We start from the raw sequence: 57,300 nt of genomic DNA, 5'->3' as shown, positions 1-57,300 counted from the left end.
GCAACGTGACTGAACATGGGCTGAGGCCCAGGCAGAAACACACCTGACACCTAACGGACGAATCAGGTGCCGTACTCGTGTTCCGGGGACCACTGGATACACAACGGTACTTCATGAAAAGAATGCTGATCAACGCAACTCAGCCAGAAGAGTTGCGCGTAGCGCTGGTAGACGGCCAGCGCCTGTACGACCTGGATATCGAATCCGGCGCACGCGAGCAGAAAAAGTCCAACATCTACAAGGGTCGCATTACCCGCATCGAGCCCAGTCTCGAAGCCGCATTTGTCGACTTCGGCTCCGAACGCCACGGCTTCCTGCCGCTGAAGGAAATCTCCCGCGAATACTTCTCCAAACAGCCCGAAGGCCGGGTCAACATCAAGGATGTACTCAAGGAAGGCCAGGAAGTCATCGTCCAGGTCGACAAGGAAGAGCGCGGCAACAAGGGCGCTGCCCTCACCACCTTCATCAGCCTGGCCGGCCGCTATCTGGTGCTGATGCCGAACAACCCCCGCGCCGGTGGTATCTCCCGTCGCATCGAGGGCGAAGAGCGCAACGAACTGCGTGAAGCACTGAACAGCCTGAACGTTCCTGCCGACATGGGCATGATCGTGCGCACCGCCGGCCTCGGCCGCAGCGCCGAAGAGCTGCAGTGGGACCTGGATTATCTGCTGCAGCTGTGGGAAGCCATCAAGACCGCCTCCGCCGAGCGCAGCGGCGCCTTCCTGATCTACCAGGAAAGCAACGTCATCATCCGCGCCATCCGCGATTACCTGCGCCAGGACATCGGCGAGGTGCTGATTGACAACGAAACGGTCAAGGAAGAAGCCCTCAACTTCATCAGCCAGGTAATGCCGCAGTATGCGAGCAAGGTGAAGCTGTACGAGGACAGCGTACCGCTGTTCAACCGCTTCCAGATCGAGAGCCAGATCGAGACGGCTTTCGACCGTCAGGTCAAGCTGCCCTCCGGCGGTTCCATCGTCATCGACCACACCGAAGCCCTGGTTTCCATCGACATCAACTCGGCCCGTGCCACCAAGGGTGGCGACATCGAGGAGACTGCGCTGCAGACCAACCTCGAAGCCGCCGAGGAAATCGCCCGTCAGCTGCGCCTGCGTGACATCGGCGGCCTGATCGTCATCGACTTCATCGACATGACGCCCGCCAAGAACCAGCGTGCCGTGGAAGAGCGTGTCCGCGAAAGTCTGGAAGCCGACCGCGCCCGGGTGCAGGTAGGCCGCATTTCCCGTTTCGGTCTGCTGGAGATGTCCCGTCAGCGTCTGCGCCCGTCGCTGGGCGAGACCAGCGGCATCGTCTGCCCGCGCTGTAATGGCCGGGGCACCATCCGTGACGTTGAATCGCTGTCCCTGTCGGTATTGCGTCTGATCGAGGAAGAGGCGCTGAAGGATCGCACCGCCGAAGTGCGTGCCCACGTACCGGTTTCCATCGGCACCTTCCTGCTCAACGAGAAGCGGGATGTACTGGCCAAGATCGAAGCGCGCACCGAGGTTCGCCTGCTGGTTCTGCCGACCCCGCACATGGATACCCCGCATTTTGAGGTGCAGCGTCTGCGTGACGATCAGGAAGCCGTTCTCAATGGCGAATCCAGCTATACCATGAGCACCGATGTGGAGCAGGAGGAGCCGGCTCCGGTCAGCCAGACCCGCGCCATCGTCCGCCAGGAGGCAGCGGTCAAGAGCATTGCACCGTCCCGCCCTGCCCCGGCACCGGCCCCCGCCCCGGCTCCGGTGGCGGCAGCCAACCGTGCGATCCAGGAGTCCCAGCCGGGATTGATCAAATCGCTGATCAAGTCCCTGGTCGGCATGTTCTCCAGCGATGACAGCGCGGAAAGCGAAGCAGAGCAGCAGCCCAGCAGCACCCGCGAACGCCAGCCGTCCCGCGATGGCAGCCGCAACGGCGGTGATCGTCGCCCCAACCGCAACCGGCGCCAGCGCGGCGAACGCACCGAGCGTGGAGAGCGCAATGCCGAGCGTGGCAATGAGCGCTCCGATCGCGGCGAACGCCAGCAGAGCCAGCGTAATGAGCGCAAGAGTCCCGAGGTCACCGGCGGGCAGGCTGCCCAGGCCAGCGCCAGCACCCGGAGCGAAGGCACCAGCACCAGCCGCCGCCGTCGCCGCAGCAGTGGGGCCAGCGCCGCCACGGCGGACAACGCCGAGCAGCAGCGCCCAAGCGCCGAGGACGCCCGTCAGGAGCAGCGCCGCCAGCCCCGTCAGGAGGAGGCCGCAGCACAGGATGAGGAACTGCTGATCGACCAGACCCAGGAGCAGACCGACAACGATGGGGACGCCGGAGAGGATCGTCCCAAGCGTCGTTCGCGCAACAGCCAGCGCCGCCGCAACAACCGTCGCAGCCGCAGTGCGGCACAGGCGGAAAATGCCGGCGATCAAGGCAACCAGCAGGACACCGGCGATCAGGCGATTCTGCCGACGGCCGTCGCCGTTGCTGCAACGGAAGCGGTCGCAGCAGGCGAAGGTCACAGTCCTGCGGAAATGGTCAACGAGCCCGCCGTGGAGGCAGCCACTCCCGCTGCTGCGGCACCTTCGGCCACTGAAGATACAGGCGCTGTCGAGCCGACAGCCAGGGTTGAAGACATCAAGCAGCCGGTCGAGGAGCGCCTGACCCAGGCCGCAACGGATATGGAACAGTCCATCGAGCACGCTGTGGAAGCCTTCAGCCAGCAGCGCGAGGAAGCCCTGCCAGCGGCAGAGGAGGCCGGGGCCAGCGACGCACCGGCTCCGGCAGAGCAACCGGCCAGCGAACCCGAGGCCGCCCAACCGGCTGCTTCCGCAGCCAGCGAGCCTGCAGTGGAGGTCAAGGCTGAGATCGAAGCGGAGCAGCCAGCGGCAGCGCAGGCTGGCAGCGAGCCTGCTCCCGCAGCCGAAGTCAGCAAGGTAGAGAAGGCCGAAAGCAGCGTAGCCAGCCCGGCTGGCGAGACCGCACCGCAGGAAGCCAAGTCCGAGCCCGCCGAGCCGGTGATCCCGGCGCTCACCGAGAGCGGCCGTGCGTTCAACGACCCGCGGGAAATCCGCAAGCGTCGGATGGAGGCCAAACGCCTTGCCGAGCAGCAGGCAGCCGAAGCCGAGCAGGCAGCAAGCCGCCCTGCGCCGCAGCAGACCGAAGAAGCAGCACCTGCTGCCGACCCGATCAGCGAAGCCATGGCTGAGACCCAGCCGGTGATCGAACAGATCGAGGAAGCGCAGAGCACCTCGGATGCGGATACCGTGGCTGAAGCCCCGGAAGCCGGCACCGAGGCCGTGACTACGACCGCCGCACAGGTGGACGTTCCGGAGCACCCTGCCGTGAATGTTGCGGAGCAGCAGGAAGGCCGTGACGCCCCTGAGGGTCAGACGCCCCGCAACTGATTCGCAGCGGATAAAAAAAGGGATGCCAATTGGCATCCCTTTTTTGTTGCGCGTGAAGTTGCCGAATCAGGCACCCAGCAGCTGGGGCTCCATCTCCAGGCTCACACCGAATCTGTCCAGCACATCCCGGCGGATATCCGCCGCCAGAGCCATGACATCGGCGCCCCGCGCTCCCCCGAGATTCACCAGCACCAACGCCTGATCCCGGTGCACCCCGACCCGCTTGCGACAACGCCCCTTCCACCCCGCCTGCTCTATCAGCCAGCCCGCTGCCAGCTTTACGGTGCCATCGACCTGCGGATAATGGGGCATGCCTGGATACTGTTCGAGCAGTATCCGCGCCTGCGGCTCGCTCACCAGGGGGTTCTTGAAGAAGCTGCCGGCATTGCCCAGCTCGGCCGGATCCGGCAATTTGCTGCGGCGAATGTCACATACCAGGCGACTGATCACCCGGCTGTCCGGCCGGGTGATGCCAGCGGCCTGCCAGGCGGCTGCGAGGGGGGCGTAATCCAGCCGCGGAACGGGCCGGGTAGCAAGGCGCAGCCTGACCCGCAGAATGACATAGCGGCCGGGCTGCTGTTTGAACAGACTGTCACGGTAGGCAAACCGGCACTGCTGCCGATCCAGCCGGCGGACCTGGCCGGTGCTCCGGTCCAGTGCATCCAGGCTGTCGAACAGATCGCACAGCTCGACACCGTAGGCACCAATGTTCTGCACCGGTGCCGCGCCAAGGGTACCGGGAATCAGCGACAGGTTTTCCAGTCCATGAAAGCCCAGGTCCAGGCTCCAGCACACCAGCTGGTGCCAGTTCTCCCCGGCCTCCCCTTCGACCAGCACACTGTCGGCCGTGCGTTGCAATACCCGGCGACCGCGGCTGCGCATAACCAGGGTAAGGCCCGGAACCGGCCCGCTCAATATCAGATTGCTGCCGCCACCGATGAGATTGACCTTCCAGCCGTGCCGGTCTGCCATTTCCAGCGCGCCACGCAGGCCGGTCTCATCATGAATGAAACACAGCCGCTCGGCACGCTCGTCGATGGCAAAGGTGTTCAGTGTCGCCAGTGCGACATCCTGCTGCAGTTCGGGGTGCATTCAACCGCCAGCCAGAAGCTGCCGTACCCGCTGCAGATCCTCAGGCGTGTCGACACCCGCCGGGGGTACCTCACAGGCGTCGGCAACATGGATGCGGCAACCGAACCAGAGCGCCCGCAACTGCTCCAGCGACTCGCTGGACTCCAGCGGGCTGGCGGGCCAGCGCACATAATCATGCAGGAATCCGACCTTGTACGCGTACAGGCCGATATGCCGGCGAAAGGGCACGCCCTCCGGCAGGGCAGCCGGTCGCCCGGCGGCAAAGTCATCCCGGCACCAGGGCATCGGCGCGCGGCTGAAATACAGGGCGAACCCCTGCTGGTCGGTGACCACCTTGACCGCATTGGGATTGAACAGCGTGTCGACATCCTCGAGCCGCTCGGCCAGGGTGGCAATACTTGCTTCGGGCCAGGCGCGCAGGTCGGCGGCCACCTGATCAATGAGGGTCGGCGGTATCAACGGCTCGTCGCCCTGCACGTTGACCACGTGTGCCTGGTCATCCAGCCCCAGCTGGGTGACTACTTCCTGCAGCCTGTCGGTGCCGGAAGGATGGTCCGGGCGGGTCATCACCACATCTGCACCAAAGCCGCGGCAGGCGTCGACGATGCGCTGGTCATCGGTGGCAATGGTGACCGATTCGGCAGTACTTCGGCAGGCCTGCTCCCAGACGTGCTGGATCATGGGCTTGCCGAGAATGTCCTGCAGGGGCTTGCCCGGCAGACGGGTGGATGCATAACGGGCCGGAATGATGACGTGGAACATGCTCAGCGATCCAGTCTCTCGTCGGCATCCAGCGCGCGCGCCTCGTTCTCCAGCATGACCGGAATGCCGTCACGGATCGGATAGGCCAGGCCGTCTGCCCGGCACCACAACTCCGTCTTGTCCTGATTCTGCACCAGCGGTCCCTTGCACAGGGGACAAGCGAGGATATCGAGCAATTTGGGATCCATCATCTACTCCGGTTCGCTAATTGGGTTCTGTCGGGGCGGCAGGTGCCTGTCCAGCCGAGCATGCAGCGCTTCAACAAAGCTCTCGCTCATGCGGGCGTCGACACTCAGGTACCACCAGTTCTCGCGCGCAAACCCTGCGCACTTGATCGCATCCTTCTCGGTCATGAGCAGCGGCTCACCGTGATCAAAGGCTGCGAAGCTGTTCTCATTGTACTGGGCGTGGTCGGCAAAGGCATGGATTTCGGGCACGAAACCCAGGTTTTCCAGTGTCTTGCAGAAACGCTCGGGGTTACCTATCCCGGCCACTGCCTGCACCCTCGGCGGCGCACGCCAGGCATCGGGCCTGACCTTCTCTCCGGTTTTCATGTTGACCAGCTCGGCCGGCTCCAGGCGCAAGGCATAGAAGCCATCCTCATCGGCCGGCGCGCCGGTGCGGATGCGCAGGTCCACGCTGTCCAGGCGGCTGGCAGGCTCGCGCAGCGGTCCTTCGGGCAGGCAACGGCCATTGCCCAGGCCGCGGGCGTGATCGATCATCACCAACTCCAGGGTGCGCCCCATACGATAGTGCTGCAGGCCATCATCACTGATGATGACGTCGACTGCCGCGTGCTCCAGCAGATATCGACCCGCTCTGGGCCGGTCCGGATCGATCACTACCGGAACCTGACAGCGGCTGGCGATGAGCAGCGGTTCGTCACCGGTCTGTTCAGGTGTATCTCTGGTCGGCTGAACCCGCCATGGCAGGGACGGCGGTTTGCCGCCATACCCTCTGCTGATCACACCCACGCGCAGGCCGCGGCTGCGCAGATGCTCCACCAGCCAGATCACCATGGGGGTTTTTCCGGTACCGCCCAGGGTCACGTTCCCCACCACGATAAGCGGCACGGGTGGCTGCCAGCTGGCAGACGGCGCATCCAGATAGCGCTGCCGTTTGCGCATGGCAAAGCGGCAGTACAGTGCCGACAAGGGGCGCAACAGCACCAGCCAGCTGCGCTGCTGGTACCAGGCGCGCAGCAGCCGTTGCTGTATGTCCGCCGGTCGCTTCATGGGGCGGGCTGCTCCATCTCGTTGGTGGTCAGGCGCAAGCGGGTGAAACCCTGCTGGCCGGCCGCATCCATTGCCGTGATGACCGCCTGGTGGGGCGTCTTGGCATCGGCGGTGATCACCACAGGCCAACTGGTATCACCGGCCGACTCGCGGCTCAGCGCGCTCATGAGCGTGTCAAGATTGGGGTTGAGCAGAGCCTTGCCGTTGATCGCCACCTCCCCGGTGGCGGAAATCAGCACCTCGATCTGCTGCCGGGCACTGGGGTCGGTGTGCTCCCCGGAGGCGGACTCCGGAAGGTCGACCTTCAGCTGGGTCTCGCGGGTAAAGGTGGTCGACACCATGAAGAAGATCAGCAACAGGAACACCACGTCGATCAGTGGTGTCAGGTTGATATCCGTCTCGACCCGCGTCCTGCGTCGGAAATTCATGACTCAGTTCCCTTTTGCCGGTGCCGGTGCCCGCCGCGGGGCGGGCTTTTCGACTGCGGCGGCGCCATTGCCATTGCCATTGAAAGCCGGTTCGCGCTGTCCCTGTACCACTTCCACCAGACGGGTGGCCTCCTGCTCCATGGCCACTACCAGCTCGTCCACCCGGCGTACCAGGAAGCGGTGGAAGAACAGGGCGGGAATGGCCACTGTCAGGCCGGCAGCCGTGGTGATCAGCGCCTTGGAGATACCGCCGGCCAACACCGCGGTGTTACCGGTACCCTGCAGCATGACGGCATTGAATACATCGATCATGCCGATGACCGTGCCCAGCAGACCGAGCAGCGGTGATACGGCTGCGATGGTGCCGAGCGTGCTCAGGTAGCGCTCCAGCTCGTGGATCACCTTGCTGGCGGCTTCCTGGATGGCCTCCTTCATCACTTCCCGGCCGTGCCGGGCATTGGCCAGACCGGCGGCCAGCACCTCGCCAAGCGGAGAGTCCGCCCGCAGGCTCTTCAGCCGGTTGGCGTCCAGCTGCCCTTCCTTGATCCAGCGCCAGGCCTGGCCAACCAGGTTGGGTGGCGCCACCCGGGCGCTACGCAACGTCCACAGACGCTCCAGCACAATAGCCGCGGCCACTACCGACGACAGAATGATCGGCAGCATCAGCCAACCACCGGCTTTGATCAGTTCCCACACAGGCGTTCCCTCCAGATTTGGTCTTTATCAGGGTTACCAGTCTTCAACGCTCCCGCGTCGACCTGCCGGCAACCCGATCTTCATGCCAGAAGCGTCGTGCATGCTCGCGCCAGGCCCAGGCCTGACGGGTCTTCCCTGCGTCATCCAGGACATAGCGTATCGCTCCGGCGGTCGCAGTATAAACCGGTTCGGCCTCCAGTTCGCGGTATCGTTCCACAACCTGCGGATGGGGATGTCCATATTGGCTGTGTCGAGCCGCGCTGAACACCACCCAGCGCGGTTTCACCGCCCGGATGAAGGCGTAGGACGACGAGCTGCGGCTCCCATGATGGGGTGCCAGCAGCACATCAGCGGCCAGCTCCCCGGCGAGCATCTGGTACTCCCCGCGGATGCCCACGTCCCCGGGCAGCAACACCGCCCCCCCTGCGGTACTGGCACGCAGTACACAGGATTGCTCATTCGGCGTAGCCGGCGGCGGCGGGCTGTGCAGTATATCGAAGCGTACACCGTCCCACTCCCAGCTCTGCCCCACCACACAGGGCTGCACATCAAGACGCGGATCCTGATCCGCCACCTGGCCGGCGAGAACCAGCGACACCGGCAGGTGTTCGGCGATGAAGGGCGCGCCTCCGGCATGGTCATTGTCGGCGTGGCTGATCAACAGCCTATCCAGCTTGCGCACGCCCAGCGCCAGCAGCGCCGGATGCACCACCGCCTCGCCCAGGTCGAAGCCGCTGGCAAAGCGCGCACCGGTATCGTAGAGCAGATCATGTTCTCCCGTCTGCAGCAGCACCGACAACCCCTGCCCCACGTCCAGCACTGTTACCCATAGCTGTCCTGGCGCCGGCCGCGGCTGCGGCGGCATCAGCATCGCCAGCGTGCAGGCCAGCGCAGGCAGCCAGACCAGCCGTGCTAGCGGGCTGAGCAGGGCCACCACCCCGGCCAGTCCCAGCACGAAGCCGGCCCACCCCGGATAGGCCAGCCGCTCTGCCTGACGCAGCTGTGCGAACCACTCCAGCCCGACGAACAGCCAATCAAGCAGCAGCGCCGCTGCCTGCACCAGCCATGGCCAGTCGAAAGCGAGCTGGATGACAGTCCCGAGCATCGCCAGTGGCACCACCAGCAGGCTGACCCAGGGAATGGCAACGATATTGGCCAGCGGTGAACTGAGACTGGCCGGCATCGACCAATGCAGCAACCAGGGCCAGAGCCCGATGAACACCACCCACTGCGCGCGCCCCCAGCGCGACCACAGGCTGCGCCCGGCAAGACGGCCGCCCATGCCGAACAGCAACATACCCACCGCCATGAACGATAACCAGAACCCTGCCCGCAGCGGCGCCGCCGGATTGTAGGCCACCACTGCCGCAAAGGCGATCAGCCAGAAAGTCCACAGGCCCGGCTGCCGATACAGCAGCTGGATGAGCAATCCGAGACTGATCATCAGCAGCGCACGCTGCACCGGCACTTCGAACCCGGCCAGCAGGGAATACAACGCTGCAACGCTGATCACCAGGGGGATGGCCAGCCACAGTCTGGGCCAGGGCCACACCAGCAGACCACTGCGCCCGAGCAGCATGATCATCCCGAAGACGGCGGCGGCCAGCATGCCGACATGCAGCCCCGAAATGACCATCAGGTGGGCGGTACCTGTGGCCTGCAGGCTCAGCCAGTCCTCCCTGCTGAGCACGCTCTTGTCCCCGACGATAAGCGCAACCAAGCGCTCCCCGCCGCGCTGGTCGGCCAGTGCAACAGTGAGCTGGTGGCGGATTTCATGGCGCAGTCGGCTGATGCCGGCTGGGAGTGTGTCATCGTCGATGCGCTGTGCACTGCGGATGCTGCCCAGCGCGCCGATGCCCTGGGCATACAGCCAGGCTTCGTAATCGAATCCGCCGGGATTGGCCATGCCCGCCGGGCGTCGCAGTGTCATCTCGAATTGCCAGAGCTCCCCCGGGCTGACCGGCTGGCCCTCGAACCAGTGCGCGCGGATCTTCGGCAGCGGCGCGCCCGCCTCGACCGCCCTGGCCTGCTCCAGCTCGAACCGCCATCCGGTTTCGGTGGCCTCGGGCAACCCGCTCACCCGTGCGGTGACCAGCATCCGACTGCCGTCCAGCTCCGGGGATAACCGTTCGGCGAGCAGTTGCTGATGATACAGGCAGGCCCAGAGCAGCCCGATATTGGCGGCCACCAGCCAGCGTACCGGGCGAAACCGCCACGCCACAGGCGCTGCCACCAGCGGCAGGGCCACCACCCACCAGGGCGGCAGTTCCGACCACAGCAGCGGGATGAGCATGCCCGCGATCAGCGCGGCCAGGAGCAGCGGCACCACCATGTATGAATTATCCCGTTTCCATTTTCCGTGAGCCCGGGTAGTCCTTGATACCTATTGGGGGCATAATCGACATTTACCTGCCACCCCGAACACCCGCGATGCCACGTCAGCTACTCAAGCGCTACATGCCCAACCCGGAACGGATCAAACGCACCAGGTCACTGCGTTTTCTGGGGAGTATCCTGCATGATCCGAACCTGTGGCATATCACCCGCCACAGCGTCGCGCGAGCGATGGCCTGCGGCCTCTTTACGGCCATGCTGCCGATTCCCATGCAGATGCTGGTCTCGGCGTTCCTTGCGGTGATGGTGCGCGCCAACCTGCCGATCTCGGTGGGTCTGGTCTGGTTGACCAACCCGATCACCATGCCGCCGGTGTTCTTCGCCCAGTACAAGATCGGCACCCTGCTGCTCGGCGCTCCCGAGCGCAGCATGCCGATGGAACTGTCGATTGCCTGGCTGACCAGCGAAATCCAGCATATCTGGCAACCCATGCTGGTGGGGTCACTGCTGACCGGGGTGGCCGCAGCCGGCATCGGCTATTTCGGCACACTGTTGTATTGGCGTTTGTGGGTAGCGCGCAACTGGAAGCGTCGCAAATTGCGACGCCGTCGCCAGTCCTGAGGGGATTACAACTGGCGCTCGACCAGCCGGCCCTCGCTGAGGGTCAGGGCCCGGTCCATCTGCGCAGCCAGATCCAGATCGTGGGTGACCACCAGAAACGCCGTCTGCAGCCGCTGACTGAGCTCCAGGATCAGTTGCTGCACGCTGCGGGCGGTATGCTGGTCGAGGTTGCCTGTCGGTTCATCAAGCAGGACACAGGCCGGTTCGTTGATCAGCGCCCGTGCAATCGCCACCCGCTGTCGCTCGCCCCCGGAAAGCTCCGCCGGCTTGTGTCCGGCACGGGCTGCCAGGCCCACGCGCTCGAGCATCGCCATGCCCCGCTGACGTGCCTCTGCTATCGGCGTGGAACCGATGAGCAGCGGCATGCAGACGTTCTCAAGGGCGGTGAATTCCGCCAGCAGATGATGGAATTGGTAGACGAAACCCAGCTCGGTGTTGCGCATCCTGCCCCGCTCCGACTCCTTCAGCGCTGACATCTGATGGCCAGCCAGCCAGACCTCACCCCGGGTAGGCGTGTCGAGCCCGCCCAGCATGTTCAGCAGCGTAGTCTTGCCTGAACCGGAACTGCCGACGATGGCCACCCGTTCGCCGGCGCGCAGACGCAGGTCCACTTCATCCAGCACCCTCAGGCTCTGCGGCCCGACGGCATACTCCTTGCCCAGCTTGCGGCACTCCAGAACCAGATCAGTCATAACGCAATGCCTCCGCCGGCTCGGTACGCGATGCCCGCCAGGCCGGATAGAGCGTTGCAAGGAAGCTCATGCCCAGCGCGGTGCCGCAGATGATGATGACGTCCGTCCAGATCAATTGGGACGGCAGATAACTGATGAAGTACACATCGGAACTGAGAAACTGGGTCCCGAGCAACCGCTCGAGTCCGGCCACCATGGCCGAGACATTGAGCGCCGCCAGCACGCCAAGCACACCGCCGGCGATAGTTCCGACCACACCGATGACCGAGCCCTGGACCATGAAAATGCCCATGATGGTACCGGGCGATGCCCCCAGCGTCCGCAGAATGGCAATGTCAGCCTTCTTGTCAGTCACCACCATCACCAGCGTCGAGATGATGTTGAAGGCCGCCACGGCGATGATGAGCAGCAGCAGCAGACCGATCATGGTCTTCTCCATGCGGATGGCAGCGAACAGGTTGCCGTGGCTGCGCGTCCAGTCCTGGGCATAGTAATCACCCGGCAGCCGGGTCACCAGGTCCCATGCTACCTGCGGCGCCTGGAACAGGTCCTCCAGCTGCAGGCGCACGCCCTGCACCTGGCCCGGCTGCCAGCGACTCAGGCGGGCCGCATCGGCGACATGCACCATGGCCAGCGAGCCGTCCAGCTCCGCACCCACCTTGAACACCCCGACCACATGGAAGCGCTTGAGCCGCGGAAAGACCCCCGCCGGCGTGACCGACGCCTCCGGCATGACAAAGGTCAGCTTGTCACCGGGCTGCACGTTGAACCGCCGGGCAATCAGCTCGCCGATGATGATGCCGAACTCGCCCTCCCGCAGAGCCTCCAGGGTGCCGGACTGCATGTGCTCACCAATGATGGACACGCGCTGTTCGGCCTCCGGGTCTATGCCGCTGGCCAGCACCGGCGCCACCACGCCGTTGTGGGTGAGCATGCCCTGCATCTGGATGAAGGGCGCGGCACCCACCACCTGCGGGTGCTGCTCCAGCTGATCGGCCAGGCTGCGCCAGTCCTCGATCGGCTGGTAGCCATTGATGCTGGCGTGCGGGACCATGCCGAGAATGCGGGTGCGCAGCTCCCGGTCGAAGCCGTTCATGACCGACAGCACCAGAATCATGACCAGCACGCCCAGGGTCAGGCCAAGCATGGAGATGAGTGAAATGAAGGAGATGAAATGATTGCGACGCTTGGCCCGCGTATAGCGCAGCCCGACAAAAAACGGTAAGGGTCTGAACATGGAGTGGCAGCTACCTGAGGGGCTATCCCGATGAATGGCTGTTCGGCTGCACATGTTACACTGAAACCGGCTTCGGTAAACCAGCAAGGTCTGATGTCATGCAACCAGATGTTCCCACCGATGTGCATGCCGGTTTCTACCAGCTCAGGGATCGGCTGGCGCTGGATTATCAGCTGATCGACGCTCCGGCAGCTGATCGGTCGCCCCCGCTTCCTGAGGGCTCTCCCCTGCTCGGCCTGCTGGGCGAGCTTCAGTTGCTTGATCACGAATCGCAGCATCTGCTGCGTCAGATCGGCGAACGGGACCGGGCGTTGGCGGCTTGCCTGAGAAACTTCGGCAAGCGCCTCGATCTGCTGGGCGAAGCGGTCGCGCTGCAGCTTGCGGAAAACATGGGCGAGCCGGTGCCGGTCATTCTCAGTGAAGCTGGGCTGACCTTTCCCGCCGACAGTCCCTTGCAACCGGGCCACTGGATCGCCCTGCGATTGCTGCTGTCTACCGCATCAGGCATTGCAACCGTTGCGCAAATTGCCGACTGCGTCCGGGATCCGACTTCCGGGCAATACCGGATACAGGTAAGCTTCCACCACGATAACGACGCCCAGCGCCACCTGCTGGGCAGATATGTCGTGCAGAAACAGGCACAGGAAATCCGTGCTGCAAAACATAACGAAAGGACATCGACATGAAATATCTCCTGCCTCTGACCCTGGCCGGCGCGCTGCTGGCAGCCGGCAACCTGCAAGCTGATACCCTGACCATACCTGTGGGACAGCAGGCCGCAGACCAGCAGCAGCGTCTGCCACAGAGAGGAGCGAGTACCGGACAGGTCCAGCGTCAATATGGCGAGCCGGCTACCCGGCACGCTGCCGTGGGCCAACCGCCCATCACCCGCTGGGACTACCCCGGCTTCAGTGTGTACTTCGAGTACGACCACGTGGTGCACGCTGTCCGCCACCACAAGCGCAGCAACTGAGGAGCCGCATGCTCATATACGGTCACCGGGGCGCCCGTGGCGAGGCGCCGGAAAACACCCTGGCGAGCTTTGACAAGGCGCTGCAGGCCGGTGTCACACGGGTGGAGCTGGACCTGCACCTGTCCGCTGACCACCAGCTGATGGTGATCCACGACCCGACCCTGCAGCGCACCACCGGGATCAGGGGCAAGGTGGCGCGCCATACCGCCGAACAACTGACCCGTCTGGACGCCCGCCTCGGCCTGTCCGGCTGGGAACAACCCTGCCCGATTCCCACCCTGGAGCAGCTGTTTCAGGCGTTTCCGCAATTCGAGCACTATCAGCTGGAAGTCAAGAGCGGCTCCCGCGCACAGGCTGGTCCCGTGCTGGAGGCGATCATGCAACTGGTGGACCGCTACCAGCTGCAGGACAAGGTAGTGATCACCTCGGCCAGTCGCCATCTGCTGCGCCATGCCAGGGACACACGCTGCCCGCTGCCCACCGGTCTGGTGGAAGAGCATGGCATCCTCGATCCGGTCAAGAGCGCCCTGCGCTATCAATGCCGCTTCCTGGCACTGAGCTGGAAGCTCTGCACCCCGGCCCGCATAGCCCAGGCACAGCGCCACGGCCTGCATGTCTCGGTCTGGACGGTCAATGATCCGGGGTTGATGCTGAAGTTGCGGGATATGGGGGTGGATAGTCTGATAACGGACGTGCCCCAGCTGGCAGTGACGGTGCTTGACAGCTGAGTTGCTAGTCAGGGTTCAGCGCCCGCAGAAGTGGCTACCAGTCCGCGCAAGGCCGTGCTGGGGTGCAGAGTCGTGCCGACACGCTGCAAGTACATCCATGTAAGCTCGCGGTTGTCATCCATGACAACCGACGGTCGGCACGACCCTGCCCCCCAGCCCGCCGGGACGCTTCACAACTACTGCCAGAGAGAACCCTCAACAACTCCTAACTCGCACCGTTGCGCTGGTACGCCCCTGATACGACCGTTTGATGACAGGGATGTCATCAACGAGCCTACAGGGACGTATTCACCGCGTGTCGTAGCAGGGGCGTACCAGCGCAGAGGCTGCACGATCCTCGCCGCCACGTTCAGACACAGAGTGAGCCTGGGGCCGACTCAGAACAACCGCCCCAACCCATCCAGCGCCGCTACCCGGTAGGCTTCGGCCATGGTCGGGTAGTTGAAGGTGGTGTTGACGAAATACTTGATGGTATTGGCCTCACCCTTCTGGTTCATGATGGCCTGGCCGATATGTACGATCTCCGACGCCTGGTCACCGAAGCAGTGAATACCCAGCACCTGCAGCGTCTCGCGGTGGAACAGGATCTTCAGCATCCCGACCGGTTCGCCACTGATCTGTGCCCGCGCGGTGTTCTTGAAGAACGCCTGGCCAACCTCGTAGGGAACCTTGTCGGCGGTCAGCTCCCGCTCGGTCTTGCCCAGCGAACTGATCTCCGGAATGGTGTAGATACCAGTGGGGACGTCGTCCACGAAACGCCAGCTGTCGTTCTCGACGATATTACCGGCCACCGAACGCCCCTGGTCAAACGCCGCACTGGCCAGGCTCGGCCAGCCGATCACATCGCCAGCCGCATAGATATTGGGGACCTCGGTGCGATAATGCTCGTCCACCGACAACTGACCCCGACTATTGGCTTTCAACCCGATGTTCTCCAGGCCCAGGCCGTCGGTGTTGCCGGTACGCCCGTTGCACCACAGCAGCGCATCGGCCTTGATCTTCTTGCCGGACTTGAGATACAGCACTACGCCGCCGTCCTTGAGCCCCTCGATCTTCTCGTACTCTTCGTTGTTGCGGATCAGCGCCATGTTGTTGCGCAGGTGATAGCTCAACGCGTCGGAAATCTCGTCATCCAGGAAACTCAGCAGCCGATCACGGTTGTGAATCAGGTCGACCTTGACTCCCAGTCCACAGAAGATCGACGCATACTCGCAACCGATCACCCCGGCGCCATAGATGATCAGCGTGCGCGGCGTGTGGTTGAGCTTGAGAATGGTATCGCTGTCATAGATGCGCGGATGGTTGAAGTCGATATCCGCGGGGCGATAAGGCCGCGAGCCGGTGGCGATGATGAATTCCCGGGCGATCAGCCGATCCACCGCGCCCTCGCGGTTGACCAGTTCCACGGTGTTGCTGTCGGCAAAGCTCCCCTTGCCGTAGAACAGGTCGATACGGTTGCGCGCGTAATAACTGTGACGCGAGCGTACCTGGCGACTGATCACCTTCTCGGCGCTGTTGAGCACGTCGGGGAAGGAGAAGTCCACCGGTTCGGACACGGTGCGGAAGATCGGGTTGGTGTTGAACTGAATGATCTGCTTGACCGAATAGCGCAGCGCCTTGGAAGGGATGGTGCCCAGGTGCACGCAATTACCGCCCACCATGTCGCGGTCCTCGACCACGGCCACTCTCTTGCCGAGCTTTGCTGCATTGACCGCAGCGCCCTCACCCGCCGGGCCTGCGCCCAGCACCACCACATCATAGTTGTACACAGCCATTCACATTCTTTCCTGTACGGTTTCCAGATAAGTGGATACCCCGGTTCATACCTCTTTACTTGGCGTTTCTATTGTCATTGTCAGTAGCATCGTAAAAAACCGCGCTGCCCTGCGCACCGGGTTCCTGTTTCGTTTCTTCACATTTGTCGGGGTTGCCGCCGCAGACGGCACAGCTGCCGTCAATACCTGCAGCGCCCATGCCTCCGCAGGACCCCGCGATGGGCTTGCGACCGGCCATGACGCCGACGGCCATCGCCGCCACGCACAAGAGCATTGCCGCAAAGGTTATCAGCCACAGCATGTTCTACTCCTCGCCCTGTTGCAGGGCCTTGAAGCGGGGGGTGCTTCGCGATACGAAGCCGTTCCCCTCGCGGATAACGAACAGCGCCGGCAGGTCCGCCGCCAGGGCATGATCCCAGCCTGCATCACTGCCCTTGACCAGCAGCACGGTCGACAGGCCGTCGGCCCAGGCAGCCGAGGGATGCAAGACTGTTACTGCGGCGAGGTCCTGCAGCACCGGCTTGCCGCTGAGCGGATCGAACGTGTGCGAATAGCGCTGGCCTTCGTGTTCGAAATAGTTGCGGTAGTCACCGGAGGTGGATATTCCGAAACCACGCAGTGGCAGCACCAGTTGAGCAACCCGGTTGTCATCGCGGGGCTCCTCCACGGCGATACGCCATGGATTGCCGCCGGGTTTGACGCCTTCCGCCTTCAGCTCGCCGGTGATCTCCACCATATAGCTTTTGACGCCCATGGCAATGAGACGTTCGGCCACGCGGTCGATCATGTAACCTGCAGCAATGCCGCTGATGTCCAGCTCCAGAGGCCGGTCCTTGCATAACTGCGAGCCTTCGACCCGCAGGTATTGCTGGCCGACCCGCTGCATGGTCTGGGTGATCTGATGCTGATCCGGCACCTGTGGGCCCTGCTCACCATGAAACCCCCAGAGCGCCATCAGCGGCCCTACCGTCAGATCGAAGCTGCCCCCGCTCTGGGCATGGAGTTGCTGGGCGAGCAACACCAGATCGATGATCGAGCCAGGCATTTCCCGGCAGGTACCGGCTGGGGCGCGGTTGAAGCGCGACAGCGCCGAATCCGGACGCCAGGTGGACGCCTCGCTCTCGAACTCTTCGAGCATCTGGTCCACTATGCCCTTCACCCGATCCGGCGACGGCACGCCCTCCTCCTCCACCCACTTGATGGAATAGGTGCTGCCCATGGTGGTGCCGTAGATCTCGGCCACGGTATCCGCAGGATTGAAGCAGCCGGGCAGAGTTGCCGCCAGCGCGGCAACTCCCAGCAACCGGACGCAGCGACGCCACATGTCAGCCGCCGAAGTCATCAAGCAGGATGTTCTCAGGCTCCACGCCGAGGTCTTCCAGCATCTTGATCACCGAGGCGTTCATCATCGGCGGACCGCACATGTAGAACTCGCAATCCTCGGGGGCCGGGTGGTCCTTGAGGTAGTTCTCGTAGAGCACGTTATGAATGAAGCCGGTCGGCCCATCCCAGTTATCCTCCGGCAGCGCGTCGGACAGGGCCAGATGCCATTCGAAATTCTCGTGCTCGGCAGCCAGCTTGTCGTACTCCTCCACGTAGAAGGCTTCGCGCAGGGAGCGGGCGCCATACCAGAAGGAGATCTTGCGCTTGGTCTTGATACGCAGCAGCTGATCCATGATGTGCGAACGCATCGGAGCCATGCCTGCGCCACCACCGATGAAAACCATCTCGGCATCGGTATCCTTGGCGAAGAAATCGCCGAACGGGCCGTATACCGTGACCTTGTCACCCGGCTTGAGGCTGAAGACATAGGATGACATGATCCCCGGCGGGATGTCGTCCTCGCCGGGCGGCGGCGTGGCAACACGAATGTTGAACTTGACGATGCCCTTCTCTTCCGGATAGTTGGCCATCGAGTAGGCGCGGATGGTCGGCTCCTCGACTTTCGACACATACCGCCAGATGTCGAATTTGTCCCAGTCCGGATGAAACTCCGGCTGGATGTCGAAATCCTTGTAATGCACGGTGTGCGGCGGGCACTCCAGCTGCACGTAGCCGCCGGCGCGGAAATTGACGTCTTCCCCTTCCGGCAGGCGCAGTGTCAGCTCCTTGATGAAAGTCGCCACGTTCGGGTTGGACTCAACTACGCACTCCCACTTCTTGACTCCGAACACCTCTTCCGGAACTTCGATCTTCATGTCCTGCTTGACCGGGGTCTGGCAGGACAGGCGCCAGCCTTCCCGGGCCTCGCGCTTGTTGAAGTGGGACTCTTCGGTGGCCAGCATGCCGCCGCCACCGCTCTCAACAATGCATTTGCACTGCGCACAGGTGCCCCCGCCGCCACAGGCGGAGGAGAGAAAGATACCGTTGTCGGCAAGCGTACCGAGCAGCTTGCCACCGGCGGGAACGGTGATGGTCCGCTCGCCATTGATTTCGATGTTCACGTCCCCGCTGGATACCAGACGGGAACGAGCCAGAAGAATGATCACCACCAGTGCCAGCACGATACCGGTGAACATTCCGATGGGTAACAGTATATCTACGATCGACATGTCCATTCCTTACAGTTGCACGCCGGAGAAGGACATGAAGCCCAGCGACATCAGGCCCACGGTGATGAAGGTAATGCCCAGGCCGCGCAGCCCTTCGGGGACATCACTGTACTTCAGCTTTTCACGGATCGCGGCCAGCAGCACGATGGCGAGCGCCCAGGACAGCCCGGAGCCAACACCGTAGACCACACTCTCGCTGAAGTTGTAGTCGCGCTCGACCATGAACAGGGTGCCACCCATGATCGCGCAGTTCACGGTGATCAATGGCAGGAAGATACCCAGCGCGCCATAGAGGGCCGGGATGTACTTGTCCATGACCATTTCCATGATCTGTACCAGCGCCGCGATCAGGCCGATGTAACACAGCAGACCGAGGAAACTCAGATCCGCCTCGGGCAGACCGGCCCAGGCCAGGGCGCCATCGCGCAATACATAGGTATACAGCAGGTTGTTCGCCGGAACGGTGACCACCTGCACCACGACCACGGCAATACCCAGCATCAGGGCAGTTTCGACCTTCTTGGAAATCGCCAGGAAGGTACACATGCCGAGGAAGAAAGCCAGGGCCATGTTCTCGACGAACACCGCCTTGACGAAGAGACTGATGTAATGCTCCATCAGTAGGCCTCCTTGTTGGATACCTGAGGTGCCATCTGGTAGTCCGGCACTTCGATCTGGTCACGCTTCCAGGAGCGCAGCGCCCAGATGAAGAGTCCGATCAGGAAGAACGCCGAAGGTGGCAACAGCAGCATGCCATTGGGCAGATACCAGCCGCCGTTATTGATGGTCGGCAGAATGGTGTAGCCAAACAGCGAACCGGCACCCAGCAGCTCCCGGACAAAACCCAGCGCCAGCAGCATGACGCTGTATCCCAGGCCATTACCGATGCCATCGAAGAACGACAGCACCGGCGGGTTCTGCATGGCGAAACCCTCGGCACGCCCCATGACGATACAGTTGGTAATGATCAGACCAACGAATACCGACAACTGCTTGCTCAACGCATAGGCAAAGGCCTTGAGCACCTGATCGACCACGATCACCAGCGATGCGATGATCACCACCTGCACGATCATCCGGATCGCGCTGGGAATCTGACTGCGGATCATGGAAATGAACATGCTGGAGAAGCCCGCTACCAGCGTCAGTGCGATACACATGACCAGCGAGGTCTTGAGGTTGGAAGTGACCGCCAGCGCCGAGCAGATACCCAGGATCTGCAAGCCGATCGGGTTATTCTTGAAAATGGGATCCAGCAGGACACCACTGATTGTGTGCTTGGACATGATCAGACCTCCCCTGCGCGAAGATTGTTGATGAAGGCACCGAAGCCGTTCTCACCCAACCAGAAGTGCAACAGGTTGTTGACACCATTGGCGGTCAGAGTGGCGCCGGCCAGCCCGTCGATTTCATGCGCCGCCTCCGGGCCGCTGGTAGCCGCACTGCCCTTCACTACGCGGATGGCTATATCGCCACTTTCGTCGAAGACCTGCTTTCCGAGCCACTGGCCACGCCACCGCGGATTATCCACCTCGCCACCGAGACCGGGGGTCTCCGCATGCTGATAGAAGCCCATGCCCTGAACCGTGGTCAGGTCGCTTTCCAGCGCCAGGAAACCGTGCAGCGTGGACCACAGCCCGTAACCGCGGATCGGCAGTACCAGAGTTTCCATATCGCCGTTGGCGTCCTCGACGACGTAGACCACACTGAACTGCTCCCGACGCTTGATTGAGGCAATATCCTCACCCCCGGTCAGAACACGGCTCATGCTCGGTTCCCGGGCCGCTGCCACGGGGTCGAAAGTCGTCGGGTCGTACTGATCGCTGAACTGGCCCGTTTCCAGGTCCACCAGTCGGGCGACGATACGCTCGTCGAACAGGCCTTGCACCTCTGCGGCGGTCATGGCCGGATCACCCAGACCGGCAATTGCCAGGATGTTGCGCTGCTTGTCGAGCTGGCTGTTCACCAGCTGAATGGGCTTGAGCGCGACGGCCGCACCGGCCACCAGCACTGAACACACCAGACAGACCAACAACGCGACCAGCAGCGTGCGAGCGGTAGATTCTTTCTGATTAGACATTGCGCGCCAGCCTCCGCTTGATATTCGCCTTGACTACGAAGTGGTCGATCAGAGGTGCACAGAGGTTGGCAAACAGGATCGCCAGCATCATGCCCTCCGGGAACGCCGGGTTGACCACGCGGATGAGCACCACCATGACACCGATCAGGATGCCGAAAACCCACTTGCCGGTATTGGTCATCGAAGCGGAGACCGGGTCGGTGGCCATGAAAATCATGCCGAAGGCAAAACCGCCGGTTACCATGTGCCAGTACCAGGGCATGGAGAACATCGGGTTAGTCTCCGAACCGAGGAAGTTGAACAGGGTGCTCAGCGCGATCATGCCGATCATCACACCGGCCACGATGCGCCAGGACGCGATTTTGGTCATCAGCAGCACGGCACCACCGATGAAGATGGCCAGCGTGCTGGTTTCGCCGATGGAACCCTGCATAGTGCCGATGAAGGCATCCATCCAGCTCAGGCCGCCATCGATCACTGCCTGAATGCCGCCGGCACCGGCCACGCTCAGAGCCGTGGCGCCGGAGAATCCGTCGACCGCCGCCCAGACAGCATCACCGGAAATCTGCGCCGGGTAGGCAAAGAACAGGAACGCGCGTCCGGTCAGCGCCGGGTTGAGGAAGTTCTTGCCTGTCCCACCGAAGACTTCCTTGCCGATCACTACGCCGAAGCTGATGCCCAGGGCTACCTGCCATAGCGGAATACTCGGAGGCAAGATCAGCGCAAACAACACTGAAGTCACGAAGAAGCCTTCGTTCACCTCATGCCGGCGGATACTGGCAAAGAGCACCTCCCAGAACCCACCGACCACAAAGGTCACCAGGTAAATGGGCAGGAACCAGGTCGCGCCGTAGACGATGTTGTCCCAGATACTGCTCGGGTCAAACCCTGCCAGCATGCCGGTGAGCGCCAGACGCCAGCCTTCCTGCTCAGCCAACAGATCGGGGTTGGCGGCAAAGATGCTGTTAGCCTGGTAGCCTACGTTCCACATACCGAAGAACATCGCCGGGAAGGTGCACAGCCACACGGTGATCATCATGCGCTTGAGGTCGATGCCATCGCGCACGTGGGCCGTGGTGCGAGTCACACTCGCCGGCTTGTAGAGGAAGGTGTCCACCGCCTCGTACAACGGGTACCACTTCTCGAGACGTCCGCCACTTTCGAAGTGGTGTTCGATCTTGTCCAGATAATTACGCAAGCCCATGGATCACCCCTCCTGCTCGATGCGCGTGAGGTTGTCACGCAGGATCGGGCCGTATTCGTACTTGCCGGCACATACATAGCTGCACAGCGCCAGATCCTCTTCATCCAGCTCCAGACAGCCGAGTTGCTGGGCGGTGTCGGTATCGCCGACGATCAGTGACCGCAGCAACTGGGTCGGCAGGATATCCAGCGGCATGACCTCTTCGTAATTGCCGACCGGCACCATGGCTCGGGCACTGCCATTTGTACTGGTGGTGAAGTCGAACAGCTTGCCCGGCTTCAGCTTGGAGATGAAGATATTGAGGATCGAGTGCTTGTCGGTCCCGGCACGCAGGTAATGCAGCATCTCGCGCTGGGTGCCTTCCAGCAGCACCGATACCTGCAGATGATAACGGCCCAGATAGTTGGCGGCGCCACGGGCCAGACGACCACCCAGCACCGAGCCGGAAATAACCCTGTTGTTGCCAGGCTTCATCTCGCCGGCGGTCAGCTCGGCCAGATTGGCGCCCAGCACTGTGCGCAACAGGCGGGGGCGCTCCACCTGGGGGCCACCCAGGGCGATGATACGCTCCGCAGACAGATGGCCAGTGGTAAACAGACGCCCTACGGCGACCACGTCCTGATAATTGATATGCCAGACCTGACGTTGCTCGCTGACCGGATCGAGGAAGTGGATATGGGTTCCCGCCAGACCCGCGGGATGGGGACCGGCGAAGCTCTCGGTACGCACGCCCGCCAGCCCTTCACCCGGGATGACGGCTCCCTCCGCCTTGCACAGCCAGATTCCGGCCAGCCGGGACAGTACCTTGAGGCCATTCTCGAAGTCGGCAGCACAATGTTGCAGCACCACTGCTGGGTCGGCAGCCAGGGGATGAGTATCGATGGCAGTGACAAAAATCGAAGACGGGACCGCGTCAACTGCAGGCACCTTACTGTAGGGACGGGTTCGCAATGCGGTCCAGAGTCCCGAACGGATCAGGGTCTCACGCACCTGCTGACTGTCGAGGGTTTCCAGTGCCGCCGGTGGATGGCTGCCGAAGTCGATCGACTCGCTGCCGTCCACATCGATCACCACGGACTGGAGCACACGCTTTTCGCCCCTGTTGATCGCGCTGACCACGCCGGCCACCGGCGCGGTGAAGATCACCCCGGGGGTCTTCTTGTCGCTGAACAGGATCTGCCCTGCCTTTACCCGATCACCGACCTGCACTTCCATCGTAGGTTTCATACCGTGGTAATCGAAACCTACCAATGCAACGCTGCGCGCCGGGCGGGCGTCTTCAATGCGTTGCTCTGGCGAGCCGGTGATTGGCAGATCCAAGCCCCGTTTGATTTTGATCATACGAATCGCCTAATCACATTTTGGGAATATTGGAGAACGCAATGGCGAGCCAGGAGCATGAATTGGCCCCGATATACTTGACAGGTATTGAGTCAGAAGTGCCGCCATGGCGCTGGTCAAAAAATCCCGTCAAGTATAAAGATCATGCCTTTTCAAAGCTACCTGATAGCCGGTTTTTTCAGGCTTTCCCGCGACATAGTGACACATGGCCGGAAAATTCCCTGAACGCCCCCGAACGCTCAGGACCAGCCGGTCACGGTGAACGGAAAAAGTATAGGCGCACAACAAAAAAGGCGCCGAAGCGCCTTTTTTGTTGGTTACCGGATGTTACGCGGGAAAGGCCGGGGGATTGACACCAGCCATGTCCTCGAGCACCCGTACCACCTGGCAGCTGTAACCGAACTCGTTGTCGTACCAGACGTAGAGGATGACCCGGTCGTCGTTGCAGATGGTCGCCTCGGCGTCCACCACTCCCGCGTGGCGGGAGCCGACAAAGTCGGTGGAGACCACTTCCTGACTGTTGGTGAAGTCGATCTGCTTGTGCAGGTCGGAGTGCAGCGCCATATAGCGCAGGTACTCGTTGACTTCCTCACGGTTGGTGGCAGTGTTCAGGTTCAGGTTCAGGATCGCCATGGACACGTTCGGGGTCGGCACGCGGATGGCGTTGCCGCTCAGCTTGCCGCTCAGCTCCGGAAGCGCCTTGGCCACGGCCTTGGCAGCACCGGTCTCGGTGATCACCATGTTCAGGGCAGCACTGCGACCACGGCGGTTACCCTTGTGGAAGTTGTCGATCAGATTCTGGTCGTTGGTATAGGAGTGAACCGTTTCAACGTGGCCATTCTTGATACCGAACTTGTCGTTGATCGCCTTGAGCACCGGCACAATGGCGTTGGTGGTGCAGGAAGCCGCGGAAACGATCTTGTCTTCCGGGGTGATCCAGCTGTGGTTGATGCCGTGCACGATGTTCTTCAGGTCGCCCTTGCCCGGAGCAGTCAACAGCACCTGGCTGATACCGTCACACTTGAGGTGCTGGGACAGGCCCGCCTCGTCGCGCCAGACACCGGTGTTGTCCACCAGCAGTGCGTCCTTGATGCCATAGGCGGCATAATTCACAGTGCTCGGGTCGCTGGCGTAGATGAACTGAATCCGGGTGCCGTTGGCGGTCAGCGTGTTGTTCTCTTCGTCGATGGTGATGGTGCCCTGGAAAGAACCATGCACCGAGTCGCGGCGCAGCAGACTGGCGCGCTTGGCCAGGTCGTTCTCGGCACCCTTGCGCACCACAACCGCCCGCAGACGCAGACCATCACCCGCACCGGCCTTTTCAACCAGAATGCGTGCCAGCAGACGACCGATGCGACCGAAGCCATAGAGAACCACATCACGACCCTGGCGCTTCTCGCCCTTGCGACCGATGACACTGGCCAGCTCGCGACGCAGGAAGGTGTCCAGATCACCGGCGCCCTCCTTCTGGAACTTGACTACCAGACGGGCCAGATCGATGGAAGCCGGGCCCAGATTCAGGTCCATCAGCGCCTTGATGACCGGGTAGGTGTCGTGCACGGACAACTCATTGTCATCAATCTGGCGAGCAAAGCGATGGGACTTGAGCAGGCTGATTACCGAACGGTTGACCAGCGCGCGGCCATAAATGGAGGTGACCACGTTATTTTCACGATACAGGCGTCCGATCAGGGGAATCATCGCCTCGGCAGTCGCTTCGCGATCAGTCCAATTGTCCAGGCATTGCTCGTATTGGGCTTGAGTCACAGTTCTTCCTTCCAGGTCAGGGATCTAAAGGGGGCCGATATTATGCTTCCAGCTGCCCGGAGAGGCAATGACCTGACGACCAAAGCCCCACCCCGGGTGCTCGCCAGCGGGGGCCGCTGGTGTCAAGCCGCCGACTTGCGCGTACTGTAGAGCGACAGCAACACCCCGCCGGCCAGCAGCGTGAAGGTGACCCCCAGCGAAACACCCGCATGGATCTTGATGTCCAGGCCGTGCAGCAGGATCTTGCAGCCGATGAAGACCAGCACCAGAGCCAGCGCATACTTGAGATAGACGAAGCGGTGCATCAGCGCAGCCAGGGCGAAATACAGGGAACGCAGCCCGAGGATCGCGAAGATGTTCGAGGTATAGACAATGAACGGGTCCTGGGTGATGGCGAAGATGGCCGGCACGCTGTCTACCGCAAACACCAGATCCGCCAGCTCGATCAGCACCAGAGCCAGGAACAGCGGGGTGGCAAACAGCACCACCTTGCCGGTCTTGTCAGGCAGGCGGACGAAGAAATGCGACCCGTGCAGTTCGTCTGTCACCCGGAAGCGCTTGCGGATGAAACGCACCACCGCGTTCTGGGAAAAGTCCTGGTGCTCTTCCTGGTCCTTGCTGAAGAACATCTTCACACCAGAGAACAGCAGGAACACGCCGAAGATATACAGGATCCACTCGAACTCCTGCACCAGCGCAGCACCCAGACCGATCATGATCGCCCGCAGGATGATCACTCCGAGAATGCCCCAGAACAGCACCCGGTGCTGATAGATACGCGGAATACCGAAGAAACCGAGGATCATCGCCATGACAAAGACGTTGTCCATCGACAGCGACTGTTCAATCAGGAAGCCGGTGTAGAACTCCAGCCCGCTGGCCGCCCCGCGGTCGAACCAGACCCACAGGCCGAACAGGATGCCGACGGTGAAGTAGCCGCTGTACAGCAGCAGGCTCTCGCGCACCTCGATCTCGTGCTCATCACGGTGCAGCACCCCGAGGTCGAAGGCGAGAATGGCCAGCACGATGGCGAGGAACGCGAACCACTGCCAGGCGGCAGTGCCGAGAAAAGGTGTAGCGAGAAAGGAAACCAGCGAGTCCATACAGCCCCTCCAGACAAGTATTTGGGTTAACTCATGACTCCGACATCACGGTGGCCAACCACCGCCAGAGGGGCCCGGCGTCATGCGGCGCTCATGATATAACCGCCTCTTTTGCTCTGACAAGCGAAGCTGCCGCTTGCTCCCGGAAATTGCCCTTTAACCTGCAGGGAAGGCAACAAGGGGTTAAAATGTCGGTTTTGCCCAAACCGGACATCCACATCAGCATGCCTGACACCCCGATTCTCTTCTCCGCACCGCTGCGCAGCAGCCTCGGCAACCGCAGCGCCTGGGGCAACCTGCCGGCCGCCGCCCGGGCGCTGGCGATTGCCGAAGCGGCGCTGCAGCACCAGGGCCTGAGCCTGGTCATCACCCGCGACACGGCCGAGGCAGACCGCCTGGAACAGGAGCTGCATTTTTTCGCCCCGCGGTTGCCGGTCACCAGCTTCCCTGACTGGGAAACGCTGCCCTACGACAGGTTCTCCCCGCATCAGGACATCATCTCCCAGCGGCTGGAGGCCCTGTACCGGCTGCCGCAGATCAACCAGGGCATCCTGGTGGTGCCCATGATCACCCTTCTGCATCGCCTGCCGCCGCGCAACTTCCTCGGCGGCTCGGTGCTGATGCTGAAGGTGGGCCAGCAGCTGGACATCGATCGCATGCGCCAGAACCTCGACGCCGCCGGTTACCGCTGCGTCGATACCGTCTATGAACATGGCGACTATGCGGTGCGTGGCGCCCTCCTTGATCTCTACCCGATGGGCAGCCGCCTGCCCTATCGCATCGACCTGTTCGACGACGAGATCGAGACCCTGCGCACCTTCGACCCCGAAACCCAGCGCTCGATCGACCGGGTGGAGAACATTCACCTGCTGCCGGCCCGTGAATTCCCGCTGGACAAGAGCGCGCTCACCGGCTTCCGCGCCCGCTTCCGCGAGCGTTTCGAGGTGGACCATCGACGCTGCCCCATCTACCAGGACCTGAGCGATGGCGTGGTACCGCCGGGCATCGAATATTACATGCCGCTGTTCTTCGAGGAGCTGGGCACCCTGTTCGACTACCTGCCGGGTAACACCCAGCTGTTCAGCCTGCCGGGCATCGAGGACAGCGCATCGCAGTTCTGGACTGACGTGCGCAACCGCTACGAGGAACAGGGCATCGACCCGACACGGCCTCTGCTGCCTCCGGCCGAGCTGTTCCTGCCGGTGGAAGAGTGCTTTGCGCTGATCAAGGGCTACCCGCGTATCGTCTGCCATGATACCGCGCTGCCAGCCGCCGCCGGGGTGACCAATTTCGACTGCTCGCCACCGCCGGAACTGCCCCTGGATAACAAGCTGGAGCGCCCGCTGCAGTTGCTGGAACGCTTCCTTGCCGACTTTGACGGTCGCACCCTCTTCGTAGCCGAGACCGCTGGCCGCCGGGAGGTCCTGATCGAGCTGCTGGCACGGGTTCCCCTCAAACCCGAGCCGGTGGACAGCTGGGCAGACTTCGTCACAGGCACCCAGACCTGCGCCATCACCATCGCTCCAGTGGACGAAGGGCTGCTGAGCAATGACCCGGCGATCGCCGTGATATCCGAAAGCCAGCTGTTCGGCCAGCGGGTCATGCAGCGGCGCAGACGCGGCAAGGCGACGGATCTGGGTGATGCCATCATCCGCAACCTCACCGAGCTGCGCGAGGGCGCGCCGGTGGTACACATCGATCACGGGGTCGGACGCTACTGCGGACTGGTCAACCTCAGTGTGGAAGGTCAGGAGACGGAATTCCTCAAGCTTCAGTACGCCGACGACGCCACCCTCTACGTGCCGGTCGCCAACCTGCACATGATCGCCCGCTACAGCGGTGCCGAAACCGACAACGCGCCACTGCACCGCCTGGGCTCCGACCAGTGGCAGAAGGCCCGGCGCAAGGCCGCGGAAAAGGTCCGCGACGTCGCCGCCGAACTGCTTGATGTCTACGCCCGCCGGGCCGCACGCAAGGGCTACAGCTTCAACGATCCTGATCAGGATTATCAGACCTTCGCCGAGGCCTTCCCCTTCGAGGAAACGGCAGACCAGCAGGCTGCGATCGATGCGGTCATCCGCGACATGACCAGCAACCAGCCGATGGATCGCCTGGTATGCGGGGATGTCGGCTTCGGCAAGACCGAAGTGGCCATGCGCGCAGCGTTTCTCGCTGTGCACAGCGGGCGCCAGGTGGCCGTTCTGGTACCCACCACCCTGCTTGCCCAACAGCACTACAACAGCTTCAAGGACCGTTTCGCCGACTGGCCGGTGAAGGTCGAGGTGCTGTCACGTTTCAAGTCGGCGAAGGAAGTGAAGGCCGCCATCGAGGACTTGGCCAACGGCAAGGTGGACATCATGATCGGCACCCACAAGCTGTTGCAGAGCGATGTGCGCTTCAGCGACCTGGGGCTGGTGATCATCGACGAGGAACACCGTTTCGGAGTACGTCAGAAGGAGCGACTCAAGGCGCTGCGCAGCGAGGTGGACATCCTCAACCTTACCGCCACGCCCATCCCCCGTACGCTGAACATGGCGATGACCGGCATGCGCGACCTGTCGATCATCGCCACGCCCCCGGCCCGACGGCTGTCGGTGAAGACCTTCGTGATGCAGCAGCAACCGGCGGTGGTCAAGGAGGCCATCCTGCGCGAGCTGCTGCGGGGTGGCCAGGTGTACTTCCTGCACAACGAGGTGGAGACCATCGAGAAGTGCGCCGCGGACCTGGCCGAACTGGTCCCCGAAGCCCGCATCGGCATCAGTCACGGGCAGATGCCCGAACGCCAGCTGGAACAGGTGATGCGCGACTTCTACCATCGCCGGTTCAACATCCTGGTGACCTCGACCATCATCGAGACCGGTATTGACGTGCCCAGCGCCAACACCATCATCATCGAACGCGCGGACAAGTTCGGCCTGGCGCAGCTGCACCAGCTGCGCGGGCGGGTCGGGCGCAGCCACCACCAGGCCTACGCCTATCTGCTGACCCCGGCCGGACGCAAGGTCACCGCAGACGCGGAGAAACGCCTGGAGGCGATCGCCGCCGCGCAGGACCTGGGCGCCGGGTTCACCCTGGCCACCCACGACCTGGAGATCCGCGGCGCCGGCGAACTGCTCGGCGAGGGTCAGAGCGGACAGATCCAGGCGGTGGGCTTCAGCATGTACATGGACATGCTGGAACGGGCAATCAAGGCCATCCAGCAGGGCAAGGAGCCGGAGCTGGAAAACCCGCTGGGCGATGTGCTGGATATCAACCTGCGCCTGCCGGCACTGATTCCCGACGACTATCTGCCGGACGTGCACGCCCGCCTGACGCTCTACAAGCGTATCGCCAACGCCGCCAGTGACGATGAACTCAAGGATCTGCAGGTAGAGATGATCGACCGCTTCGGACTGCTGCCGGAGCAGGTAAAGATTCTCTTCCGCGTCACCTCGCTGAAACTGCATGGCGCCCCGCTGGGGATCAGCCGTATCGACGTCGGCCCGGAACATGGCCGGATCGAATTTGCCGCCGATACCCGTGTCGATCCCATGGTGCTGATCCGGCTGATCCAGGAGAATCCTCAACGGTACCGGCTCGAAGGTGGCAACATACTACGCTTCAGCGCGCCGATGGCCGGCGCGGATCTGCGCCTGAATACCGTGGAGGCACTCATCGAGCGCCTGCAACAATCACCCGCTGCCAACGGCAAAGGAAAACGTTGATGTTGATGAAGACGATCACCCGCACGCTGACAAAGATCATGGCTGCTCTGCTGCTCTGCACCGGCCTGCACGCCTACGCGCAGGATTATCTGGTCGAACTGGTGGTGTTCGGGCAGCCCGGCGCCCAGCTGGTACCGGCGGCGCTGCCGGGCGCTGACTGGGCTGACCGGGCAGTGCTGCTCGACGAAGGGTTCAATGATGAGGTACGTGCCCTGGCCCCGCATCGCCATCAGCTTGAAGCGGAGGCTCGCAAGCTGGAGAGCAGCGGTTATCAGATCAAGCTGCACAGAGCCTGGCAGCAGCCGGCGGACAGCCATCTGAGCGTGGCCGTTCACCAGGGTCAGAGCCTGGCGACGGCGGACGGCCAGCTGCTGTATCCGGCCCAGGCGCTGGTCAGCCTGAGCGATACGCCCCTTACCGCCAGGGTCACGCTATGGCTGTATCACGCCACGGCGGCCGAGCCGGTCAGTGAACGTCTGCAGGTGACCCGCAGTCTGCGGCTGGATCAGACCCATTATCTGGATCACCGCAGCCTCGGCGCGCTGATCAGGGTTACCCGCCCCTGACGGTCGTTCAGAGCAGGCCTGCATCCCGCAGCAGGCCCATCGACAACTGCCAGTCGGGCTGCGCCTTGTAGTCCGCACTCACCTGCCGCCGGGCCAGCATCGCGCGCGCCCGTACCGACGGCTGCATGCCGACACGCTGGACGTGTTCCAGCGCCTGCTCGGCCGCAGCCCGGTCATTGCACACCAGCAGCATGTCGCAGCCGGAAGCCAGCGCGGCATCCACCCGCCTGGTCATATCGCCCACCGCATGGGCACCGGCCATGGTCAGATCGTCACTGAATATGACTCCCTCAAAGCCCAGCTCGCCGCGCAGAATGTCCTGCAGCCAGCGCCGGGAAAAACCTGCCGGCTGCGCGTCCACCGCAGGGTACACGACGTGGGCGGGCATGATCCCGTCCAGCAGCGGCGCCAGCGCGGCAAAGGGTTTCAGATCGGACTGGCGAATCGCCTCCTCGCTGCGCTCGTCCACCGGCAGGTCGAAATGCGAGTCCGCCTCGGCCCAGCCGTGGCCGGGGAAGTGCTTGCCGGTTGCCGCCATGCCGGCCCGATGCAGACCGGTGATGTAAGCCCTGCCCAGCTCAGCCACCCGGCTGGGGTCGCCGCCCAGCGAACGGTCACCGATAACCTGGCTGCGACCGTAATCCAGATCCAGAACCGGAGCGAAACTGATATCGATGCCGCAGGCCAACATTTCTGTCGCCATCAACCAGGCCGCCGCTTCGGCGACCCGCTGCGGTTCCGCGCAACCGGCAATACGACCCAGCGCTGGAAGGCGCAGCACATCGCGGCGCAGACGCTGCACCCTGCCCCCTTCCTGATCGATGGCTATCAGCATGTCCGGGCGGAGGGCGCGGATGCTGCGCACCAGCTCGCGCACCTGGCGCGGGGATTCGGTATTGCGGGCAAACAGGATGAGGCCACCCACTTCGGGTTGGCGCAGCAGCTGGCGATCCTCGGGGGTCAGCCACAGGCCGTCCACGTCCAGCATCAATGAGCCTTGGGTCAAGGGAAACACTCCTGGGTCAGATCATTCGATGACCACCGGACAACCGGCCGGGGTCATGTCAAACAGGGCGAGCATGTCGGCATTGCGCAGGCGGATGCAGCCATGGGAAAGGGGCTCACCCATGGGCTGGTCGTCGCCGGTTCCGTGCAGATAGATGTAGCGCCGCTGGGAATCGCAGTCGCCCCCGCGATTGAATCCCGGCTGCTCTCCGCAGAGCCAGAGGATCCGGGTCAGTATCCAGTCCCGCTCGGGGTTGGCCGCAGCCAGCTCGGGGCTCCAGATTTCACCGGTGGGGCGCCGGCCGATGAACACCGCGCCCAGCGGCTGGCCTTCACCGATACGCGCGCGTACCCGGTGCTGCCCCCGGGGCGTACAGCCGCTGCCATTGCGCTCGCCGGGACCATTGAGCGCCGTGGAGACGGCAAAGCCGCAATGCACCCGACCGCCCACGTAGCCGGTCAGCCACTGTTGCTCGATGGAGATATGGATAAGGTCCAGCTGCATGCTCTGCTCCGCCGCAAAGCCCACACGATAGCGGATCGGCCCCGCCGGGGTAAGCCCCGCCGGCGACTTTATGTGGACAGGGCCGGTTCTTCTGCCCTGACCAGGTCCGCCCGCATTCCCGCGGCGAACACCGGGACCATCTGCCGGAGGATCTCGTCGGTACCGGCGCGCTCGCCATATTCGGTCTCGCCCATGGCCTTGAGTGCCTTGAGACTGGACAGGGTGAAGGCGGCGCTGCCGAGCATGAAGTGCACACGCCAGAACAGCACATCCCGCGGCAACTCCGGAGCACTCCGCAATATGAGCTTGAGATAACGCCGGAACACCCTGCCGTAGACACTGCTCAGATACTTGCGCAGATGGCCCTGGCTCTGACTGAAAGCCAGGCCCAGCAGACGCATGAAGATGGACAGGTCATCGCCACTGCGGGGTTTGACCGCCAGCACCAGGCGCACCAGCATCTCCAGCAGCTCCTCCAGCGACAGATCCGGGGTGCCCGCCTGCTCCAGGCGATCAAGCTCCTGCTCGAGGCTGCTGACGAAGGGATTGAGGAAACGGGTGAAGACCGCCTGGATCAATGATTTCTTCGAGCCGAAGTGATAATTCACCGCGGCCAGATTCACCCCCGCCCTGCTGGTGATGAGACGAAGAGAGGTTTCAGCGAACCCCTTCTCGGCGAAAAGGTGCTCTGCAGCATCCAGAATGCGTTCGACTGTTTCAGACTGTGCCACCAGCAACTCCACGCGCAGGAGGGCGTTTGAAACATACGTTTCAAACGCGATTGAATTCGACAGACCGTCTTTTACCACATAAGCGCGGGCAAGCAAATGCCACGCTCAGCCTTGCGCAGGGGTGAATACTGTATATAATCACAGCCACTGTATGGAAAAACAGGCAGGATAAAAATGCAGAAACTCACGGCACGACAAGAACAGGTACTCGCCTTCATCAAGGAGTACATGGTCAGCAACGGCTTTCCGCCCACCCGGGTGGATATCGCCAGAGAGCTTGGTTTCCGCTCGCCCAACGCCGCCGAAGACCATCTCAAGGCATTGGCCCGCAAGGGCGCCATCGAGATGATCCCCGGCGCTTCCAGGGGCATCCGCCTGCCCGCAGAACAGGAAGGCAGCGACGACGAAAACAGCCTGCCCGTAATCGGCCAGGTCGCCGCCGGCGCTCCCATCCTCGCTCTGGAGAATATCGAGAAGCACTGCCGGATCAATCCGGACTTCTTCAGCCCCCGCGCGGACTACCTGCTACGGGTGAGGGGCATGAGCATGAAGGATATCGGCATTCTGGACGGCGACCTTCTGGCTGTGCACCGTACCACCGAGGCACGCAATGGCCAGGTGGTGGTCGCCCGCATCGATGACGAGGTGACCGTGAAGCGATTCCACAAGCAGGGTCGCAAGGTATCTCTTATCGCCGAGAATCCCGAGTTCGCCCCGATTGAAATCGATCTGGCCGAACAGGAACTGATCATCGAAGGTTTGAGTGTCGGCATCATCCGCCACTGAGGAGTCAACCATGCGCTATGCACCAGACAATGGCTCAGCTGTACAACCGGATCTACTGCATAACGCGCTGATGGCGTCCCGGCTGGGTAGCAGGCCCCTGGCCGCAGCGTTCGCCACGCCGGAGCCGGATGAACTGGAAGAGCAGCCCGGTTCCAGCGAGATTTCGCTCGACGGCTCGCCCCGCCAATGCCTGAAACTGCTGGCCCCGATCCTCCGCGAACTCAGTCAGGCGGAACGGCCCGGCTGGCTCAGCCTGATCGACCCGCCGCTGCCGATCAGCCAGAAGTGGCTGCGTGCATCGGGCCTGGATCCACAGCGGATACTGATTATCCGGTCACGTCGTGGCATGAGTACGCTGAAGTTGTGCTGCGAGATACTGGAGCTGGGCTACAGCCACACCGTGGTGTCTTGGCTGCCCGCATCAGGACATGGCGCCCAGCTGGAGAGAGCCGCCCGGGCGGGGCGCTGCGCCAGCCTGAACATCCGGATGGGAACTCAGGCCTGAGCTCAGTGCAGGACCCGGTGGTCGTCGAGATCCGGGTCCTCTTCCATGATCTGACCGGCAACCTGCATGCCGGCGCCAATCATTACCTTGGCCACTTCCAGGTAGTTACCCTGCAGAAAATCTCTGGCTTCCTCCGAGAATTCGATAACCACCAGCGGCTTGCCTTCTTCATCGGGACGGCGCAGCGCGACCGTTCCATCGGCAAGCTCTATGATCTCGAGAAAGGGTGAACTCATGGGGTATCTCCTGTCATTTCAGCCGGCAGTGTACCACAGGCCGGGCCCTGACCCGAGCCCGGTACCTGCCTGCCTCAATGGCTGATCGGCGCTCGGCGGCTCATTTCCTGCCCTTGCGGGCATCTTCCACCACCCAGTTCCTGCCATCGTAAAAGGCACGCCAACCGCTGGGCTTGCCCTCGATTTCGCTCTGCACGTACTGCTCCTTGCTCTTGCGACTGTAACGCACCACCGTGGGGTTACCGTCGGGGTCGGCTACCGGGGCCTTCAGCAGGAAGTCATATTTGGGATCGATCTCCGCCGCATGGGGCAGCAGTTCGCGCACCAGCGGCGCCCGGGTCTCGCGATTCCGCGGAAACTGGCTGGCCGCCAGGAACAGCCCGGAGGCGCCGTCGCGCAGCACATAGACGTCGTCCACCTTCTCGCAGCGCAGCTCGGGCATGAGGACCGGATCCATCTTCGGTGGCGCTGCCTCGCCGTTGCGCAGCAGCTTGCGGGTGTTCTTGCACTCGCTGTTGGTGCAACCGAAGTACTTGCCGAAACGACCGGTCTTGAGCTGCATGTCGCTGCCGCACTTGTCGCACTCGATCACCGGACCGTCATAACCCTTGATCTTGAACTGGCCCTGCTCCACCTCGAAGCCGCTGCAGTCGGGGTTGTTGCCACATACATGCAGCTTGCGCTTCTCGTCCACCAGGTAGCTGTCCATGGCAGTCGAGCACACCGGGCAACGGCGCTTGGCACGCAGCACCCGGGTCTCGCCTTCCTCGTCATCGGCAGCCACCTCGTTGCCCGGCACCAGATTGACCGTTGCCTTGCAGCGCTCCTTTGGCGGCAGGGCATAACCTGAACAGCCAAGGAAGACGCCGGTGGAGGCCGTGCGAATCATCATCGGGCGGCCGCACTCCACACAAGGAATATCGGTCGGGGTCGGCTGATTGCTGCGCATCCCCTGCCCCTCGCCACTGGCAGCGGCAATCTCCAGCCGCTGCTTGAAGTCGGCATAGAAGCGGTCCAGCACCTGCTTCCAGGGCACCTCACCCTCTGCCACGTCATCAAGCAGCTCTTCCATGCGGGCAGTGAAGTCGTAACCCATCAGGTTCGGGAAGCTCTCGTTCAGGCGCTCGGTGACGATGTCACCCATCTTCTCGGCGTAGAAACGCCGGTTGTTCAGGGTGACATAACCGCGCTCCTGGATGGTCGAGATGATCGATGCGTAGGTGGAAGGACGGCCGATCCCGCGCTTTTCCAGCTCCTTGACCAGGCTCGCCTCGGAATAGCGGGCCGGCGGCTTGGTGAACAGCTGCCTGGGGTCCAGCTTGAGCAGCTCCATGACATTGTCCACCTGCATGTCGGGCAGCACCTCGTCCTCGCCCCCCTTGCCCAGCGGCGGCTGTACCCGGGTATAACCGTCAAACTGGAGGATACGGCCACGGGCGCGCAGCTCGAAATCTCCCGCCTGCACGGTGATGGTGGTGGAGAGATATTTCGCCGGCGGCATCTGACAGGCCACGAACTGGCGCCAGATCAGCTCGTACAGCCGCTCCGCATCGCGCTCCATGCCTTTCAGATCGGTAGCCTTGAGCTTGACATCAGAGGGCCGGATGGCTTCGTGAGCTTCCTGGGCATTGGCCTTGCTGCCGTAGACATTGGGCGTCTCCGGCAGATACTGGGCACCGAAGTTCTTCTCGATATAACCCCGGGCCATGCCCACGGCATCGGCTGACAGGTTGGTCGAGTCGGTACGCATATAGGTGATGTAACCCGCCTCGTACAGGCGCTGGGCCATCATCATGGTCTTCTTCACACTGAAGCCCAGCCGGGTACTGGCGGCCTGCTGCAGTGTGGAGGTAATGAAGGGAGCACCGGGCCTGGTGGAGGTCGGGCGCGCATCGCGCTTGACCACCTTGTACTCGGCACTCTTCAGCAGCGCCAGCGCCTTGTCGGTCTGTTCCTTGTTCAGCGGGCGGAAGGTCTCGCCGTTTTCCTTGACCACCTCAAAGCGCACGGACTCGCTTTTCGGCGTGGCCAGGTCGGCATGCACTTCCCAGAACTCTTCCGGTACGAAAGCGCGGATTTCGCGCTCCCGGTCAACGATGAGCTTCACCGCCACCGACTGCACACGGCCAGCGGACAGGCCGCGGGCGATCTTCTGCCACAGCAGCGGGGAAACCATGTACCCCACGACCCGGTCGAGGAAGCGCCGCGCCTGCTGGGCGTTGACCCGGTTGATATCCAGCTCGCCGGGCTGGGAGAAGGCCTCCTGGATGGCCTTCTTGGTAATCTCGTTGAACACCACGCGGCGATAGCGGCTGTCATCGCCGCCGATGGACTCACGCAGGTGCCAGGCGATTGCCTCCCCCTCGCGGTCCAAGTCCGTTGCCAGATAGATGGTGTCGGCATCCCTGGCCAGCCGACGCAGCTCGTCGATGACCTTTTCCTTGCCCGGCAGAATCTCGTAGCGGGCCTTCCAGCCATTTTCCGGATCGACACCCATCCGGTTGACCAGTTGCTGCCTGGCGCGGGTTGCCTTGTCGACGTCGGAAGCTGCGGTCCTGGCGCCACCCTTGGGTTTGCTCTCGGTCTTGCTGCTGCCGCTGGTGGGCAGGTCGCGGATATGCCCGATACTCGACTTCACCACAAAGTCATTGCCAAGATACTTGTTGATCGTCTTGGCCTTGGCAGGTGACTCCACAATGACCAGTGCTTTTCCCATGGGTATTGGTATTCCTCAATCTGTGAATCCGTTTGGCCCACATCGATTCAGGGCCAATACTGACTGCGCCGATGAACGGCAGACGGTCTGGAGGGCCAGAGCCTACACGTCTTCGCTGATAAAGGTAAAGCGCGGTCGTGTTTTGCCCTCCACCGTGACCTCTTCGGCAAACATGCTCAAGGGGCGCACCCAGAGATCGTATTCACCGTACAGGGTGCGGTAGACAACCATCCATTCCCCGGTCTCCGAGTGACGGGCCACGTCGATGACCTGGTAGTCTCTTCCTTTATAGTGGCGATAGCGGCCTGATTTGAGTTTCATCCGTTCTCTCGGTGGGGTTGGTTCAAAAGATGCAGGTAGGTGGCTGCGGGCAATGTGCAGCGCTGCGCTGGCAGGCACCCTGCCCGGACTCGCTCAAGCCATCCCTGGGCGCTCATTGGTGGCCATCCCTGGCCACCAAACGGTCCGGTCAGGGTGCCCACCAGCACTGCGTCGACATACCGAGCGGCGGCAGGAAAAACCGTTGGCCTCTCTCAGCCACGCATGGGCTGCTACCGCGTCGCCGAGACTCTTTGCAGTGGCGCCGGAGTCTCGGGCGGAGTTTGTCGGCGGGCTCTGCTGGACCGTTTGATGGCATGGATGCCATCAACGAGCCTACAGGGACGTACTCGCGGCGTGTCCAGCAGAGCCCGCCGACAAACGTAGTCCTTGCACCAGAACAGCCGTCGACACAAGACACGGAGCCTACTTCGCCAGATACCGCATCCCCTGCTCCAGCCCTTCAAGCGTCAAGGGATACATCTGATCTTCCATCAGGTCCTGGATGATGCGAGTGGACGTGGTGTAACCCCAGGCGTCCTTCGGGTAGGGGTTGATCCAGATCATCTTGGGGAATTTCTCCCTCAGGCGGGTGATCCAGACATGTCCTGCCTCTTCGTTCCAGTGCTCGACGCTGCCGCCCGGCTGAGTGATCTCGTAGGGCGCCATGGCCGCATCGCCGACGATCACCACCTTGTAGTCCGACCCGTACTTGTGGATCACATCCATGGTCGGGATGCGCTCCTGGGTGCGGCGCATGTTGTCCTTCCACACCGACTCGTAGATACAGTTGTGGAAGTAGTAATACTCCAGATGCTTGAACTCGGTGCGGCAGGCGGAGAACAGCTCCTCACAGACCTTGATGTGGGCATCCATCGAGCCGCCGATATCGAACAGCAGCAGCAATTTCACCGCATTGCGCCGCTCCGGCCGCATCTGGATGTTCAGCAGACCGCCATCCTTGGCCGTATGGTCGATGGTGCTGTCGATATCCAGTTCTTCTGCGGCGCCGGTGCGGGCAAACTTGCGCAGGCGGCGCAGCGCCACTTTGATGTTGCGCGTGCCCAGCTCCACCTGATCGTCCAGATTCCTGTACTCGCGCTGCTCCCAGACCTTGGCCGCCCTGCCCTGGCGCTTGCCGGCATCGCCCACGCGGATACCCATGGGGTTGTAGCCGCCGGAGCCGAAGGGACTGGTGCCGCCGGTGCCGATCCACTTGTTGCCGCCGGCGTGGCGCTCCTTCTGTTCCTCGAGGCGTTTCTTGAACTCCTCGATCAGCTTGTCCAGCCCGCCGAGGGACTGGATCTGCTCGCGCTCCTCGTCGGTCAGCAGGCGCTCGAACTCCTTGCGCAGCCAGTCCTCTGGAATCAGCGCCTCGAGCAGTTCGTTGAGGTCCTGCAGGCCATTGAAATAGGCGCCGAAGGCGCGGTCGAACTTGTCGAAATGGCGCTCGTCCTTGACCATTATCGTGCGCGCGAGGTAGTAAAACTCGTCCATGTCGGCGAATACCACATGGTTCTTCAGCGCGTTGAGGAGATCCAGCAGCTCGCGCACCGACACCGGCACCTTGGCTGCACGCATCTCGTTGAACAGATTGAGTAGCATCTATCGCCCCTCAGTGATACTCGGAACAACCCCCTCTCCCTTGACGGGAGAGGGCTGGGGAGAGGGTGAGAGCACTCAGCGATTCTGCCGCCGCGTCATGAACGCCAGGCGCTCCAACAGCTGCACATCCTGCTCGTTCTTGACCAGCGCGCCATACAGCGGCGGAATCGCCTTGGTCGGATCACGGTCACGCAGTACCGCCTCGGGGATGTCATCAGCCATCAGCAGCTTCAGCCAGTCGACCAGTTCGGAAGTGGACGGCTTCTTCTTCAGGCCCGGGACCTTGCGCACGTCGAAGAAGATGTCCATCGCTTCGCTGAGCAGGTCCTTCTTGATGTTGGGAAAGTGCACATCGACAATGCGCTGCATGGTGTCCCGGTCGGGGAAGGCGATGTAGTGGAAGAAGCAACGGCGCAGGAAGGCGTCGGGCAGCTCCTTCTCGTTGTTCGAGGTAATGATGATGATCGGGCGCTGCTTGGCCTTGATGGTTTCGTTGGTCTCGTAAACGAAAAATTCCATCTTGTCGAGTTCCTGCAACAGGTCGTTGGGAAACTCGATGTCGGCCTTGTCGATTTCATCGATCAGCAGAATGGCGCGCTCTTCGGACTCGAAGGCCTCCCACAGCTTGCCCTTCTTGATGTAGTTGCGTACGTCATGCACCTTGTCGACGCCCAGTTGGGAGTCGCGCAGGCGGCTGACCGCATCGTATTCGTACAGCCCCTGGTGGGCCTTGGTGGTGGACTTGATGTGCCAGGTGATGAGTTTCGCGCCCAGGGCTTCGGCGAGCTGTTCGGCCAGCATGGTCTTGCCGGTACCCGGTTCGCCCTTGATGAGAAGCGGGCGCTCGAGGGTAATGGCGGCGTTGACGGCGAGTTTGAGATCGTCAGTGGCGACGTAGGATTGAGTACCTTCGAACTTCATGGGAATTCCTTGGGACAGGCCCACTGACAGCGGGCGTTCACGTTATTCGGCAGCCCCGGACTATAGCCTGCCGCCGGAAGGGGTGTAAACGTGGGCGCGGGATTCACTCAGTGAATGGAGCTCACTGCTGATCCTCTTCCAGCGCGCGCTCGAACCGCGGGGTGAACGCCTCGACGAAGGCGTTGCGCAGGATCTGCAGGAACGCCTGGAAGGCGCTCATCTCGGCGTCGTCCAAGCTGCCCGACAGTTCGATGCGGGTGGCGAACTGGTCCTTGCGCTGGTTCTGCAGTACCTCCTGGCCTCCATGCACGATGGCCTCCCACAGGCCGCGGAAGAACCCCTTGTCCTCCCTCTCCAGGTCCTGCTCCATATCGAACACATCAACGTTGCGCAGCAAGGGTTTGACGTACCCCTCAAGCTGGCCCTCGTTGACCTCGACTTCCATGGTCAGGTCACCCTCCCCTGCATGGAAGTCGAACTTGCCGTAGGCCGAAGCAAAATCGTTGATCCGTGTCAGATCCAGCCCCAGCATCCGCAGCTGCAGATCGGCATTGTCCACCCTGCCCAGCGGGTCGAAATGCGCGCTCAGCTCCACCGGAGCGTGATCGAGGAAGTTGCCCGTGCCGTCCATGCTGGCGCTGCGCTGGCCCTGGGCGTCAGGGGCGTTGGTCAGGTTGCGCACCATCAGTTGCACATCACTGGCGTTGACATTCACCGGTGGGTCGGATGAGAAGTTGCGAAAGGCAATGACGCCCTGATGGATCCGGACCTCGTTCAGCTGCACCGGGACCATGTCCTCCAGCTGGGCACGCCAATCGACCCCTTCACCGGTCTGTTTCTGCTGCTCCGTCTCGCCATCCACGAAAGTGAGCTCCGGCTGATGGATATCCACCACCCCTACCAGCAGACCCTCCTTCCAGAGGGTGCGCATGCGCACCGCAATGTCCATGCGCGGCACGGTGAGGAACGGAACCTGAACGTCGCCATCCGCCTTGGTGATTTCCAGGCCGTTGATCCGGTACGCACCGTTCCACCAGGTCAGGTCCACGTCCTCTATATGGCCCTGGTAATCACCCATATCAGCCAGCTTGTCGTTCAGATATCCGCGCACCAGCCAGGGCAGCATCAGGTGCAGTATGATGAGCAGCAGTGCCAGGACCGCCACCACGAGCATGGAATATCGCAGGGTTCTGTTCATATGAAAAATGACTGGAACGCCACGCGGTTAGTTCAACCAATTGACGTGCTCCGGTGCCGGGCATAGGCTGATTGCCAGCATACTTTCAAGGAGTCCTGTCATGAGTCACGTCTTCGCCGATTATTCCCAGTCCATCGGCAACACTCCCCTGGTGCGCATCAACCGCCTCGGGCCCAAGGGCGTCACTGTTCTGGCCAAGGTCGAGGGCCGCAATCCGTCGCACTCGGTGAAGTGCCGGATCGGTGCCAACATGATCTGGAACGCGGAGTCCCGCGGATTGCTGAAACCCGGCATGACCATCGTCGAGCCGACCTCGGGCAACACAGGCATCGGCCTGGCCTTCGTTGCCGCCGCCCGCGGTTACCGGCTCATTCTCACCATGCCCGCCTCGATGAGCCTGGAGCGTCGCAAGGTGCTCAAGGCGCTGGGCGCAGAGCTGGTCCTTACCGAGCCGGCCAAGGGCATGAAGGGTGCCATCGAAAAGGCTCAGGAGATCACCCAGAGCGATCCGCAGAAGCACATCCTGCTGCAGCAGTTCGAGAATCCGGCCAACCCCGAGATTCATGAGAAGACCACCGGACCGGAAATCTGGAACGACACCGAAGGCAATATCGACGTGTTCGTTTCCGGTGTCGGCACCGGCGGCACTCTGACCGGCGTCTCGCGGTACATCAAGCAGACCCGCGGCAAGTCCATGATCACCGTCGCGGTGGAGCCGACCCTGTCTCCGGTCATCTCCCAGGCCAAGGCCGGGGAGGAGATCAAGCCGTCACCGCACAAGATCCAGGGCATCGGAGCCGGCTTCATCCCGGGCAACCTCGATCTCGATCTGGTGGATCGGGTGGTTCAGGTGAGCGACGACGAGTCGAAGGAAATGGCACTGCGCATCATGCGCGAGGAAGGCATCCTGTGCGGAATCTCTTCCGGAGCAGCCATGGCCGCAGCCCTGCGCATCGCCGAAGAGCCAGGCATGCAGAACCGCACCATCGTGGTGATCCTGCCCGATTCCGGGGAACGCTATCTGTCCACCATGCTGTTCAGCGAGCTGTTTACCGAGCAGGAACTGGAGCCCTGAGCCCGCCGGGTACCGGTCATTCGGCCGGTACCCGTTCGCCGTTCGCCCTTCCGTCATCCGTCGCCAGTGGCTATCCTGCAGCTTTCCCGGTTACAGGAAGTGCCCATGTCCGATTCTGCCACCCTTGTTGCCCGCCGCCTGCTGGATGCCTTCGATCACTATCGTGCGGCGTTCCGTGCACTGACCCTCGGCGCCCGTGAACGCTTTGAACAATGCCTCTGGGTGGAGATTCAGGAAGCGTCCAAGGCCCGCATCAACCTGTATGACGAACGGATCTTCGAGACGCGGGACCGGCTCTCCGCCGATCCCGAATGCAGGGATATCCTCGATGCGGACCGCTGGCCGGCCATCAAGGCAGCCTACATTGAACTGATCGAGGGGCGCTTCGACGACGATCTGGCGGAAACCTGGTTCAACTCCGTCTTCTTCAAGATGCACCGTCACGACCAGATCAGTGACCGGACCATGTTCGTCCACAGCACCCGTCCGCCGGTACGCAAGCCATCGCACATCCAGCTCACTCGCGGCTTCATCTCCGGCGGCTGCCTGTTCAGCCTGGCCAGGCAGATTCTCAAGGAATACACCTTCGATGTGCCCTGGGCCGATGAGGAGCGCGACGTCCAGTTGATGGTCGACTGTCTGCGCACCGGCCTGCCGGACTGGGCGCAGCTGGATCACGGCCTGACCGTCGAGCTGATCCAGCCGGTGTTCTACCGCAACAAGGGGGCCTACGTGGTTGGCCGCATACTCAGCCAGGGGGAACAGTGGCCGTTCGTGCTGGCGCTGGTCCACCGGGACAACGAGGGGATCAGCGTGGACACCCTGATCACCGATGAGTCGGAGGTATCGATCATCTTCTCCTTCACCCGCTCGTACTTCATGGTCGATGTGCTGGTGCCGGTCGAGCTGATCAACTTCCTCAAGCAGATCCTGCCGGGCAAGCAGATAGCCGAGCTGTACACTGCACTGGGCTTCTACAAGCAGGGCAAGTCCGAGTTCTATCGCGCACTGATCGACTACATGGCCCGCAACCCGGAGGACAGGTTCGTCATGGCGGCCGGCGTGCGCGGCATGGTCATGACGGTCTTCACCCTGCCCGGCTTCAACACCGTGTTCAAGGTGATCAAGGACAGGTTCGCGCCCTCCAAGCACGTCAGCCGCGCCACCGTCATCGAGAAGTACCGGCTGGTCAAGCGCCATGACCGGGTCGGGCGACTGGCCGACACCCAGGATTTTGCTGACTTCCGTTTTGCCAGGGACAGCTTTGAACCCGAATGCCTGGAAGAGCTGCTGGAGGTGGCGCCATCAACGGTGGTGCTGCAGGGCGATACGGTACTGATCCGCCAATGCTGGACCGAGCGCCGGATGACGCCACTGAACATCTATCTGGAGACCGCCAACGAGGCGCAGACCAGGGAGGCGCTGCTCGATTACGGGCTGGCCATCAAGCAGCTGGCAGCGGCAAACATCTTCCCCGGCGACATGCTGCTGAAGAATTTCGGCGTTACCCGCCACGGCCGGGTCGTGTTCTACGACTACGACGAAATCAGCTATCTGACCGAGGTGAACTTCCGCCACATACCTGAACCCCTGTATCCGGAACAGGAAATGTCCTCGGAGCCTTGGTATTCGGTCGGTCCCAACGACGTGTTTCCGGAGGAATTCCCGGTGTTCCTGTTCGCTGATGTGGGTCTGCGCCGGATGTTCACCCAGATGCATGGCGAACTGTTCGATGCCGACTACTGGAAGGGCCTGCAGCAACAGATCCTCGATGGCAAGGTGATCGACGTCTTCCCCTACCACAGGCCCGAGGAACGGGCCCAGCTGTGACCCCGAACTGCCCCGCAGCAGCCCTGTAACCCGTGGCCTGCGGGGCCTGCAAGGGTTGCTGCAATTTATCCGACGAAAGGCGTGCTATTTCTGGAAACTGACGTATACTGAATTTCGTTCGTTCGTCCCCGAGCTCGACAAAACTAATATCTTGACTTGATCGGTGTAACGGGGCAAAGTGAGCGCGTAGGTTTTCAAGAGATGAGTAGTAGGCTGCAAGCGCACTTTCAGTACGTAAGTTTGTCATTCTCGCAATCTTTGATTCCCACGCTTTTAATTGAGCAATTTTGCTCAAGTATTTCAATTTGATAGGAATTATCTGAAATGGCAACTGGTACAGTTAAGTGGTTCAACGACACCAAAGGCTTCGGCTTCATTACTCCGGACGGCGGTGGTGACGATCTGTTCGCCCACTTCTCCGAGATCAAGGTACAAGGCTTCAAATCCCTGGCGGAAAACCAGAAGGTGTCCTTCGACATCACCACTGGTCCGAAAGGCAAGCAAGCTGCGAACATTCAGATCATCGGCTAATCCCGACATCTGATGCGGAAAACCCGGCCTCGGCCGGGTTTTCTGTTTTCTGGGCCCCTGCTTTCAGCGCCGGGCAAAAATCACTCGCTTGCGTCGTCCCGACGTCGTACCCTATGCGGCATGAAATGGGGGCGGAAGACCGATGCATCAGGTTCCTCTCGCCTTGCTCCAGACGTCCTGATCAAGAGGTTCTCGCAGTGGACATCAATCCTAAACAGACCCACTCTCTTCACCTGAGCCTGTTCCGTGCAGCGGAAGCCATCGTCAGCGAACTGGGCGCATCCCAACTGACCTTCGCCACGCTCAGTGAACGGACCGGCGTCGATGAATCCACCCTCAGCACGCTGTTCCCCGACCGCGAAGCCCTGCTCACCGCGATGATCGAGCACCGGCTGGAACGCTTCCGTGTCCGCTGGGGTGCGTACGAAAGCGTCCTGCCCGATGAGCCGATGCGCGAACTCAAGGCACTGCTGCTCAGTAACATGAGCGAATCCACCGAGGAGAAGAACCTCGACTCGGCGATCTTTGCCGCAGCAGCCAGCAATCCTGCACTGCTGCAGACTACCTCCGATGACATTCAGGGTCTGTTCGACATCCTCGAGAAGTCGCCCCTGGGCCTGGCCCAGGCCGCCATCCTGTTCTTTTCGGTACGCGGGTACCGTCTGTTCGAGCAGATCGGCATCTGCCCGATGACCGACAGTCAGCGCACCGAATTTCAGGAGCAGATCATGCGTCTGGCGCGGATCATGTACGAACAGAAGAACGAAGAGTAAGTCCGGGCTCTCAGGCGGCAGTCCTGCCGCCTTGCCCACGCCAGTGGCGCCAACCCAGGCGCAGCAGAACAAAGCCCGCATACGCCATCATCGCCAGGGTCATGCTGAGTGCCAGCTGCCCCAGCAAGGTGCCGCTGTCGGCACCGGTACCCAGCAGCACATCCAGCAGCCAACTGATCGCCGCCGGCGCCAGCCAGGGCTCCAGCGGTTCCACCGGCGCCGGTGTGAACAGCAGCACCGCCATCCCCACCCACAGCGGCTCGCGAACGAACCACCAGCCGATCCAGCGGGTCAACTGGGTCCAGACCAGCCAGCAGCAGACCGCCGCTGCCAGGTAGACCATCCATACTGTCTGGTATTCCGTTTCGTTGAACATGCTGCCAACCGGTTGTCAGAGAACGAGCAGCTATAATATCTTTTTTTGGCCCTGGAGTCTTAGCCCCATGTTTCCCACAGCTCGCCGTGATGCCACGCCTGACCCTTACGCCTGGATGGAGCAGCGCGACACCGACGAAGTGATCCAGCACCTGGAGGCCGAGAACCGGCACACGGAAGAGTGGCTGGCCAGCCATGACGACCGCCGCGCGCAACTGTTCGAGGAGATACGCGGACGCATCCGCGAAACCGACCTGTCCCTGCCGGCGGTGTGGGGTCCCTGGCTGTACTACCGGCGTACCGAGGCGGGCGCTGAATATCCCCGCTACTACCGCAGCCCGCGTCCGGCAGACGGCAGTCTGGAAGCCGACCCCACCGCCGAACAGCTGCTTCTGGACCTGAACCTGAAAGCCGGGGACGGCTTCCTGCAGCTGGGCGACTTCGCGGTCAGTCCGGATCACCAGTGGCTGGCCTACAGTCTGGATCGGCAGGGCAACGAGGAATACACGCTCTATCTGAAGCATCTGGCCAGCGGCAACACCACCGAGCTTCCCCTCGATCAGGCAGACGGCAGCCTGGTATGGGCCAACGACAGCGCCACCCTGTTCGCCATCAGCATGGACGAGGCCTCCCGCCCAGCCACACTCTGGCGCATGCAGCGCGGCACCCCGCCGGTACGGGTCTACCATGAAGTCGACCAGCGCTTCTACCTGCACGCCTACCGCAGCAGTTCCGAGCAATGGCTGATCCTCGCCAGCGACAGCAAGAACACCAGCGAGGTGCGCATCGTCCCGGCTGACGAGCCGGCTGCAGACTGGCAATTGCTGGCGCGCCGCTTCAAGGGGCACGAGTACCACGTCGACCACGGCCCGGATGGCCTGCTGATCCGCAGCAACGACCGGGGCGAGAACTTTGCGCTCTACCGCGCCGACCCGGCCCAGCCAATGCGCAACTACTGGGAGCTGGTGGCGGATGTTGACAGCCACAGAACCCTGGAGGACTTCAGCGTGCAGCAACACGGGCTGCTGCTGCATTACCGGGAGGATGGGCTGACCCGCCTGGAAGTGCGCCCGGCCCAGGGCCAGCCCTATCAGGTGAGCATGCCGGATGCCGTCTACAGCCTGCACGTGCAGGGTGGCGAGGAGTATGTCAGCGAGCAGGTCCGTCTGCGCTATGAATCGCTTAACCGTCCCGCCGAGATCCGCGCACTGCATCTGGCCAGCGGCACTCAGCGCACCCTGAAACAGACCCCTGTGGAGGGGCCGTTCAGCCCCGATGACTATGAGGTACGCCGGGAATGGGCGACGGCGCCGGACGGCACCCGGATACCGATCAGTCTGGTCGGGCGGCCGGCCAGCCTCCGCCGCCCCGCCCCGCTCTACCTGTATGGTTACGGCGCCTATGGCGCCAGCATGGACCCCTGGTTCTCCCATGCCCGGCTGTCATTGCTGGACCGCGGCTGGGTGTTCGCCATCGGCCATGTGCGCGGCGGCGCCGATATGGGTGAAGCCTGGTACCAGCAGGGCAAGCTGCAACACAAGGAAAACACCTTCAGTGATTTCATCGCCTGTGCCGAACATCTGATTGACGAGGGTTACACTGACAGCCAGCGCCTGGTGATCGCCGGTGGCAGTGCCGGCGGGATGCTCATCGGCAATGTCATCAACCAGCGCCCGGAACTGTTCGCCGCGGCGGTCGCCGATGTGCCCTTCGTCGACGTCTGGAACACCATGAACAATCCGGCGCTGCCACTGACCATCGGCGAGTACGAGGAATGGGGAGACCCGAACGACCCACAGGTGGCCGAGCGCATCCGCCTCTACGCCCCCTATGAGCAGATAACCGAGCAGCCCTATCCGGCCCTGTTCGTCACTGCCGGTTACCATGATATGCGGGTGCAGTACTGGGAGGCCGCCAAGTGGGTAGCGAAACTCCGCCATCACCGCACCAATGACCGGCCACTGCTGCTGCGCACGCAGATGAGCGCCGGTCACGGCGGCGCCAGCGGCCGCTATCAATCGATGAAGGAACTGGCCGAAGAATACAGTTTTCTGCTGGCCGTCATAGGCGATGCAGGCCTGGTCGGCTGACCCGCGCAGCGCCCCCCCTGCCGGGGGCCACCGCCTTGAATTCCCCGAAACAGACACCATCTTGATAGTAATACTGGACAATCAGGAAGGTGCGCTGCATGACAGATAACGACGCCCTGCAGGGCGATATCGAGCAGGATCAGGCCGGCAAGTCGAGCACCGGGCTGGTGCTCCCCAGCCAGCGGTTGCCCGATAGGCTCTACCTGCTGCCGATCAACAACCGGCCGTTCTTTCCCGCACAGGTGATGCCGGTGGTGGTGAACGAGGACCCCTGGTCCGAGACCATAGAACGGGTTGCCAACACCCCTCATCACGTCATCTCACTGTTCTGGGTGGACGCCCCCCTGCCCACCAGCGGCGAGCTGGACCCGGCCAGCCTGCCCACCACCGGCTGCGCGGTGAAGATTCACCAGGCGGTCAAGGAAGACGGCAAGATCCAGTTCATCGCCCAGGGCCTGACCCGGGTGCGCATCGCCCACTGGCTCAGCCGCAAACCGCCCTATCTGGTCGAGGTGGAATACCCCGAATCGCCCAGCGATGAGCGCGACGAAGTGCGTGCCTACGCCATGGCCCTGATCAACTCGATCAAGGAGCTGCTGCCACTGAATCCGCTGTACAGCGAGGAGCTGAAGAATTACCTCAACCGCTTCAGCCCCAATCAGCCTTCCCCGCTGTCTGACTTCGCTGCGGCGCTGACCTCAGCCAAGGGGATGGAGCTGCAGGACGTGCTGGATACCATTCCGGTGTTGCGGCGCATGCAGAAGGTGCTGGTGCTGCTGAAGCAGGAAATCGAGGTGGCGCGGCTGCAGGGAGAGATCAGCGCCGAGGTCAACCGCACCATCAGCGAGCAGCAGCGCAAGTTCTTCCTCAGGGAGCAGCTCAAGGTCATCCAGAAGGAACTTGGCCTGTCAAAGGATGACCGCACCGCCGATATCGAGCAGTTCCGTGAGCGGTTGCAGGGCAAGGAGCTACCCGAGGCTGCCCAGCAGAAGATCGATGAAGAACTCAACAAGCTGTCGATCCTGGAGACCGGATCACCCGAATATGCCGTTACCCGCAACTATCTTGACTGGGCCACCTCGATCCCCTGGGGCCTGCATCATGAGGACAGCCTGGATATCAAGCGCGCCCGGCGCATTCTGAATCGCGATCATGACGGTCTGGAGGACGTCAAGCAGCGCATCCTGGAGTTTCTTGCACTCGGCACCTTCAAGGGCGCCGTCGGTGGCTCGATCATCCTGCTGGTGGGTCCGCCCGGGGTGGGCAAGACCAGCATCGGGCATTCGATAGCCGAGAGCCTGGGGCGGCCCTTTTACCGCTTCAGTGTTGGTGGCATGCGCGACGAGGCCGAGATCAAAGGGCACCGACGCACCTACATCGGCGCCATGCCCGGCAAGTTCGTCCAGGCCTTCAAGGAGGTCAAGGTAATGAACCCGGTGATCATGCTCGACGAGATCGACAAGCTCGGCAGCAGTCACCAGGGCGATCCGGCGTCGGCCCTGCTGGAGACACTGGATCCGGAGCAGAACAGCCAGTTCCTCGACCACTATCTGGACCTGAGGCTCGACCTGTCCAAGGTGCTGTTCATCTGTACCGCCAACACCCTGGACAGTATTCCCGGCCCCCTGCTCGACCGCATGGATGTGATCCGCCTGTCCGGCTACATCACCGAGGAAAAACTTGCCATTGCAAAGAACCACCTGTGGCCGCGCCAACTGGAGCGGGCCGGGCTGCGCAAGAGTCAGCTGCGCATCACCGACAAGGCGCTGCGCCAGGTGATCGAGGGCTACGCCCGGGAGGCAGGCGTGCGCAACCTGGAGAAACAGCTGGCCAAGCTGGTGCGCAAATCCGTCATGCGCCTGATCGAAGATCCGGACCAGAAAGTCGGTATCAAGCCGGAAAATCTGCGCGAACTGCTTGGAACGCCGGTATTCCGACCGGAGAAGGTGCTCAAGGGCGTCGGTGTCATCACCGGCCTGGCCTGGACCTCCATGGGGGGCGCCACCCTGCCGATCGAGGCCAACCGGGTACACAGCCTCAACCGCGGCTTCAAGCTCACCGGCAAGCTGGGCGAGGTCATGAAGGAATCCGCGGAAATTGCCTACAGTTACGTATGCGCCCACCTGAACGACTACAAGGCAGATCCGAAATTCTTCGACGAAGCCTTCGTCCATCTGCACGTACCGGAGGGCGCCACGCCGAAGGACGGGCCCAGCGCCGGGGTAACCATGGCCAGCGCCCTGCTGTCACTGGCACGCAACCAGGCGCCCAAACGGGGTGTGGCGATGACCGGGGAGATCACCCTGACCGGCCAGGTGCTACCGGTGGGCGGCATTCGCGAGAAGGTGATCGCTGCCCGCAGGCAGGGCATCATGGAACTGGTCCTGCCCGAGGCCAACCGGGGCGATTACGAAGAGCTGCCCGAGTATCTGAAAAAGGACATGACGGTCCACTTCGCGTCACGTTTCGAGGATGTGGACCGGGTATTGTTCGGGTGAGAATATCGGGGCGACCACCGGGTCGCCCCTTGTCCGCGTCAGCCGTTACCGCTCTCCCCGCTCCCGGAAATGGGTAGCCTCCACCTCGTCCAGCTCTCCCACCTCGGGAAAGTCCTGCAGGTTGCTCTCGAAATCCTCCTGCAGCTGACGGAGCTTCTCTCGCCGCCGATTCGCCGTTTCCGGCAGGTCATCGAAAAGGTCCCAGCTCGAATCGAACTCCAGATCGATCAGATCAAGCGTTCCGGTTTCCTCAGCCAGCACGGGAAGAAGCTCATCGACCGGCTCCACCAGCTCCTGCGAGGTGTTCTGCGACAACGGAAAGCGCAATTTCAGCTGCTCTATCTGCCTGGGGTCCGCGCCGCGGGCCACCGCCTCGCGCGCATGCTCGCTGAATCGATGTGCGTCCCCCAGATCCGCCAGCACCCCGAGCATGCGCATCCGCAGATCGATGCGCCCCGGCTCGGCTGTTATCGCCTCTTCCAGCATCAACCTGGCCTCGGCAAACCGGCCGTAGGTCAGATACAGCTCCACGCCTTCGAGCGGATCCACCGTGCGGTTACCGGGCACCACAACCGGCCGGGGCGCAGCTGCCGGTCGCGGAGCGGGCTCCGTCTCGGGTTCGGGCTGGCGCCGCGAGCGCAGCCACGACCCACCGGCCAGCAGCAACAGCAGGGCCAGCACCAGCGGCCAGCCCCGGTTCAGCCAGGTCTTTTCGGCAGCCGCCGACTCCACGACAACGGCGGCCTCGATTGCACCGGGCGTAGCCACAGCATCCGCAGGATCCCCGGTGGACGGGATATCATCCGTCGCTGCGACCGGCGGCGCCTCAGCCACCCGCTGCGCCGCATCACGGGCCTGGCGCATGATATCCAGCTCCGCCTGCAGGCTGGCAATCTGCGCGTCGCGGAACTCCAGCTCGCCCAGCAGGCTCTGGAAACGGGTCTCCAGCGTAGTCAACCGTTGCTGCATGGCCTCGGCTTCGGCGGTCAGCGCCTGGACCTTCGGTTCTTCGATGGTCAGCCGACCAGCCAACTCGGTTGCCCGCCCGGCGGTATCCGCCGGCCACGAGACGGGCACGGCGGAGGGTTGCGCCGAGGGCGAGGACACGCCCATCTGCACGGCAGTGGGCAATATCAGTTCCTGCCCCGCCCGCAGGCGCCCCGGATCGCCATTGATAAAGGCGGTCGGGTTCAAGGTGAGGATGGCGTCCATCTGGTCCTGTATCGCCACTGAGTCGCCGGGCCGGGTGTCTTGGGCAATCCGCCACAGACTGTCCCCCACCCTCGTCTGGTAGCGGGCCGCATTGGGCTGTGGCTGCAATACCGGTACCGCACGGGCAGGAGCAGGCCGCGGGCTCGCATGAGTGCTGCTTGCCGACGGTCCCGTCTGGCCCGGTGGCCTCGCTCCCGGCTCGGACAGGGCCGGCGCGGTAACGGGCGCCGGCACATAAAGCGGCGGGTCCAGCAACAGGGTATATTCCCGCAACAGCGCTCCGTTGCCGCGGTCAAGCTGTACCAGGAAGTTCAGGTAGGGCTCACGTATGGGCCTGCTGGACTCGACCCGGATGATCAGCTCCCCGCTGACCCGCTGCGGTGTGAAGCGCAGGTCGGTGAGAAAGAAGGGGCGATCTATACCGATGCGGGCAAAGGCATCGGCATCGGCCAGGGATACCCGGATGTCAGTCGGATCCAGCCCCCCGCTGTCCTGAAGATGTATGACAGCCAGCAGCGGCTGGTTCAGCGCCGACTGCAACTGCAGTTCACCCAACCCGAGCGCGTGGCTGACCCCTGCGTGCAGCGCTGTCAGGGTCGCCACTCCAATAGCCAGCCGGCTGTGCGTCTTCATGTCAGTCTTCCCTGATATCTGGGCGAGTCCGTAGAACAATCGACTAGCATTATGGCATCAGCGTCAGCGCAAGCGAATACATCAGGTCGGATTTCCACGGTTTTCCGTTCGAACGGTCGCCCGGCCTGCCGCTTGATGGAGGCAATATTCAATACTGTTCCGGCACCAGCCATCCCCGGGCAGATCGGTTAGAATGATCTCCTTTGTCAGACCAGCCGGAATTTCCATGAGCGATGTAGACAAGCTCTTTGCCGAGCCCCTGCCCAAGGTCAGTGATTTCGTGTTCGATCATGATGTTGCGCGGGTCTTCCCCGACATGATCAAGCGTTCGATCCCGGGCTACCCGACCATTGTCGAGAACATAGGGGTGATTGCCGCCCACCATGCCCAGCCAGACACGCTCATTTACGATCTCGGCTGCTCGCTGGGCGCGGCCACTCAGTCCATGCGCCGCCACCTGCGCCAGGACGGCTGTCATATCATTGCCGTGGACAACGCTGAAGCCATGGTCCAGCGCTGCCGGGAATACCTCAGCGCCCAGGACTCGATGGTGGAGGAACTGGTTCCGGCTACCGTGGTGCAGGGCGACATCCTTGAACTGGAGCTGCAGCCCTGCTCGGTGGTGGTGCTTAATTTCACCCTGCAATTCATCGCCCCGGAGCTGCGCCTGCCTGTGCTGCAGCGGATCCGCCAGGCCCTGCTGCCGGGGGGCATACTCATTCTCTCGGAAAAGTACCGCTTCGAGGATCCCGGCACCCAGCACCACCTCGAACAGGTCCACTATGCCTTCAAGCGGGCCAATGGGTACAGCGATCTGGAAATTGCCCAGAAGCGCAGCGCCATCGAGAACGTCATGCTGATCGATACCCAGCCAGCGCACCTGGAGCGTCTGCAGCAGGCCGGATTCAGTCTGGCCTACCCCTGGTTCCAGTGTCTCAACTTCGGCTCTATAGTGGCGCACGCGTGATCGACTATTCTCCTCTTTTCAATACCCTCAGCACCACCTGCCTGGCCAACTGGCTGGACGACCTGCCCGCCGCGCTGGAGCAGCGCCTGCAGGAGGCCCGTCGGCACGGTGACCTGCCACGCTGGCAATCCGCGCTGGCTCAGCTGCCGGATGTCCAGCCCTCGGTCAGCTCCCTCGAGGACGGGGTGCACATCGGCGCGGCCGCCGACCTGAGTGAACGGCAGCAGTCGCTGCTGCTGGAGGGCCTGCAGGGGCTGCACCCCTGGCGCAAGGGCCCGTTCGAGCTGTTCGGTGTCCACATCGACACGGAATGGCGCTCGGACTGGAAGTGGGACAGGGTCAACCCCCATCTTGATCTGCGGGGCAAGCGCGTGCTGGACGTCGGCTGCGGCAATGGCTATCACATGTGGCGCATGTGGCAGGCGGGTGCTGCGCTGGTGGTGGGGGTGGACCCCAATCTGCTGTTCCTCACCCAGTTCCAGGCGATTCGCCGCTACCTGCCCGACGCACCGGTATGGCAATTGCCGTTCACGCTGGAAGAGCTGCCGGAACCCAGCGGCGGGTTCGACACGGTGTTCTCCATGGGCGTGCTATATCACCGACGCTCGCCGCTGGATCATCTGCTGCAGCTCAAGGCCTGCCTTCGTCCTGGGGGCGAACTGGTGCTGGAAACCCTGGTGATCGAAGGCGACGAACACCAGTGCCTGATGCCCGAAGACCGTTACGCGCAGATGCGCAACGTCTGGTTCCTGCCCTCGGTAGCCCTGCTGGAGCGTTTCCTGCGCCGCAGCGGCTATGTGGACGTGCGCTGTGTTGACCTGAATCGTACCAGCGTGCAGGAGCAGCGCAGCACGGAATGGATGCGCTTCCAGTCACTGCCGGATTTTCTCGACCCGACCAATCCGGATCTGACCTGCGAGGGGTATCCCGCTCCGTTACGGGCAACCCTGGTGGCGACGCGTCCCTGAATCGCCGGTTGCGCCATCCCGATGGCGCCGCAACGTGCAGATCCAGCCCAGCGCAAACCACGCCGGCGGCATGTCCGGCCAGTCGTTCTCGCCCAGGCCTTCAAGGGCGTACCCCGGTGTGCCGGCCCGGGCCAGCAGCTGGCCCCACCACCAATGCAGATAATCCCCCCGCCCGACGTTAAAGCGGTTGGCCATTTCGGCATGCATGCGCATGGGCAGCGATTCGAACAGCAGCCGGTCAATCGCAGGGATGATGCGTTGTTCGTTATCCAGGTAGGCCGAGCGTGCGGCGGGTGCTGCGTCAAGCAGTCCGGCCAGGGTTTCCAGCTGGGCAGCATAGTCACGATGGCTGTGCAAGGGGTCCAGCCGCTGCCGCCAGTCCAGCTGCAGGCGCTCAACGCCTTCCACCAGGCTTTCCACTCCGGCGCAGGGGGCGTCCAGCAGGCTGGCCAGCAGGCGACGCTGGCTCAGCTCTAGGCGGCGCAACGACAGGGCCAGCTCGGCCGAACTCGAGCCCGGTTGCGGTTGCCAGCGACCCGGGTTGCCCTCGGCGATAGCCGACGCACGCTCGCAGCGCACCGGCCAACTGGCCGGCAACAGTTGCTCCTGCAGTTTCGCCCAGTGTCCTTCGAGCCGCTCCCTGCCCTTGCCCAGCCAGCGCTCCAATTGCACGCGACGTCGTGATTTATAACCTGTCATCCGTTACCCGCCCCAATCGTTCCCTGATGCCCTGAATGATGCCGCGATTATCCTCCGCCAGCAATTGCCGATCCTGCAAGGGAACCGCCCGACACAGATCAAGGGTGAAGTGGCCGAGCCGGGCGCTGTACAGCCCCACGCCCACGCCCTGCCCCACCCGCGCGGCGACCTTTTCCAGCACCCCGGACAAAAGGCTGTCGCCCAGCGCGCCGATGGCCACTTCGGTGCCGCCGGCCAGCGCGATATTCCGCAGCACGTGGCGGGCCAGCCGCCAGCTGCTCAGCTGGCTGACCGGCAGCCCGTAACAGATCGCGATCCGACGCATCAGACGCATGTTGCGCCAGATCACCAGCAGTATGTCCACCGTTACCCAGGGGCTGGTCGCCACCAGCAAACCGGTGCCGACCGCATCGCGCTGCAGCATCCTCCGCGCCACGGTATCCAGCGGCTGGTAGAACTGCTGGTTGAGACGCCGGCGGATTTCCTCGGCGCTGTGGGACTGGTCAAGATCGGCACAGGCTGCCCGCAGCCGTCCGGCCAGGGGGGTGTTTTCATGCAGCGCCTGGAGCCGGTCCAGCCAGTCCACTGCCAGGCGCTCCCGCGGATCGGCCAGCGCCGCCTGCATTTCCAGCCGCAGCTGCTCTATGTCGGTCAAGCGTGCCCGCTGACGGCGAACATCACGCCATGCCTTGAAGCCGGTCCCGGCCAGGGCTGCCCCGAGCAACGCGACCAGCACGCCCGCCAGCGGTTGCCAATGCCAGGCCGCGAGGGTCCACTGGCCCCACTCCCAACCCGCTGCACCCAGCACCGCGAGGACCAGCAGCCTGCCGAGCCGCGCAGGCCAGCGCGAGCGCGGCGGCGCATTGTCCAGGCCGGGCAGTGGCTGCTCCGTCCGGGCAGGCGCTTCCGGGGCAGGATCACGGGCTTCACCCAGCACCCGCGTAGGCCGCGGACCCTCTGCAGCCGCCGGGTCCGTGTCAGTCAGGGTTTCCAGAATGCGGGTCTTGCTGCCCTGTTTCATAGCGCCACTCCTTCCACCATCCAGCCGATCAGATCATCCATCCGGTAATGGGGAAACGGCTCGTTGCGGTGCAGGCCGGCCGGCGGCCGCAGCTTCAGCAGCTCCGGCCCTTCCACCTGCAGATCCAGCGGCAGGTGTGCGGGAACTCCGCCGGGCTGGTAGCGCACCAGCCCGCTCTGGCCCTCAAGGCCTGCCACCAGGGTGTCGCCCTCCTGACGGGTTGCCCGCAGGGCGGCCAGCGGAAAGCCACGTACCTGCACGCCGCCGTGGCGAACTTCGGACAGGCTGTCAGTGAGCAGATCCTCCAGGCATTGCTGCACTGCCCTCTGTTGCTCCGGTGCTACCTGATCCACCTTGGTTGCACATACCGCCAGGCGGCTTATCCGCGGCTGCCAGAAACGTCGCCACAGACTGTTGCGGCCATAGCGGAAGCTCTGCAGCACCGATTCCAGTGCCGCTTTCAGATCGGTCAGGGCGGTCTGGCCGGCATCCATGGGTGACAGCATGTCCACCAGCAGGATCTGCCGGTCGAGCCGGCTGAAGTGTTCATCGTAGAAGCCCTTCACGATGAAGTCCCGGTAATAGCGAAAGCGCGCCTCGCATTCCGCCCACCAGCTGCCGGCCCCGGCCCGGATATGCCGGTTCCCGGCCAGTAACGGGACAAACTGCAGCATCTCCGGCGCCACGCCGGCACCGGGCAACAGGAATCGGCCGGGCTGGTTGCGCGACAGCGCAGCCTCGCTGCGGCTGCGCTGGAGAAAGGCGGTCCAGGCGCCGGCCAGCTGCTGCAGCCGTTGCGGCTCTGCCGGGCTCAACGGATCGATAACCGCCAGCTCGTCGCGCAACGCCCCGGCAATGCTGCGCCGGGGCTCGCTGTCCAGCCAGCTGCGCATCTGTTCGCACCACTGACCATAATCAAGCTCCAACAGAGGCAGGTCCAGCAGCCACTCGCCCGGGTAATCGAGGATCTCCACGCGCAGCGTCCGGTACTGCTGCAACCGGCTGAGTACTCCCGTCTGACGGAACCGCAGATCGATCACCACCCGCGACAGGTCGGTGGTCGAGGCCGGCCAGCGTGCCGGCTCCGCGGACAGGGCCGCCAGGGCATCCAGATAGGCAAAGGGTTGTTCCACACCGTCCCGCTGCCAGCGCACGGCCTCCAGGCGGTCGAAGGGCGCACGCCGGGCCAGCAGGCCGCGCTGATGGTTCTCCAGCTGGTTGATCAGACCGGTAATGAAGGTGGTCTTGCCCGCTCGGCTGAGACCGGTCACCCCGATGCGAAGATGCTGGCCGCCCAGGCCGGCCGCCTGGCGTTGCAGCTCGCTGATCCACTGCGGCTTTTTCATTGCAGCCATGCAGGACACTCCTGAACTGATGTATGGTCTATGCAAGCCAGTATTGCACAACCGGCAGGGGAGAAATTTCAATGGCACACGCCGACACACACAGCAAGGCCATAGGTTATCTGCTGTGGATCTTTGGTTTCATGGGAGCGCATCGTTTCTACTACGGCAAGCCCTGGACGGGGACGCTGTATTTCTTCACGCTGGGGCTGTTCTTCATCGGCTGGATCATTGACCTGTTCCTCATCCCGTCGATGGACAGCAAGGCCGACCACCGCTTCCGGGCGGGCCGCATCAACTTCAATCTGAGCTGGGTCCTGCTGACCTTCCTCGGCGTGTTCGGGGCGCACCGCCTGTACATGGGCAAGTGGATCACCGCCATCATCTACTTCTTCACCGGCGGCCTGTTCCTGCTCGGCGTGCTGTATGACTACTGGACGCTGAACGAGCAGATTTCCCGCAAGAACATCGAGAAGGCCTGGTAACACC

General features: G+C 62.7%; 52 protein-coding genes. 18 read left to right on the top strand and 34 right to left on the bottom strand.

Annotated elements, in window-relative coordinates; all coding sequences use genetic code 11:
• Positions 1–113: 113 nt before the first annotated feature.
• Complete coding sequence (gene rne, locus IEW63_RS04855; protein WP_188635423.1) at positions 114–3,380, top strand: ribonuclease E; 3,267 nt, start codon at positions 114–116, stop codon at positions 3,378–3,380.
• Between the two features lie 66 nt (positions 3,381–3,446).
• On the opposite strand, the gene murB is transcribed toward rne, so the two are convergent.
• From murB to IEW63_RS04820, 7 genes are read right to left on the bottom strand one after another with little or no spacing between them, the layout of a single operon-like run.
• On the bottom strand, positions 3,447–4,472 hold the full coding sequence (murB, locus tag IEW63_RS04850) for a UDP-N-acetylmuramate dehydrogenase (protein ID WP_188635422.1): 1,026 nt from the start codon (positions 4,470–4,472) through the stop codon (positions 3,447–3,449).
• Positions 4,473–5,234 (bottom strand): 3-deoxy-manno-octulosonate cytidylyltransferase, encoded by a 762-nt coding sequence (kdsB, locus tag IEW63_RS04845; RefSeq protein WP_188635421.1) that lies wholly within the window; start codon positions 5,232–5,234, stop codon positions 4,473–4,475. It abuts the gene before it with no gap.
• 2 nt (positions 5,235–5,236) lie between these two features.
• A complete protein-coding gene (locus IEW63_RS04840) occupies positions 5,237–5,422 on the bottom strand; it encodes a Trm112 family protein (protein ID WP_188635420.1) in 186 nt (61 codons plus the stop codon).
• A 3-nt stretch (positions 5,423–5,425) separates the two neighbouring features.
• The gene (gene lpxK / locus IEW63_RS04835) at positions 5,426–6,469 is read right to left on the bottom strand and encodes a tetraacyldisaccharide 4'-kinase (RefSeq protein WP_188635419.1); all 1,044 of its coding nucleotides are present in this window, start codon (positions 6,467–6,469) and stop codon (positions 5,426–5,428) included.
• A complete protein-coding gene (gene pocB, locus IEW63_RS04830; protein ID WP_188635418.1) occupies positions 6,466–6,897 on the bottom strand; it encodes a flagellar polar localization protein PocB in 432 nt (143 codons plus the stop codon). Before pocB ends, lpxK begins: the two co-directional genes overlap by 4 nt.
• A 3-nt stretch (positions 6,898–6,900) precedes the next feature.
• Positions 6,901–7,593 carry a flagellar polar localization protein PocA gene (gene pocA / locus IEW63_RS04825; protein ID WP_188635417.1) on the bottom strand — a complete coding sequence of 231 codons (693 nt, stop codon included), beginning with the start codon at positions 7,591–7,593 and terminating at the stop codon, positions 6,901–6,903.
• Positions 7,594–7,636: 43 nt separating this feature from the next.
• Entirely contained in the window at positions 7,637–9,925 is a 2,289-nt protein-coding gene (locus IEW63_RS04820) for a DNA internalization-related competence protein ComEC/Rec2 (protein WP_188635416.1), read from the bottom strand.
• A gap of 98 nt (positions 9,926–10,023) precedes the next feature.
• Here IEW63_RS04820 and IEW63_RS04815 point away from each other — a divergent pair, with 98 nt between their 5' ends.
• The gene (locus IEW63_RS04815) at positions 10,024–10,548 is read left to right on the top strand and encodes a DUF2062 domain-containing protein (RefSeq protein ID WP_188635415.1); all 525 of its coding nucleotides are present in this window, start codon (positions 10,024–10,026) and stop codon (positions 10,546–10,548) included.
• A gap of 5 nt (positions 10,549–10,553) precedes the next feature.
• Here the strand turns inward: IEW63_RS04815 and lolD are convergent, their stop codons facing one another.
• Entirely contained in the window at positions 10,554–11,240 is a 687-nt protein-coding gene (gene lolD, locus IEW63_RS04810; RefSeq protein WP_188635414.1) for a lipoprotein-releasing ABC transporter ATP-binding protein LolD, read from the bottom strand.
• On the bottom strand, positions 11,233–12,477 hold the full coding sequence (locus tag IEW63_RS04805; protein WP_188635413.1) for a lipoprotein-releasing ABC transporter permease subunit: 1,245 nt from the start codon (positions 12,475–12,477) through the stop codon (positions 11,233–11,235). The genes lolD and IEW63_RS04805 overlap by 8 nt, the downstream gene beginning before the upstream one ends.
• A 98-nt stretch (positions 12,478–12,575) precedes the next feature.
• On the opposite strand from IEW63_RS04805, the gene IEW63_RS04800 reads away from it, so the two are divergent.
• From IEW63_RS04800 to IEW63_RS04790, 3 genes are read left to right on the top strand one after another with little or no spacing between them, the layout of a single operon-like run.
• Entirely contained in the window at positions 12,576–13,163 is a 588-nt protein-coding gene (locus tag IEW63_RS04800; protein WP_188635412.1) for a PilZ domain-containing protein, read from the top strand.
• Positions 13,160–13,450, top strand: a complete 291-nt coding sequence (locus IEW63_RS04795) for a phosphodiesterase (RefSeq protein ID WP_188635411.1) — start codon at positions 13,160–13,162, stop codon at positions 13,448–13,450. The genes IEW63_RS04800 and IEW63_RS04795 overlap by 4 nt, the downstream gene beginning before the upstream one ends.
• An 8-nt stretch (positions 13,451–13,458) precedes the next feature.
• A complete protein-coding gene (locus IEW63_RS04790) occupies positions 13,459–14,178 on the top strand; it encodes a glycerophosphodiester phosphodiesterase (protein WP_188635410.1) in 720 nt (239 codons plus the stop codon).
• Between the two features lie 377 nt (positions 14,179–14,555).
• On the opposite strand, the gene sthA is transcribed toward IEW63_RS04790, so the two are convergent.
• The 11 genes from sthA to IEW63_RS04735 form a co-directional block, all read right to left on the bottom strand.
• Complete coding sequence (gene sthA / locus IEW63_RS04785) at positions 14,556–15,953, bottom strand: Si-specific NAD(P)(+) transhydrogenase (protein WP_188635409.1); 1,398 nt, start codon at positions 15,951–15,953, stop codon at positions 14,556–14,558.
• 55 nt (positions 15,954–16,008) lie between these two features.
• Complete coding sequence (gene nqrM, locus IEW63_RS04780; protein ID WP_188635408.1) at positions 16,009–16,254, bottom strand: (Na+)-NQR maturation NqrM; 246 nt, start codon at positions 16,252–16,254, stop codon at positions 16,009–16,011.
• Between the two features lie 3 nt (positions 16,255–16,257).
• On the bottom strand, positions 16,258–17,277 hold the full coding sequence (locus tag IEW63_RS04775) for an FAD:protein FMN transferase (protein WP_188635407.1): 1,020 nt from the start codon (positions 17,275–17,277) through the stop codon (positions 16,258–16,260).
• 1 nt (position 17,278) lies between these two features.
• Entirely contained in the window at positions 17,279–18,505 is a 1,227-nt protein-coding gene (nqrF, locus tag IEW63_RS04770; protein ID WP_188635406.1) for an NADH:ubiquinone reductase (Na(+)-transporting) subunit F, read from the bottom strand.
• 9 nt (positions 18,506–18,514) lie between these two features.
• The gene (gene nqrE, locus IEW63_RS04765) at positions 18,515–19,123 is read right to left on the bottom strand and encodes an NADH:ubiquinone reductase (Na(+)-transporting) subunit E (protein WP_090538577.1); all 609 of its coding nucleotides are present in this window, start codon (positions 19,121–19,123) and stop codon (positions 18,515–18,517) included.
• Entirely contained in the window at positions 19,123–19,791 is a 669-nt protein-coding gene (locus tag IEW63_RS04760) for an NADH:ubiquinone reductase (Na(+)-transporting) subunit D (protein WP_373288206.1), read from the bottom strand. Before IEW63_RS04760 ends, nqrE begins: the two co-directional genes overlap by 1 nt.
• Positions 19,792–19,793: 2 nt before the next feature.
• Positions 19,794–20,585 carry a Na(+)-translocating NADH-quinone reductase subunit C gene (locus IEW63_RS04755; RefSeq protein ID WP_188635405.1) on the bottom strand — a complete coding sequence of 264 codons (792 nt, stop codon included), beginning with the start codon at positions 20,583–20,585 and terminating at the stop codon, positions 19,794–19,796.
• The gene (locus tag IEW63_RS04750; protein ID WP_188635404.1) at positions 20,578–21,789 is read right to left on the bottom strand and encodes an NADH:ubiquinone reductase (Na(+)-transporting) subunit B; all 1,212 of its coding nucleotides are present in this window, start codon (positions 21,787–21,789) and stop codon (positions 20,578–20,580) included. The genes IEW63_RS04755 and IEW63_RS04750 overlap by 8 nt, the downstream gene beginning before the upstream one ends.
• 3 nt (positions 21,790–21,792) lie before the next feature.
• Entirely contained in the window at positions 21,793–23,130 is a 1,338-nt protein-coding gene (locus IEW63_RS04745; RefSeq protein ID WP_188635403.1) for a Na(+)-translocating NADH-quinone reductase subunit A, read from the bottom strand.
• Positions 23,131–23,457: 327 nt separating this feature from the next.
• Positions 23,458–24,897, bottom strand: coding sequence for a glyceraldehyde-3-phosphate dehydrogenase (locus tag IEW63_RS04740; RefSeq protein WP_188635402.1), 1,440 nt, complete (start codon positions 24,895–24,897; stop codon positions 23,458–23,460).
• 122 nt (positions 24,898–25,019) lie between these two features.
• On the bottom strand, positions 25,020–26,000 hold the full coding sequence (locus tag IEW63_RS04735; protein WP_188635401.1) for a TerC family protein: 981 nt from the start codon (positions 25,998–26,000) through the stop codon (positions 25,020–25,022).
• Positions 26,001–26,224: 224 nt separating this feature from the next.
• On the opposite strand from IEW63_RS04735, the gene mfd reads away from it, so the two are divergent.
• Both mfd and IEW63_RS04725 read left to right on the top strand, forming a co-directional pair.
• Positions 26,225–29,704, top strand: a complete 3,480-nt coding sequence (mfd, locus tag IEW63_RS04730; protein WP_229710349.1) for a transcription-repair coupling factor — start codon at positions 26,225–26,227, stop codon at positions 29,702–29,704.
• The gene (locus tag IEW63_RS04725) at positions 29,704–30,270 is read left to right on the top strand and encodes a CsiV family protein (RefSeq protein WP_188635399.1); all 567 of its coding nucleotides are present in this window, start codon (positions 29,704–29,706) and stop codon (positions 30,268–30,270) included. The genes mfd and IEW63_RS04725 overlap by 1 nt, the downstream gene beginning before the upstream one ends.
• Before the next feature lie 7 nt (positions 30,271–30,277).
• On the opposite strand, the gene nagZ is transcribed toward IEW63_RS04725, so the two are convergent.
• The 3 genes from nagZ to IEW63_RS04710 form a co-directional block, all read right to left on the bottom strand.
• On the bottom strand, positions 30,278–31,285 hold the full coding sequence (gene nagZ / locus IEW63_RS04720; RefSeq protein ID WP_373288205.1) for a beta-N-acetylhexosaminidase: 1,008 nt from the start codon (positions 31,283–31,285) through the stop codon (positions 30,278–30,280).
• Between the two features lie 12 nt (positions 31,286–31,297).
• Positions 31,298–31,780, bottom strand: a complete 483-nt coding sequence (locus IEW63_RS04715) for a L,D-transpeptidase (protein ID WP_188635398.1) — start codon at positions 31,778–31,780, stop codon at positions 31,298–31,300.
• A 68-nt stretch (positions 31,781–31,848) separates the two neighbouring features.
• Positions 31,849–32,511, bottom strand: coding sequence for a TetR/AcrR family transcriptional regulator (locus IEW63_RS04710; protein ID WP_188635397.1), 663 nt, complete (start codon positions 32,509–32,511; stop codon positions 31,849–31,851).
• Positions 32,512–32,685: 174 nt separating this feature from the next.
• Between IEW63_RS04710 and lexA the strand changes: the two genes are divergently transcribed.
• Both lexA and IEW63_RS04700 read left to right on the top strand, forming a co-directional pair.
• Complete coding sequence (gene lexA / locus IEW63_RS04705) at positions 32,686–33,297, top strand: transcriptional repressor LexA (protein WP_188635396.1); 612 nt, start codon at positions 32,686–32,688, stop codon at positions 33,295–33,297.
• A gap of 10 nt (positions 33,298–33,307) precedes the next feature.
• Entirely contained in the window at positions 33,308–33,802 is a 495-nt protein-coding gene (locus IEW63_RS04700) for a SulA-like leucine-rich domain-containing protein (RefSeq protein WP_188635395.1), read from the top strand.
• Positions 33,803–33,804: 2 nt separating this feature from the next.
• On the opposite strand, the gene IEW63_RS04695 is transcribed toward IEW63_RS04700, so the two are convergent.
• From IEW63_RS04695 to IEW63_RS04670, 6 genes are all read right to left on the bottom strand, one after another.
• Positions 33,805–34,038 (bottom strand): hypothetical protein, encoded by a 234-nt coding sequence (locus tag IEW63_RS04695; protein WP_188635394.1) that lies wholly within the window; start codon positions 34,036–34,038, stop codon positions 33,805–33,807.
• Between the two features lie 100 nt (positions 34,039–34,138).
• On the bottom strand, positions 34,139–36,754 hold the full coding sequence (topA, locus tag IEW63_RS04690; protein ID WP_188635393.1) for a type I DNA topoisomerase: 2,616 nt from the start codon (positions 36,752–36,754) through the stop codon (positions 34,139–34,141).
• Between the two features lie 102 nt (positions 36,755–36,856).
• On the bottom strand, positions 36,857–37,075 hold the full coding sequence (locus tag IEW63_RS04685) for a DUF1653 domain-containing protein (RefSeq protein ID WP_188635392.1): 219 nt from the start codon (positions 37,073–37,075) through the stop codon (positions 36,857–36,859).
• A gap of 423 nt (positions 37,076–37,498) precedes the next feature.
• Complete coding sequence (locus IEW63_RS04680; RefSeq protein ID WP_188635391.1) at positions 37,499–38,677, bottom strand: vWA domain-containing protein; 1,179 nt, start codon at positions 38,675–38,677, stop codon at positions 37,499–37,501.
• A 75-nt stretch (positions 38,678–38,752) separates the two neighbouring features.
• Positions 38,753–39,598, bottom strand: a complete 846-nt coding sequence (locus tag IEW63_RS04675) for an AAA family ATPase (RefSeq protein WP_188635390.1) — start codon at positions 39,596–39,598, stop codon at positions 38,753–38,755.
• A gap of 121 nt (positions 39,599–39,719) precedes the next feature.
• Positions 39,720–40,796, bottom strand: coding sequence for a DUF748 domain-containing protein (locus tag IEW63_RS04670; RefSeq protein ID WP_188635389.1), 1,077 nt, complete (start codon positions 40,794–40,796; stop codon positions 39,720–39,722).
• A 100-nt stretch (positions 40,797–40,896) separates the two neighbouring features.
• On the opposite strand from IEW63_RS04670, the gene cysK reads away from it, so the two are divergent.
• The 4 genes from cysK to IEW63_RS04650 all read left to right on the top strand — a co-directional run bounded on the left by cysK (position 40,897) and on the right by IEW63_RS04650 (position 45,005).
• Positions 40,897–41,871, top strand: coding sequence for a cysteine synthase A (gene cysK / locus IEW63_RS04665; RefSeq protein WP_188635388.1), 975 nt, complete (start codon positions 40,897–40,899; stop codon positions 41,869–41,871).
• Between the two features lie 105 nt (positions 41,872–41,976).
• Positions 41,977–43,701 (top strand): bifunctional isocitrate dehydrogenase kinase/phosphatase, encoded by a 1,725-nt coding sequence (aceK, locus tag IEW63_RS04660; protein ID WP_188635387.1) that lies wholly within the window; start codon positions 41,977–41,979, stop codon positions 43,699–43,701.
• Between the two features lie 324 nt (positions 43,702–44,025).
• A complete protein-coding gene (locus tag IEW63_RS04655; protein WP_036989629.1) occupies positions 44,026–44,232 on the top strand; it encodes a cold-shock protein in 207 nt (68 codons plus the stop codon).
• A 197-nt stretch (positions 44,233–44,429) separates the two neighbouring features.
• Positions 44,430–45,005: a TetR/AcrR family transcriptional regulator gene (locus tag IEW63_RS04650; RefSeq protein ID WP_188635386.1), complete on the top strand. Its 576-nt coding sequence runs from the start codon at positions 44,430–44,432 to the stop codon at positions 45,003–45,005.
• Between the two features lie 10 nt (positions 45,006–45,015).
• On the opposite strand, the gene IEW63_RS04645 is transcribed toward IEW63_RS04650, so the two are convergent.
• Complete coding sequence (locus IEW63_RS04645; protein ID WP_188635385.1) at positions 45,016–45,381, bottom strand: hypothetical protein; 366 nt, start codon at positions 45,379–45,381, stop codon at positions 45,016–45,018.
• A 67-nt stretch (positions 45,382–45,448) separates the two neighbouring features.
• Between IEW63_RS04645 and IEW63_RS04640 the strand changes: the two genes are divergently transcribed.
• Together IEW63_RS04640 and lon are read left to right on the top strand one after the other, a co-directional pair.
• A complete protein-coding gene (locus IEW63_RS04640; RefSeq protein ID WP_188635384.1) occupies positions 45,449–47,470 on the top strand; it encodes a S9 family peptidase in 2,022 nt (673 codons plus the stop codon).
• Positions 47,471–47,568: 98 nt separating this feature from the next.
• Entirely contained in the window at positions 47,569–49,968 is a 2,400-nt protein-coding gene (gene lon / locus IEW63_RS04635; protein WP_188635383.1) for an endopeptidase La, read from the top strand.
• Between the two features lie 45 nt (positions 49,969–50,013).
• Here the strand turns inward: lon and IEW63_RS04630 are convergent, their stop codons facing one another.
• Positions 50,014–51,813, bottom strand: a complete 1,800-nt coding sequence (locus IEW63_RS04630; RefSeq protein ID WP_188635382.1) for a type IV pilus assembly protein FimV — start codon at positions 51,811–51,813, stop codon at positions 50,014–50,016.
• A gap of 226 nt (positions 51,814–52,039) precedes the next feature.
• Between IEW63_RS04630 and cmoA the strand changes: the two genes are divergently transcribed.
• Together cmoA and cmoB are read left to right on the top strand one after the other, a co-directional pair.
• Positions 52,040–52,780, top strand: coding sequence for a carboxy-S-adenosyl-L-methionine synthase CmoA (gene cmoA / locus IEW63_RS04625; RefSeq protein WP_188635381.1), 741 nt, complete (start codon positions 52,040–52,042; stop codon positions 52,778–52,780).
• A complete protein-coding gene (gene cmoB, locus IEW63_RS04620; protein ID WP_188635380.1) occupies positions 52,777–53,748 on the top strand; it encodes a tRNA 5-methoxyuridine(34)/uridine 5-oxyacetic acid(34) synthase CmoB in 972 nt (323 codons plus the stop codon). Before cmoA ends, cmoB begins: the two co-directional genes overlap by 4 nt.
• Here the strand turns inward: cmoB and IEW63_RS04615 are convergent.
• Genes IEW63_RS04615 through IEW63_RS04605 form a run of 3 tightly spaced genes read right to left on the bottom strand, consistent with a single transcriptional unit; the run spans position 53,716 to position 56,823 of the window.
• On the bottom strand, positions 53,716–54,447 hold the full coding sequence (locus tag IEW63_RS04615) for a hypothetical protein (RefSeq protein ID WP_188635379.1): 732 nt from the start codon (positions 54,445–54,447) through the stop codon (positions 53,716–53,718). The genes cmoB and IEW63_RS04615 overlap by 33 nt on opposite strands.
• Positions 54,434–55,468: a TIGR01620 family protein gene (locus IEW63_RS04610; protein ID WP_188635378.1), complete on the bottom strand. Its 1,035-nt coding sequence runs from the start codon at positions 55,466–55,468 to the stop codon at positions 54,434–54,436. The genes IEW63_RS04615 and IEW63_RS04610 overlap by 14 nt, the downstream gene beginning before the upstream one ends.
• The gene (locus IEW63_RS04605) at positions 55,465–56,823 is read right to left on the bottom strand and encodes a YcjX family protein (protein ID WP_188635377.1); all 1,359 of its coding nucleotides are present in this window, start codon (positions 56,821–56,823) and stop codon (positions 55,465–55,467) included. Before IEW63_RS04605 ends, IEW63_RS04610 begins: the two co-directional genes overlap by 4 nt.
• A gap of 71 nt (positions 56,824–56,894) precedes the next feature.
• On the opposite strand from IEW63_RS04605, the gene IEW63_RS04600 reads away from it, so the two are divergent.
• The gene (locus IEW63_RS04600) at positions 56,895–57,296 is read left to right on the top strand and encodes an NINE protein (protein ID WP_236995769.1); all 402 of its coding nucleotides are present in this window, start codon (positions 56,895–56,897) and stop codon (positions 57,294–57,296) included.
• Positions 57,297–57,300: the final 4 nt, after the last annotated feature.

It is taken from the genome of Halopseudomonas pertucinogena, assembly GCF_014646575.1.
Taxonomy (GTDB): Bacteria; Pseudomonadota; Gammaproteobacteria; order Pseudomonadales; family Pseudomonadaceae; genus Halopseudomonas; species Halopseudomonas pertucinogena.
Note: the sequence above shows the minus strand (reverse complement) of the source record. Positions and strands in the feature narration are given on the sequence as shown.

Bases quoted from the DNA above. Each gene is read 5' to 3' on its own strand.
- rne (WP_188635423.1), top strand. From the start codon at position 114: ATGAAAAGAATGCTGATCAACGCAACTCAGCCAGAAGAGTTGCGCGTA.
- murB (WP_188635422.1), bottom strand. From the start codon at position 4,472: ATGCACCCCGAACTGCAGCAGGATGTCGCACTGGCGACACTGAACACC.
- kdsB (WP_188635421.1), bottom strand. From the start codon at position 5,234: ATGTTCCACGTCATCATTCCGGCCCGTTATGCATCCACCCGTCTGCCG.
- IEW63_RS04840 (WP_188635420.1), bottom strand. From the start codon at position 5,422: ATGGATCCCAAATTGCTCGATATCCTCGCTTGTCCCCTGTGCAAGGGA.
- lpxK (WP_188635419.1), bottom strand. From the start codon at position 6,469: ATGAAGCGACCGGCGGACATACAGCAACGGCTGCTGCGCGCCTGGTAC.
- pocB (WP_188635418.1), bottom strand. From the start codon at position 6,897: ATGAATTTCCGACGCAGGACGCGGGTCGAGACGGATATCAACCTGACA.
- IEW63_RS04820 (WP_188635416.1), bottom strand. From the start codon at position 9,925: ATGGTGGTGCCGCTGCTCCTGGCCGCGCTGATCGCGGGCATGCTCATC.
- IEW63_RS04815 (WP_188635415.1), top strand. From the start codon at position 10,024: ATGCCACGTCAGCTACTCAAGCGCTACATGCCCAACCCGGAACGGATC.
- lolD (WP_188635414.1), bottom strand. From the start codon at position 11,240: ATGACTGATCTGGTTCTGGAGTGCCGCAAGCTGGGCAAGGAGTATGCC.
- IEW63_RS04805 (WP_188635413.1), bottom strand. From the start codon at position 12,477: ATGTTCAGACCCTTACCGTTTTTTGTCGGGCTGCGCTATACGCGGGCC.
- IEW63_RS04800 (WP_188635412.1), top strand. From the start codon at position 12,576: ATGCAACCAGATGTTCCCACCGATGTGCATGCCGGTTTCTACCAGCTC.
- IEW63_RS04795 (WP_188635411.1), top strand. From the start codon at position 13,160: ATGAAATATCTCCTGCCTCTGACCCTGGCCGGCGCGCTGCTGGCAGCC.
- IEW63_RS04790 (WP_188635410.1), top strand. From the start codon at position 13,459: ATGCTCATATACGGTCACCGGGGCGCCCGTGGCGAGGCGCCGGAAAAC.
- sthA (WP_188635409.1), bottom strand. From the start codon at position 15,953: ATGGCTGTGTACAACTATGATGTGGTGGTGCTGGGCGCAGGCCCGGCG.
- nqrM (WP_188635408.1), bottom strand. From the start codon at position 16,254: ATGCTGTGGCTGATAACCTTTGCGGCAATGCTCTTGTGCGTGGCGGCG.
- IEW63_RS04775 (WP_188635407.1), bottom strand. From the start codon at position 17,277: ATGTGGCGTCGCTGCGTCCGGTTGCTGGGAGTTGCCGCGCTGGCGGCA.
- nqrF (WP_188635406.1), bottom strand. From the start codon at position 18,505: ATGTCGATCGTAGATATACTGTTACCCATCGGAATGTTCACCGGTATC.
- nqrE (WP_090538577.1), bottom strand. From the start codon at position 19,123: ATGGAGCATTACATCAGTCTCTTCGTCAAGGCGGTGTTCGTCGAGAAC.
- IEW63_RS04760 (WP_373288206.1), bottom strand. From the start codon at position 19,791: ATGTCCAAGCACACAATCAGTGGTGTCCTGCTGGATCCCATTTTCAAG.
- IEW63_RS04755 (WP_188635405.1), bottom strand. From the start codon at position 20,585: ATGTCTAATCAGAAAGAATCTACCGCTCGCACGCTGCTGGTCGCGTTG.
- IEW63_RS04750 (WP_188635404.1), bottom strand. From the start codon at position 21,789: ATGGGCTTGCGTAATTATCTGGACAAGATCGAACACCACTTCGAAAGT.
- IEW63_RS04745 (WP_188635403.1), bottom strand. From the start codon at position 23,130: ATGATCAAAATCAAACGGGGCTTGGATCTGCCAATCACCGGCTCGCCA.
- IEW63_RS04735 (WP_188635401.1), bottom strand. From the start codon at position 26,000: ATGGACTCGCTGGTTTCCTTTCTCGCTACACCTTTTCTCGGCACTGCC.
- mfd (WP_229710349.1), top strand. From the start codon at position 26,225: ATGCCTGACACCCCGATTCTCTTCTCCGCACCGCTGCGCAGCAGCCTC.
- IEW63_RS04725 (WP_188635399.1), top strand. From the start codon at position 29,704: ATGTTGATGAAGACGATCACCCGCACGCTGACAAAGATCATGGCTGCT.
- IEW63_RS04715 (WP_188635398.1), bottom strand. From the start codon at position 31,780: ATGCAGCTGGACCTTATCCATATCTCCATCGAGCAACAGTGGCTGACC.
- lexA (WP_188635396.1), top strand. From the start codon at position 32,686: ATGCAGAAACTCACGGCACGACAAGAACAGGTACTCGCCTTCATCAAG.
- IEW63_RS04700 (WP_188635395.1), top strand. From the start codon at position 33,308: ATGCGCTATGCACCAGACAATGGCTCAGCTGTACAACCGGATCTACTG.
- IEW63_RS04695 (WP_188635394.1), bottom strand. From the start codon at position 34,038: ATGAGTTCACCCTTTCTCGAGATCATAGAGCTTGCCGATGGAACGGTC.
- topA (WP_188635393.1), bottom strand. From the start codon at position 36,754: ATGGGAAAAGCACTGGTCATTGTGGAGTCACCTGCCAAGGCCAAGACG.
- IEW63_RS04685 (WP_188635392.1), bottom strand. From the start codon at position 37,075: ATGAAACTCAAATCAGGCCGCTATCGCCACTATAAAGGAAGAGACTAC.
- IEW63_RS04680 (WP_188635391.1), bottom strand. From the start codon at position 38,677: ATGCTACTCAATCTGTTCAACGAGATGCGTGCAGCCAAGGTGCCGGTG.
- IEW63_RS04675 (WP_188635390.1), bottom strand. From the start codon at position 39,598: ATGAAGTTCGAAGGTACTCAATCCTACGTCGCCACTGACGATCTCAAA.
- IEW63_RS04670 (WP_188635389.1), bottom strand. From the start codon at position 40,796: ATGAACAGAACCCTGCGATATTCCATGCTCGTGGTGGCGGTCCTGGCA.
- cysK (WP_188635388.1), top strand. From the start codon at position 40,897: ATGAGTCACGTCTTCGCCGATTATTCCCAGTCCATCGGCAACACTCCC.
- aceK (WP_188635387.1), top strand. From the start codon at position 41,977: ATGTCCGATTCTGCCACCCTTGTTGCCCGCCGCCTGCTGGATGCCTTC.
- IEW63_RS04655 (WP_036989629.1), top strand. From the start codon at position 44,026: ATGGCAACTGGTACAGTTAAGTGGTTCAACGACACCAAAGGCTTCGGC.
- IEW63_RS04645 (WP_188635385.1), bottom strand. From the start codon at position 45,381: ATGTTCAACGAAACGGAATACCAGACAGTATGGATGGTCTACCTGGCA.
- IEW63_RS04640 (WP_188635384.1), top strand. From the start codon at position 45,449: ATGTTTCCCACAGCTCGCCGTGATGCCACGCCTGACCCTTACGCCTGG.
- lon (WP_188635383.1), top strand. From the start codon at position 47,569: ATGACAGATAACGACGCCCTGCAGGGCGATATCGAGCAGGATCAGGCC.
- IEW63_RS04630 (WP_188635382.1), bottom strand. From the start codon at position 51,813: ATGAAGACGCACAGCCGGCTGGCTATTGGAGTGGCGACCCTGACAGCG.
- cmoA (WP_188635381.1), top strand. From the start codon at position 52,040: ATGAGCGATGTAGACAAGCTCTTTGCCGAGCCCCTGCCCAAGGTCAGT.
- IEW63_RS04615 (WP_188635379.1), bottom strand. From the start codon at position 54,447: ATGACAGGTTATAAATCACGACGTCGCGTGCAATTGGAGCGCTGGCTG.
- IEW63_RS04610 (WP_188635378.1), bottom strand. From the start codon at position 55,468: ATGAAACAGGGCAGCAAGACCCGCATTCTGGAAACCCTGACTGACACG.
- IEW63_RS04605 (WP_188635377.1), bottom strand. From the start codon at position 56,823: ATGGCTGCAATGAAAAAGCCGCAGTGGATCAGCGAGCTGCAACGCCAG.
- IEW63_RS04600 (WP_236995769.1), top strand. From the start codon at position 56,895: ATGGCACACGCCGACACACACAGCAAGGCCATAGGTTATCTGCTGTGG.